The sequence below is a fragment of the Pedobacter lithocola genome (genome assembly GCF_042650845.1).
Lineage (GTDB): Bacteria > Bacteroidota > Bacteroidia > Sphingobacteriales > Sphingobacteriaceae > Pedobacter > Pedobacter lithocola.
In genome coordinates, this window is the sequence record NZ_JBHSBW010000007.1 from 1 (window position 1) to 57,671 (window position 57,671).

Annotated in this window: 49 protein-coding genes (1 of these 49 running past the window's edge); 17 read left to right on the plus strand and 32 right to left on the minus strand. The window is 34.6% G+C overall.

Features of this window, described 5'->3' with window-relative positions:
- Positions 1-380 precede the first annotated feature (380 nt).
- Positions 381-1,361 (plus strand): acyl-ACP desaturase, encoded by a 981-nt coding sequence (locus ACFOWA_RS02430; RefSeq protein ID WP_378981424.1) that lies wholly within the window; start codon positions 381-383, stop codon positions 1,359-1,361.
- Between the two features lie 52 nt (positions 1,362-1,413).
- Here ACFOWA_RS02430 and ACFOWA_RS02435 read toward each other — a convergent pair whose 3' ends face one another.
- The 11 genes from ACFOWA_RS02435 to pyrR form a co-directional block, all read right to left on the minus strand.
- The gene (locus ACFOWA_RS02435; protein ID WP_378981426.1) at positions 1,414-4,806 is read right to left on the minus strand and encodes a methylmalonyl-CoA mutase family protein; all 3,393 of its coding nucleotides are present in this window, start codon (positions 4,804-4,806) and stop codon (positions 1,414-1,416) included.
- A 173-nt stretch (positions 4,807-4,979) separates the two neighbouring features.
- Entirely contained in the window at positions 4,980-6,635 is a 1,656-nt protein-coding gene (gene pafA / locus ACFOWA_RS02440) for an alkaline phosphatase PafA (RefSeq protein ID WP_378981428.1), read from the minus strand.
- A gap of 69 nt (positions 6,636-6,704) precedes the next feature.
- The gene (locus ACFOWA_RS02445; protein ID WP_378981430.1) at positions 6,705-7,949 is read right to left on the minus strand and encodes a bifunctional folylpolyglutamate synthase/dihydrofolate synthase; all 1,245 of its coding nucleotides are present in this window, start codon (positions 7,947-7,949) and stop codon (positions 6,705-6,707) included.
- Between the two features lie 84 nt (positions 7,950-8,033).
- Positions 8,034-8,849, minus strand: a complete 816-nt coding sequence (locus ACFOWA_RS02450) for an energy transducer TonB (protein ID WP_378981432.1) — start codon at positions 8,847-8,849, stop codon at positions 8,034-8,036.
- Positions 8,849-9,250 (minus strand): ExbD/TolR family protein, encoded by a 402-nt coding sequence (locus tag ACFOWA_RS02455; RefSeq protein ID WP_378981434.1) that lies wholly within the window; start codon positions 9,248-9,250, stop codon positions 8,849-8,851. Before ACFOWA_RS02455 ends, ACFOWA_RS02450 begins: the two co-directional genes overlap by 1 nt.
- Complete coding sequence (locus ACFOWA_RS02460) at positions 9,250-9,954, minus strand: MotA/TolQ/ExbB proton channel family protein (RefSeq protein WP_123205073.1); 705 nt, start codon at positions 9,952-9,954, stop codon at positions 9,250-9,252. The genes ACFOWA_RS02455 and ACFOWA_RS02460 overlap by 1 nt, the downstream gene beginning before the upstream one ends.
- Complete coding sequence (locus ACFOWA_RS02465; RefSeq protein ID WP_378981436.1) at positions 9,954-11,378, minus strand: HU domain-containing protein; 1,425 nt, start codon at positions 11,376-11,378, stop codon at positions 9,954-9,956. The genes ACFOWA_RS02460 and ACFOWA_RS02465 overlap by 1 nt, the downstream gene beginning before the upstream one ends.
- A gap of 53 nt (positions 11,379-11,431) precedes the next feature.
- Positions 11,432-13,129: a hypothetical protein gene (locus tag ACFOWA_RS02470; protein ID WP_378981438.1), complete on the minus strand. Its 1,698-nt coding sequence runs from the start codon at positions 13,127-13,129 to the stop codon at positions 11,432-11,434.
- A gap of 4 nt (positions 13,130-13,133) precedes the next feature.
- Positions 13,134-16,160 carry a tetratricopeptide repeat protein gene (locus ACFOWA_RS02475; RefSeq protein WP_378981440.1) on the minus strand — a complete coding sequence of 1,009 codons (3,027 nt, stop codon included), beginning with the start codon at positions 16,158-16,160 and terminating at the stop codon, positions 13,134-13,136.
- A 377-nt stretch (positions 16,161-16,537) separates the two neighbouring features.
- The gene (locus ACFOWA_RS02480) at positions 16,538-17,467 is read right to left on the minus strand and encodes an aspartate carbamoyltransferase catalytic subunit (protein WP_378981442.1); all 930 of its coding nucleotides are present in this window, start codon (positions 17,465-17,467) and stop codon (positions 16,538-16,540) included.
- Between the two features lie 6 nt (positions 17,468-17,473).
- Positions 17,474-18,019 carry a bifunctional pyr operon transcriptional regulator/uracil phosphoribosyltransferase PyrR gene (gene pyrR, locus ACFOWA_RS02485; RefSeq protein WP_378981444.1) on the minus strand — a complete coding sequence of 182 codons (546 nt, stop codon included), beginning with the start codon at positions 18,017-18,019 and terminating at the stop codon, positions 17,474-17,476.
- Between the two features lie 170 nt (positions 18,020-18,189).
- Between pyrR and ACFOWA_RS02490 the strand changes: the two genes are divergently transcribed.
- Positions 18,190-18,591 (plus strand): thiol-disulfide oxidoreductase DCC family protein, encoded by a 402-nt coding sequence (locus ACFOWA_RS02490; RefSeq protein ID WP_378981446.1) that lies wholly within the window; start codon positions 18,190-18,192, stop codon positions 18,589-18,591.
- Here ACFOWA_RS02490 and ACFOWA_RS02495 read toward each other — a convergent pair.
- Positions 18,588-20,186 carry a beta-N-acetylhexosaminidase gene (locus ACFOWA_RS02495; protein WP_378981448.1) on the minus strand — a complete coding sequence of 533 codons (1,599 nt, stop codon included), beginning with the start codon at positions 20,184-20,186 and terminating at the stop codon, positions 18,588-18,590. The two genes, ACFOWA_RS02490 and ACFOWA_RS02495, sit on opposite strands and share 4 nt — an antisense overlap.
- 117 nt (positions 20,187-20,303) lie before the next feature.
- Between ACFOWA_RS02495 and ACFOWA_RS02500 the strand changes: the two genes are divergently transcribed.
- Complete coding sequence (locus ACFOWA_RS02500; protein ID WP_378981450.1) at positions 20,304-21,029, plus strand: glycosyltransferase family 2 protein; 726 nt, start codon at positions 20,304-20,306, stop codon at positions 21,027-21,029.
- A gap of 62 nt (positions 21,030-21,091) precedes the next feature.
- Here ACFOWA_RS02500 and rpsA read toward each other — a convergent pair whose 3' ends face one another.
- From rpsA to ACFOWA_RS02530, 6 genes are all read right to left on the minus strand, one after another.
- Positions 21,092-23,026 carry a 30S ribosomal protein S1 gene (gene rpsA / locus ACFOWA_RS02505; RefSeq protein WP_378981452.1) on the minus strand — a complete coding sequence of 645 codons (1,935 nt, stop codon included), beginning with the start codon at positions 23,024-23,026 and terminating at the stop codon, positions 21,092-21,094.
- Between the two features lie 385 nt (positions 23,027-23,411).
- A complete protein-coding gene (locus ACFOWA_RS02510) occupies positions 23,412-24,131 on the minus strand; it encodes an SH3 domain-containing protein (RefSeq protein WP_378981454.1) in 720 nt (239 codons plus the stop codon).
- 138 nt (positions 24,132-24,269) lie between these two features.
- Complete coding sequence (locus ACFOWA_RS02515; protein WP_378981456.1) at positions 24,270-25,760, minus strand: TPM domain-containing protein; 1,491 nt, start codon at positions 25,758-25,760, stop codon at positions 24,270-24,272.
- A gap of 64 nt (positions 25,761-25,824) precedes the next feature.
- Positions 25,825-26,655: a 3-keto-disaccharide hydrolase gene (locus tag ACFOWA_RS02520; RefSeq protein ID WP_378981458.1), complete on the minus strand. Its 831-nt coding sequence runs from the start codon at positions 26,653-26,655 to the stop codon at positions 25,825-25,827.
- A 54-nt stretch (positions 26,656-26,709) separates the two neighbouring features.
- Positions 26,710-27,390, minus strand: a complete 681-nt coding sequence (gene cmk / locus ACFOWA_RS02525) for a (d)CMP kinase (protein ID WP_378981460.1) — start codon at positions 27,388-27,390, stop codon at positions 26,710-26,712.
- A gap of 61 nt (positions 27,391-27,451) precedes the next feature.
- Complete coding sequence (locus tag ACFOWA_RS02530) at positions 27,452-28,237, minus strand: hypothetical protein (RefSeq protein ID WP_378981462.1); 786 nt, start codon at positions 28,235-28,237, stop codon at positions 27,452-27,454.
- Between the two features lie 147 nt (positions 28,238-28,384).
- Here ACFOWA_RS02530 and arfB point away from each other — a divergent pair, with 147 nt between their 5' ends.
- Entirely contained in the window at positions 28,385-28,795 is a 411-nt protein-coding gene (gene arfB, locus ACFOWA_RS02535) for an alternative ribosome rescue aminoacyl-tRNA hydrolase ArfB (protein ID WP_378981464.1), read from the plus strand.
- On the opposite strand, the gene ACFOWA_RS02540 is transcribed toward arfB, so the two are convergent.
- Positions 28,792-29,739 (minus strand): lipid A deacylase LpxR family protein, encoded by a 948-nt coding sequence (locus ACFOWA_RS02540; RefSeq protein ID WP_378981466.1) that lies wholly within the window; start codon positions 29,737-29,739, stop codon positions 28,792-28,794. The two genes, arfB and ACFOWA_RS02540, sit on opposite strands and share 4 nt — an antisense overlap.
- A gap of 93 nt (positions 29,740-29,832) precedes the next feature.
- Entirely contained in the window at positions 29,833-32,304 is a 2,472-nt protein-coding gene (gene lon, locus ACFOWA_RS02545) for an endopeptidase La (RefSeq protein WP_378981468.1), read from the minus strand.
- Positions 32,305-32,635: 331 nt separating this feature from the next.
- On the opposite strand from lon, the gene ACFOWA_RS02550 reads away from it, so the two are divergent.
- On the plus strand, positions 32,636-33,259 hold the full coding sequence (locus tag ACFOWA_RS02550; protein WP_378981470.1) for a tetratricopeptide repeat protein: 624 nt from the start codon (positions 32,636-32,638) through the stop codon (positions 33,257-33,259).
- Between the two features lie 51 nt (positions 33,260-33,310).
- Here ACFOWA_RS02550 and ACFOWA_RS02555 read toward each other — a convergent pair whose 3' ends face one another.
- Positions 33,311-33,841 (minus strand): hypothetical protein, encoded by a 531-nt coding sequence (locus ACFOWA_RS02555; RefSeq protein WP_378981472.1) that lies wholly within the window; start codon positions 33,839-33,841, stop codon positions 33,311-33,313.
- The gene (gene gpmI, locus ACFOWA_RS02560) at positions 33,841-35,361 is read right to left on the minus strand and encodes a 2,3-bisphosphoglycerate-independent phosphoglycerate mutase (protein WP_378981474.1); all 1,521 of its coding nucleotides are present in this window, start codon (positions 35,359-35,361) and stop codon (positions 33,841-33,843) included. Before gpmI ends, ACFOWA_RS02555 begins: the two co-directional genes overlap by 1 nt.
- 244 nt (positions 35,362-35,605) lie before the next feature.
- Between gpmI and ACFOWA_RS02565 the strand changes: the two genes are divergently transcribed.
- From ACFOWA_RS02565 to ACFOWA_RS02580, 4 genes are all read left to right on the plus strand, one after another.
- On the plus strand, positions 35,606-36,004 hold the full coding sequence (locus ACFOWA_RS02565; RefSeq protein ID WP_378981476.1) for a DUF4783 domain-containing protein: 399 nt from the start codon (positions 35,606-35,608) through the stop codon (positions 36,002-36,004).
- A 76-nt stretch (positions 36,005-36,080) separates the two neighbouring features.
- Complete coding sequence (gene nadC, locus ACFOWA_RS02570) at positions 36,081-36,923, plus strand: carboxylating nicotinate-nucleotide diphosphorylase (RefSeq protein WP_378981478.1); 843 nt, start codon at positions 36,081-36,083, stop codon at positions 36,921-36,923.
- 51 nt (positions 36,924-36,974) lie between these two features.
- Positions 36,975-37,622 carry a glycerol-3-phosphate 1-O-acyltransferase PlsY gene (gene plsY, locus ACFOWA_RS02575; RefSeq protein WP_378981480.1) on the plus strand — a complete coding sequence of 216 codons (648 nt, stop codon included), beginning with the start codon at positions 36,975-36,977 and terminating at the stop codon, positions 37,620-37,622.
- A gap of 90 nt (positions 37,623-37,712) precedes the next feature.
- The gene (locus tag ACFOWA_RS02580; protein ID WP_378981482.1) at positions 37,713-38,519 is read left to right on the plus strand and encodes a M48 family metallopeptidase; all 807 of its coding nucleotides are present in this window, start codon (positions 37,713-37,715) and stop codon (positions 38,517-38,519) included.
- A gap of 98 nt (positions 38,520-38,617) precedes the next feature.
- On the opposite strand, the gene ACFOWA_RS02585 is transcribed toward ACFOWA_RS02580, so the two are convergent.
- The 4 genes from ACFOWA_RS02585 to ACFOWA_RS02600 all read right to left on the minus strand — a co-directional run bounded on the left by ACFOWA_RS02585 (position 38,618) and on the right by ACFOWA_RS02600 (position 44,248).
- Complete coding sequence (locus tag ACFOWA_RS02585; RefSeq protein ID WP_378981484.1) at positions 38,618-39,868, minus strand: anthranilate synthase component I family protein; 1,251 nt, start codon at positions 39,866-39,868, stop codon at positions 38,618-38,620.
- Between the two features lie 87 nt (positions 39,869-39,955).
- Positions 39,956-41,236 (minus strand): adenylosuccinate synthase, encoded by a 1,281-nt coding sequence (locus tag ACFOWA_RS02590; RefSeq protein WP_378981486.1) that lies wholly within the window; start codon positions 41,234-41,236, stop codon positions 39,956-39,958.
- Positions 41,237-41,275: 39 nt separating this feature from the next.
- Positions 41,276-41,782 (minus strand): Fur family transcriptional regulator, encoded by a 507-nt coding sequence (locus tag ACFOWA_RS02595; protein ID WP_378981488.1) that lies wholly within the window; start codon positions 41,780-41,782, stop codon positions 41,276-41,278.
- 258 nt (positions 41,783-42,040) lie between these two features.
- Complete coding sequence (locus ACFOWA_RS02600) at positions 42,041-44,248, minus strand: RelA/SpoT family protein (protein WP_378981490.1); 2,208 nt, start codon at positions 44,246-44,248, stop codon at positions 42,041-42,043.
- 109 nt (positions 44,249-44,357) lie between these two features.
- Here ACFOWA_RS02600 and ACFOWA_RS02605 point away from each other — a divergent pair, with 109 nt between their 5' ends.
- The 4 genes from ACFOWA_RS02605 (at position 44,358) to ACFOWA_RS02620 (ending at position 47,758) form a co-directional block, all read left to right on the plus strand.
- On the plus strand, positions 44,358-44,972 hold the full coding sequence (locus tag ACFOWA_RS02605; protein WP_378981492.1) for a DUF4294 domain-containing protein: 615 nt from the start codon (positions 44,358-44,360) through the stop codon (positions 44,970-44,972).
- Between the two features lie 6 nt (positions 44,973-44,978).
- Positions 44,979-45,497 (plus strand): glutathione peroxidase, encoded by a 519-nt coding sequence (locus ACFOWA_RS02610; RefSeq protein ID WP_378981494.1) that lies wholly within the window; start codon positions 44,979-44,981, stop codon positions 45,495-45,497.
- Positions 45,498-45,502: 5 nt separating this feature from the next.
- Positions 45,503-46,219 carry a bacillithiol biosynthesis deacetylase BshB1 gene (gene bshB1 / locus ACFOWA_RS02615; protein ID WP_378981496.1) on the plus strand — a complete coding sequence of 239 codons (717 nt, stop codon included), beginning with the start codon at positions 45,503-45,505 and terminating at the stop codon, positions 46,217-46,219.
- Between the two features lie 177 nt (positions 46,220-46,396).
- A complete protein-coding gene (locus tag ACFOWA_RS02620; protein WP_378981498.1) occupies positions 46,397-47,758 on the plus strand; it encodes an acyl-CoA dehydrogenase family protein in 1,362 nt (453 codons plus the stop codon).
- Between the two features lie 269 nt (positions 47,759-48,027).
- Here ACFOWA_RS02620 and ACFOWA_RS02625 read toward each other — a convergent pair whose 3' ends face one another.
- From ACFOWA_RS02625 to ACFOWA_RS02635, 3 genes are all read right to left on the minus strand, one after another.
- The gene (locus ACFOWA_RS02625; RefSeq protein ID WP_378981500.1) at positions 48,028-48,432 is read right to left on the minus strand and encodes a hypothetical protein; all 405 of its coding nucleotides are present in this window, start codon (positions 48,430-48,432) and stop codon (positions 48,028-48,030) included.
- Positions 48,433-48,434: 2 nt separating this feature from the next.
- Positions 48,435-49,766 (minus strand): L-lysine 6-transaminase, encoded by a 1,332-nt coding sequence (gene lat / locus ACFOWA_RS02630; protein WP_378981502.1) that lies wholly within the window; start codon positions 49,764-49,766, stop codon positions 48,435-48,437.
- A 203-nt stretch (positions 49,767-49,969) separates the two neighbouring features.
- Positions 49,970-50,839: a 1-aminocyclopropane-1-carboxylate deaminase/D-cysteine desulfhydrase gene (locus tag ACFOWA_RS02635; protein ID WP_378981504.1), complete on the minus strand. Its 870-nt coding sequence runs from the start codon at positions 50,837-50,839 to the stop codon at positions 49,970-49,972.
- A gap of 452 nt (positions 50,840-51,291) precedes the next feature.
- Between ACFOWA_RS02635 and ACFOWA_RS02640 the strand changes: the two genes are divergently transcribed.
- Together ACFOWA_RS02640 and ACFOWA_RS02645 are read left to right on the plus strand one after the other, a co-directional pair.
- Positions 51,292-52,320, plus strand: coding sequence for an RluA family pseudouridine synthase (locus ACFOWA_RS02640; protein ID WP_378981506.1), 1,029 nt, complete (start codon positions 51,292-51,294; stop codon positions 52,318-52,320).
- 3 nt (positions 52,321-52,323) lie between these two features.
- Complete coding sequence (locus tag ACFOWA_RS02645; RefSeq protein WP_378981508.1) at positions 52,324-53,169, plus strand: aminotransferase class IV; 846 nt, start codon at positions 52,324-52,326, stop codon at positions 53,167-53,169.
- An 81-nt stretch (positions 53,170-53,250) separates the two neighbouring features.
- Here ACFOWA_RS02645 and fmt read toward each other — a convergent pair whose 3' ends face one another.
- A complete protein-coding gene (gene fmt, locus ACFOWA_RS02650) occupies positions 53,251-54,159 on the minus strand; it encodes a methionyl-tRNA formyltransferase (RefSeq protein WP_378981510.1) in 909 nt (302 codons plus the stop codon).
- Positions 54,160-54,247: 88 nt separating this feature from the next.
- Here fmt and ACFOWA_RS02655 point away from each other — a divergent pair, with 88 nt between their 5' ends.
- Positions 54,248-55,291, plus strand: coding sequence for a DNA topoisomerase IB (locus tag ACFOWA_RS02655; RefSeq protein ID WP_378981512.1), 1,044 nt, complete (start codon positions 54,248-54,250; stop codon positions 55,289-55,291).
- A 53-nt stretch (positions 55,292-55,344) separates the two neighbouring features.
- Here the strand turns inward: ACFOWA_RS02655 and ACFOWA_RS02660 are convergent, their stop codons facing one another.
- Together ACFOWA_RS02660 and ACFOWA_RS02665 are read right to left on the minus strand one after the other, a co-directional pair.
- A complete protein-coding gene (locus ACFOWA_RS02660) occupies positions 55,345-55,551 on the minus strand; it encodes a hypothetical protein (RefSeq protein WP_378981514.1) in 207 nt (68 codons plus the stop codon).
- A gap of 91 nt (positions 55,552-55,642) precedes the next feature.
- A complete protein-coding gene (locus ACFOWA_RS02665) occupies positions 55,643-56,914 on the minus strand; it encodes an exo-beta-N-acetylmuramidase NamZ family protein (protein WP_378981516.1) in 1,272 nt (423 codons plus the stop codon).
- Between the two features lie 156 nt (positions 56,915-57,070).
- On the opposite strand from ACFOWA_RS02665, the gene ACFOWA_RS02670 reads away from it, so the two are divergent.
- Positions 57,071-57,671, plus strand: the beginning of a protein-coding gene (locus ACFOWA_RS02670; RefSeq protein WP_378981518.1) for an ABC transporter permease. It continues 620 nt past the right edge of the window; only the first 601 of its 1,221 coding nucleotides appear in the window; the start codon lies at positions 57,071-57,073; its stop codon lies off the right edge, out of view.

Below are 57,671 nucleotides of genomic sequence, written 5' to 3' on the forward strand. Positions count from 1 at the left end.
TCCTTTTTGGTGCTACAACAATCAGTCTACCACAAACCCTAAACCAAAAAGATTGTAGTGGATAGCAGGACTAAAGAACCTATAGAAAACTGACCCTCATTTACAAGATAATAAAGCTTGATAAAATCTTGTTAAGACTTAGTCCATCTACAAAATAATATTAAACTTAGGCCAACATGTATTATTTTCTTTTCTACAATAATGTATTGTGTAGCTGAAAATAAGAATTTATGAAATGCTGATTTTAATTTTCAAATTATTACATAGATTTGTTTGTAACATCTATTATATTTAAAACTGAATCTGCTCAAATATGTTAATAGTGTAAGGTTTGCGTTAATATTTGGTTATCTTTGTCATAAATAATATATAAATAAATAATGAGTTTTTTTGCAGATAAGAGAAGGGAAGTAATGATGCATATTGAAAAATATATGCTTGAATCTATGGGTACTTATTTAAAACCTATTGATACAAACTGGCAACCATCTGATTTCTTACCTGATTCTACAAGTGAAACATTTTATCAGGATATTAGAATTTTAAGGGAAAATGCCAAGGATTTATCATACGATTTAGTTGCTGTATTAATCGGTGATACCATTACTGAAGAAGCGTTGCCAACATACGAATCGTGGTTGGCGATGGTTGATGGACATAGTGGTGATGAAGAGGGTGGCTGGATGAAGTGGGTTCGCCATTGGACAGCAGAAGAAAATCGTCATGGTGATTTATTAAATAAGTATTTGTATTTATCTGGCCGTGTAGATATGCGTCAGATGGAAATCTCTACTCAATATTTAATTGCCGATGGATTTGATATAGGAACAGGTCATGACCCATATAGAAACTTTATTTACACAAGTTTTCAGGAATTGGCAACCAATGTTTCTCATAGAAGAGTTGCCTCTTTAGCTAAAAAGGATGGGGACGCGTTATTATCCAAAATGTGTGGCGTTATTGCATCTGATGAAGCTCGTCATGCGAAGGCTTATAAAGATTTCATGAATCGTATTTTTGAGGTTGACCCAAATGAAGCAATGTTAGCCTTTGAAGATATGATGCGTAAAAAAATTGTTATGCCTGCACATTTTTTGCGTGAAGTAGGATTAAAAATTGGCCAAACTTTTGGACATTTTACTGACGCAGCTCAGCGTTTAGGCGTTTACACTGCGGTAGATTATGTAGAAATTATGCAGCAATTGATTATCGATTGGAAGATTGAAGGTATGCGTGATTTAGATGATGCAGGAGAAAAGGCTCGGGATTACATTATGAATTTACCTTCGAGATTGTTACGTGTAGCTGATAGAATGAAAAACCCAACAATTGATTATAAATTTAGCTGGATAGCTGGTTAAAATATTCTATATTTTATAGAAGCCACGATTTAAAATCGTGGCTTTTTTTGTTTTACATGTTTCTACGATATTGCCCACCAACTTCGTAAAGTGCTTTGCTAATTTGACCAAGAGTACAAACTTTACATACTTCCATTAATTGCTCAAAAATATTATCACCAGCTATTGCTGATTTTTGTAAGTGCTTTAAAGCTTCCTGAGTTTTATCTGAATTTCTCTCCTGAAATGTTTTTAAGGTTTGAATTTGATATTGTTTTTCTTCTTCGGTTGCACGAATTACTTCGCCAGGTACAATGGTTGGAGATCCGTTTTTATTAAGGAAAGTATTCACACCGATAATAGGATATTCCCCTGTGTGTTTTAACGTTTCGTAATATAAACTTTCTTCTTGTATTTTGCCGCGTTGATACATGGTTTCCATAGCCCCTAAAACGCCACCACGATCATTAATGCGTTTAAATTCCGCCAAAACAGCATCTTCAACCAAGTCGGTTAATTCTTCAATTATGAAAGCACCTTGAAGAGGATTCTCATTTTTTGCCAAACCCAATTCTCTATTAATTATGAGTTGAATTGCCATTGCTCTACGAACAGATTCTTCAGTTGGTGTTGTTATAGCTTCATCATAAGCATTAGTGTGCAATGAATTGCAATTGTCGTAAATGGCATATAGTGCTTGTAGCGTTGTACGAATATCATTAAAATCTATCTCTTGAGCATGTAATGACCTACCTGATGTTTGAATGTGGTATTTTAGTTTTTGAGATCTATCATTGCCTTTGTATTTATTTTTGATGGCTTTAGCCCAAATTCTTCTAGCTACTCTGCCTATAACGGCATATTCTGGGTCAATTCCGTTAGAGAAGAAAAAGGAAAGGTTTGGAGCAAAATCATCAATGTGCATGCCCCGACTTAAATAATATTCTACAAAAGTAAAACCGTTACTTAAAGTAAAAGCAAGTTGAGATATTGGATTTGCTCCTGCTTCTGCAATATGATAACCAGATATGGAAACAGAATAAAAATTCCGAACTTTTTCATCAATAAAATATTTCTGAATGTCACCCATCATTCTTAAAGCAAATTCTGTAGAAAAAATACAAGTATTTTGTGCTTGGTCTTCTTTTAGAATATCAGCTTGAACCGTTCCACGAACCGAACTTATGGCATAGGCTTTAATTTTTGCATAAACCTCAGAAGGTAACACTTGGTCGCCAGTTACGCCTAAAAGCATTAAACCTAATCCATTGTTTCCTTCGGGTAGGTTACCGCTATAAGTTGGACGTGCAATATTTTGCGATTTATAAATATCTTCTATCTTTTGGTCTATCACTTCTTCCAAACCATTTTCAATAATATATTTTTCACATTGCTGGTCGATTGCCGCATTCATGAAAAAGCCCAAAAGCATGGGTGCCGGACCATTGATTGTCATGGATACGGAAGTAGATGGCGCACAAAGGTCGAAACCAGAATATAACTTTTTGGCGTCATCCAAAGTTGCAATACTTACACCTGAGTTTCCAATTTTACCATAAATATCTGGGCGGATATGTGGGTCCTCGCCATAAAGTGTAACGGAATCAAATGCTGTTGACAAGCGATGGGCGGGCTGACCTAACGAAACATAATGAAAGCGTTTGTTTGTCCGTTCAGGACCACCTTCTCCTGCAAACATTCTTGTAGGATCTTCTCCTTCACGCTTCAATGGAAAAACTCCTGCTGCATAAGGAAATTCGCCAGGTAAATTTTCGGTTAAAAGCCATCTTAAGATATCGCCCCAATCTTCGTAACGAGGTAGAGAGACTTTAGGGATATTTAATTTTGATAGCGACTCGTAAAACAGTGGCAGTTTAATTTCCTTATCCCGAACGTTGTAGATAAAAAATTCTTCTTTATAACTTTTTTTAGTTTCAGGCCATTGGCGTAAAAGTCGTTTGCATTCGCCATCCAATTGTTCTTCAAAATAAGATAATGTACCTTCTAAATCTGCTCCGGATGGGGATGATTTGCCTTGTTCATCGGTTATTTTGTTTTCATTTAGCAGATTAATTACACCTTTTAGCTGATACATTTTTCTTGCAATGGAAGTTTGTTTATCAACCCATTCATTATAAGCCTGGCTTGATTCTGCAATTTCCGCTAGATAACGAATTCTATCAGGTGGTATGATGTAAATTTTCTCAGATTGCTCTGAAGTTAGTTCCATTCGTGCTTTAAAATCAGTTCCTGTTTTAATCTTAATTTGCTCCATTAAGGCAACAAATAAGTTATTCATTCCAGGATCATTGAACTGAGATGCCATTGTTCCATAAACTGGAATTTCATCATCCTTCGCTTCGAAAATATTATGATTGCGCTTGTACTGCTTGCGTACATCACGCAAGGCATCTAATGCACCACGCTTATCAAATTTATTTATGGCAACTAAATCGGCAAAATCGAGCATGTCAGTTTTCTCCAGTTGGGTAGCAGCACCAAATTCCGGAGTCATTACGTAAAGAGAAACATCACAATGTTCGGTTATTTCCGTATCAGACTGACCGATACCAGATGTTTCGACAATAATTAAATCGTAACCTGCAGCCTTACAAATATCTATGCTTTCTTGGACGTTTTTAGATAGCGCTAGGTTTGCCTGCCTTGTAGCCAATGAACGCATGTAAACCCTTGGGTTATTTATTGCATTCATGCGAATGCGATCGCCAAGTAATGCACCACCGGTTTTTCTTTTAGATGGATCGACAGAAATTATAGCTAACGTTTTATCTTCAACTTCTACTAAAAACCTACGAACCAATTCATCTACCAACGATGATTTACCTGCACCACCAGTCCCGGTTATGCCTAAAATTGGAGCACTATTGTTTTGAGAAAGTTTTTTAAGTTCATCCACAAAATATTGCGCACCTTCAGGATCGTTTTCTGCAACGGTAATTGCTCCGGCTATAGCTTTTATATCTTTAGTTGGAATGGTTTGTAACTCATCGGTGATGTTGCTTTTGGTAACGAAATCTGTTTGAATTAGCATGTCATTTATCATTCCTTGCAAACCCATTTTTCGGCCATCATCAGGGGAATAAATCTTCGATATGCCATAAGCCTGAAGTTCTTCAATTTCTGTTGGAAGAATAACACCGCCACCGCCTGCAAATATTTTAATATGTCCTGAGCCGCGTTTCTGCAACAAATCGTACATGTATTTGAAATATTCGATGTGACCGCCTTGATAGGAGGTCATTGCAATGCCTTGCACATCCTCTTGAATGGCACAGTTTACAACTTCATCAACCGAACGGTTATGTCCTAAATGAATAACTTCTGCACCTGAAGATTGCAAAATTCGGCGCATGATGTTAATTGTTGCATCATGTCCATCAAATAGTGAGGCAGCAGTTACAAAACGAATTTTATTTTTAGGTTTATATATTTCTACTTGTTGCATAAGTCAGGCTGTTAAAGAAAAGAATAGGCTTCTCTTAATTTATATCTGGTATGCAAATGTAATAATTCCTTACCATCAGATGATTTTAATAATAGAATTGATACTAATTATAATAAAAATGCCCCCAATAAGTATCTAACTTTTTGGGGGCACTTCAAGTTGGGGGCTTTAAATTACTTATTTGTAATCTCGGTTATTGGTTCACCAACGCAGCCATTTGGCATTTGGATATGAAGCAATGCAGCCAGAGTTGGCGCAATATCAGTCATGTAATGAGTTTTGTTCGATGCACCTGGTTTTATACCCCAACCCATAAATACTAATGGAATGTGCGCATCATAAGGATTCCAACTTCCGTGTGTTGTACCCGTACTTGCACCATTAAACCAGTTCGGATCTAGTATATAATATAAATCGCCACTTCTACGGGCGTTATATCCATTGGTAATCATTTCTTTTTGAACTTCTGGTAGCGTTGTTTGAGCGATTCTCGAAATGTCGATAACGTTTGTAAAGCCATCCATTCGTTTTAAAAATTCGATAGATGCTGCTTTTATAACATCGAAACTAACCGTTCCATTATCAGTTTTATCATGATCAAAAATGATTTGATTATTCATTGATTTTAAAACGACATTGTTCACTTTAAATTTATTGTTTAAAAATCCGTTTAATTTAAAAACGATATCCCTATCGCTAACAATTCCTGCTGGTATTTTATTCTCTTTCATAAATGCAGGAACATGAGCTACGCCATGATCGGCACTTAAAAATATGGTGTATTGTCCTTTTCCAACTTTTTTATCTAGATAATTGAAAAACTCTTCGAAATCCTTATCCAAACGTAAATAAGTATCTTCTGCTTCAATTGAATTTGGGCCATAAGCATGACCAACATAATCTGTAGCAGAACAACTAACAGCTAAAAAATCTGTAATGTTATCTGCGCCTAAATCTTCTGATAGGATGGCCAGTTTGGCTAAGTCTAATGTAATGGTATTGCCGTAAGGTGTGCTTCTAATGGCATCGAAGTTTTTATTTATGTTTTGTGTCAGTTGGTGAGGAAAAGTGCTAGTTTTTCCTTCATAACCTTTTTGGTCTGCGGTACTATTCTCATATGTATCAATTGGATATAACGTTTCCCAGTTTTTAGCATAAAATTTGTTCGCTAGTTTAAGTTTATTATAATCGGCCATCCATGTAGGAACTTCCTTCATATAATACGAACTGGTAATCCAATTTCCAGTACTTCCTTGATACCAGTAGGCTGCATTTGCGGCATGTCCTGCTGGTAAAATAGAGCCTCTATCTTTTAAAGAAATTCCAATTACCTTTCCTTTAAAATTAGTTGCTAACCTTAATTCATCCGTTATAGTTGTAGCCAATAAGTTTTTTGGCGACATATTTCCTTCTGATGACGGGCTACTACCAACTGTAACCACCGAAGAATCTTCGGTACAATAAACATTTTTTTTGCTTTCCGAATTGTACCAGTCGTTGCCAATAATGCCATGAATAGCAGGAACAGAACCCGTGTAAATTGTGGTATGACCAACTGCGGTGTAAGTGGGCGTGTAAGGGATAAAAGTATTTTCAACGGAAAAACCTTCGTTAATTAATCTTTTGAAACCACCTTTTGTGTAGCGATTATAATAGCGATATAGATAGTCCCATCGCATTTGATCAACAACTAAACCTATAACTAATTTAGGACGAGCTATGTCAGATGGAAAAGCCTTAGCTATTGGTGTTGCTTTTTTTGTTTGAGCAGAAACTGTTGAGAGGGTTAGTATAGAAAGGGAAACAATTAAGCAAGAAATTTTCTTCATTCTGTTTTAGTTTAAAGGGCTAAATTAATAATTTTAAGATGAAGAATTTTTGAAGTTTTTGTAAAGTTTCTATAGTGCTTCTGCTACAACGAATGTACTACCGCCGATAAATATAAGGTCGTTAGCTTCAGCATTTTCTATTGCAGCATTTTTTGCCTCTACTACTGAATGATAACTAACACCTTTTAAATCAAATCTTTCGGCTTGTTTATGAAGTTCTTCTGCTTCTAGCCCACGTTCGATATCTGGTTTGCAAAAGTAATATATTGCATTTTTAGGGAGAAACGATAAAACTTTGGTGATGTCTTTATCTTTAACCATACCAAAAACCATGTGCAGGTTTTTAAATGCAGTTTGCTCAATATTTTTAAGCATTTCTTTTATACCCGCTTCGTTGTGGCCGGTATCACATATAATTAATGGATTAATATTTAGTGTTTGCCAGCGACCTTGAAGTTGTGTAAGCTTTTTCACTTGTCTTAAGCCAGTATAAATGGCCTTTTTATCGATATGGAATTCTTTTTGGTCGTTTAGAATTTCAAGCGCTTTTAACACAGCAACAATATTTTTTGGCTGATACAACCCGGTTAAATCACTTTTCAACTTTGGATATTTTAATTCCTCGCCTTCATAAATAGAAAGGTTAAGTATGTTGTTTTTTACTGAGATATCTTTTGTAGCTAATAAATCATCAGCAAAATAAATTGGTGCATTAACCAATGTCGCTTTCTCTATAAAAACTGGTTTAGATTCTTTCTGAGTTTCACCAATTACAACAGGGATTCGCTTTTTAATGATTCCAGCTTTTTCACCAGCAATTTCTTGCAGCGTATTGCCAAGCATGTTAGTATGGTCTAAGCTGATATTCGTTATCACCGAAATTTCTGGTGTAATAATGTTCGTAGAGTCTAATCTTCCACCTAAGCCCACTTCAATTACTGCTATATCGACTTTATGCTTTGCAAAATGCTCAAAAGCCATGGCAACGGTAGCTTCGAAAAATGAAGGTTCAATTTCATAAATTATCTGTTTATTGGCTTGAACAAAGGATTTTACTTCAGCTTTGCTAATCATTTTTCCATTAATGCGAATTCGCTCCCGAAAATCTTTGAGATGTGGCGAAGTATATAATCCGGTTTTATAACCCTGGGCTTGCAAAACGGAAGCCAACATGTGCGAAGTAGAACCTTTACCGTTTGTGCCGGCGACATGAATGGTTTTAAACTTACTTTGAGGATTGCCCAAAGCCTCACATAAAATGATGGTATTTGTTAAATCTTTTTTAAATGCAGTTGCTCCAACCCTAGTAAACATTGGGAGCTTGCTGTATAAAAATTCGAGAGTTTGTTGGTAGTTCATAATAACATATGACTACAAAAGTATGAAAGCTTAACGGTTTTATTTCACTTTAAAATTGAATACTACAACACCAGTTTGATTATCAGTGCCCACATCAGATTTACTCAAAGACGAATTTAATACCGCCTGAATACATTTATTTACCAATTCGGTATCTGTTATTGTTGATCCTTTTAATTCCTGGTTTGCTCTGGTAATGTCTCCAGATTTATTGAAATATATTCTTATCGCAATTTTACCGGTTTTTTGTCCATCATCTTTTGGAATAACAAGGTTTGAAAAACGTCTCAACTCAATTGGCTTATTGCCAAAACCCGAACCACCATTTCCATAATTATTAGCTAATGGGTCGCCATTAACCGAACCTTGGTTCCCTGCAGTAGTTCCTGTACCATCGCCACCACCTTGCCCTGTATTCTTTTTGCCTTTATATAATGCATTTTGATTAATAATCGGTGTTGATGGTTTATTCTCTGTAGTGGTTGTTGGCGTAGTGGTAGTTGGTTTCGATTTTTTAGTATTTACACTAATTGCATCTTCTGTATTTTGAGTTTGAATATCTTTATCACTGGTTTGCGATTCTGTATTTTCAGTAACTTTTTCTTCAGGAACTACTTTGTCTGGGCGTTTATTATTGGCATTCGGATCAGCCGATGGCTCTTCAATACTGGTGTAATCATCTCCCATTCCCGTTTCTGCAGTTCCATAGTTTACAACCATGCCACCCATACCCAATTCCTCAGCAGGTTGAAATGAATTAATCACAATTAAAAAGCTAATCGCAAGCAATAGCGCCATTATCCCTGTAGATATTGCAACTGCTTTTGGATAATTATTTTCTTCGTTGTGATTCATTATTTTTTAGGCTCTACCGCTAATACAAGCTTGAGTTTTAATTTGTTTGCAACATCATACGCAACCATAATATTTTCTGCAGGTACATTTTTGGCTACATATAAAATAATGGTCATATCAGGTGCGAGTTTTTGGTATGCTTCTACAGCTGGCATTAAACTTTCTGCAGTAGCAGGTTTTTTATCAACGAAGTAATTTAAATTTTCGTCTATGCTAACCGTAACTGCTTTCTTTGCTGTAGATTGTTGTCCGCTTGATGATTGAGGCAATAATAATTTTACTACCTGAGGATTAACCACGGCTGAAGCCAGTAGAAAAAACAGCATCAAGAAGAACATTATATCATTTAATGCTGATGTATGTACTTCTACCGAGCCTTTTGTTCTTTTTCTTAAATTCATTATTTGCCTGGTTCTTCTAATAAATCAATAAAATCAATCGCATCGGTTTCCATTTTTAAAATGATTTTTTCGACCATAATGTTTAAAATGTGGTATAAAACATAAGCTATAATACCTATAATTAAACCAGTTGCCGATGTAATCATTTTGGTATATAAACCACCAGAGATGGTTCCAATTTCAATCGCACCTTTAATTGAAACCTGATGAAAGATTGTAATAACCCCAACAATTGTACCTACGAAACCAAGCATTGGCGCAATACCTGCTACAATACCTAAAATGCTTATGTTTTTTTCCAGTTTCGAAACTTCTAATTTACCCACGTTTTCAATAGCACCTTCTATATCTTTAATTGGGCGACCAATGCGTTTTAAACCTTTCTGTAACATGCGAGAAAGTGGCGAGTTATTATTTCTAAGTAGGGCAGAGGCACCTTCTAAATTACCAGATTGGATATATGATCTGATTTGAACCATTAAATTTGATTCATCTTTTGTAGATTTTTTGATGGTTAAATAACGCTCTACAAAAATTACCAAAGCCAGAAATGCTAAAAATGCTAGGGGAACCATTACCCAACCACCCTTAAATAATAAATCTATAAAATGTAATTCTGGTGCGGGTTGTGATAATGCCGGGCTCACTGCATTTGCAGTATCTTGTAATGCGTTTGTGGTATCTTGAATCAATAGTGCAATCATTATGGTGTGTTTATCTGTTTAATATCTAATTCTTTAATTCTAACTTTTTTACTCAAGATTGGTCTGGCGGCTAGCGCTTCTTTTTCAGTTTTATAAGAGGCTATACTAACTTTTTTATACGGACCTTCAATAGGAACGATTCTGGCTGTTAAACCGTAGCCTTTCATTTGTTTAACAAATTGCTCAGCTTTTTTTGTGGTTTTAAACGATGCGCCAATAATTTCATAAGTAGTAACGCCTGTGTTTGTATTTACCTTATCAACAACGTTAGAACTACCCGAATTATTTTTTTTCGTCGTATCAATGTTATTCTGAATTTGATTAGCTTTTAATATGCTATCCGTTTTGGCAATCGAATCTTGTTTTGCTTTTGCAGTATCAACAGTAGCTTTCGGAGTATCTACAACTGCCTTCGCATCTTTTACATTTCCCGTTTGTCCGTTGAACAACTCAGGTTTAATTAAGTAAGTAATGGCAGCGATAATAACCAAAGTCAAAATTATAATGGTACCCTTAAGCCAGGTAGATATGCCTTGAGGTGCTTCTTCTTCTTCTTCCAAAACTTCTGCATCCAATGGATCATTACCAAAACGATTAGGATGTTCTGCATGCTGTTCTTTAATAAATTTGGGCGCTTCTATTATTTCATCAGCAATATGAACATCATCATTTAAGTTTAAATACGTTTTAGGTAACTCGGATTCTGGTTGGTGCCCAAAGCGATATGGGTGCTCTTCATGCTGTTCTTTAACAAATTCGGGAACACTTATCTCCTCATGTTCAACAACAACTTCATCAATTACTTCTGCTTTTGTGTTTGATAAAGTATTTTTAAAATCATCTGTAATTTCATCTAACTCGATGTTTTCTATAACCGGCAAAACGGTATTTGTAGGTTCTTCTAGTTTATCTTGACGTGAATCTTTATCAGGTGCCTCAGCTATTTCTTCATATATATCATCTTCAGTTTTTGATTCTTCTTTATCAGGCGACTTTTCATCAAAAATTTGATTTACTTCAGTTTCGACTACTGGTGGGAGACCATAAAATTCGGAACCATAGTAAATATTCTTAGAAGGTTCAAAACTTAAGCCCTCATGTTCTGTAAAGAACAACCTACCAATATTTGCCAATTCAGCTTCGTGTGCTAATTCTAACTTTTTATTGGTTTCCTCAACAAATTGCGTAATGTAATATGAAGCACTTTCTTTAGAGATGTGTAATTTTTCTGCAATATAGGTAGCTAAAAACTCATCATCTTTAACTTCTGATGAAAATTGAAGCGTGTAACCTGGAGGCAAAAACGATTGTTTTTCTTTATCGTATCTGCCAGCAAATTTCTTTTTAAAAAAAGTGCCTAAGCTGGTTATACCAACCGAAGTACGTTGCTGCAAAAGTTCTGAAAGGTATAATAAGATGTCCATTCGGGTAAAATTAGCGTTTTATTCTAATTCAGCACAATTTTAATTTACAGTGCTTAGAAGGAGTAGGTTAGTCCGCCAAAAACGTTAAAACCATTTACCTGATAAAATAAGTATCTATTATAATTGCTGTTTAAAATATTGTTTGCTTTTGCGAAAACTGAAAATTTATTATTGATGCGATAATCTGCACCAAGACCTAAATCAACAAATCCTTTTACCGTGACTATTGATTCAATAGCGGTATTTGGAGAAACATATTGTAAAGGATTAACAGGCGCCGAAGTATATAATTTAGCTTTAACATCATCTTGAAGAACAACTGCAGCATTAAAGCTTAGTTTTTTGTTATACGTATAAACAAAGTTTGAACTTGCTTTCAAACCTGGCTTAAACCAGCTGTATGTTTCTGAAGATGGCTTATAATCATCAATATTAACTTTACCAGTCCATTTTAATGCATCGCTTAACTGAACTGAAATTTCGCCTTCCAGCCCAGTTATTTTTGCTTTGCCCGAATCGTAAATTACATCGAACTTATTAAAATCTGTAAAGTTGTTTACGAATAAAGGCATATCATCAACCTGTTTAATGTAGAAACGGGCTTTATACCCAAAACCTGGTCCGCCAGTACCTTTAACACCAGCACTAATGCTTAGTTTTTCAACTGTGTTTTTGATTAAAATATTACTGTTTAGCCAGGGGTTTTCATCGGTAAAGCTTTTCATTGAGTTTCGGGTTACATCACCTTTAACCTCACCAAAAACCTGCAAATAATCAGGAATTAATGTTAAATCTGCGGTAATTGCCGGGAATATTCTTGTGCTGCTATATGCACCAAATTCTTGAACAAGGTTTATTCCTGCCGTAACTTTTGCGCCTTGAACCTGTAAGCGGATGTATGGGTTTAAACGCAATAAATTGTTACCAACGCTTGTTGCCAAATCTTTGGTATTGCCAAATTCTGTAGATGCACCCAAACCTAAATTTAACGAACTAATGCGTTTATTTAGGTATCCATTTAAAGTCACATAGCTTTCTTTAGCACTAAATTTATCATTCCAAACATATCCATTAGCTTTTAAAGCATAACTAAAAGCATCATTGTCTTCTTTGTAGTTCTTAATTAATTCTCCTTCCGCCTCAAAAAGTGTTAATGCTTGTTTTTCTGGATTAGGATTTAATAATGGGCGATCGTTATTTATACCATAAAAATACAACCCATTGCGCTCGAAATTAATTCGACCACTTACGGTATTTTCATCCATAATACTACGGCCAAAAAGGCTAAATTGCTGGTAGCTGCTGTTTTGTTTATTCAGTTTACCTTCCTGGCTTAAATGTTTAAAATAACCGCCAACCTGCAAAGCCGGGTCGCGATCCATATTGATGTAAACTTCACCAAGTAAAGTTGATAAAGAACCAACGCCTCCTTTAACATAATTATTTAATAATGTAGTCTGTTTTTCATCAACCAAAGCTTGTGCCTGTAGTTTTTGTATATCGCTGTTAATTTCAAGTTTTCTATCAGTAACGCTATAATTTAACTTTGCTTTATAGGTTTTAACATCATCCAAATTTGGGCTTCTACGTAATTTTACAGCTTCTGCTAATATTGGTTTATACGGACGAACAACTTCAATTTCTTCACTTACCGTAGCTTTTTCTTCCTGCTTTTTTTCCTGCGCCTGAACGTTAACTAATCCGGCAGCCAGGAAAAATAAAGTACTGTATATATATTTATTCAACTTCATGATTCTACTTCTTCGGGTTTAATTTTTCTAATTTTTGTTTAGCTGTTACGATGATATCATCTGTCTTATTATCGTAGTTGTCGATAATACTGAGCAGCGTACTTTTTGCTTGTAAATTATCTTTTAATGCCACGTAATTATCAGATAATAAGATAAAGGCTTTGGCAACCCAATAATCGTATGAAGCCATATTGTTTATCAAATCGAAGCATGTTTTTGATGATGTTTTATAATCACCTTTGGTATATTCGAGAAAGGCTAAGTTGTATTTTGCTTCTGCTGCTGCTATTGTTTTAGTAGTGGCAACAACGTTCTTAAATTCTTTTACTGCTGTGGTTGTATCGCCTTTAAGTAAATAAGCTTTACCAGCATATAAACCCGAACTATTTTTTTCTTCTTCTGACGCTTTTTCCGACTCTTTGGTTAGCTGAGCATATTTTATCATATCATCAGCAGAATTTAAAGCGGTGTAAGCTTTTAATAAATTATTTATGGCGTAACCGTAATGCGCTTTATAATCTGTAGTGGTTTCTAATCTTTTTAAGTAAACTATTGCCTCGTTATATTTTTTCTGATCTAGAAACACTTTCGAAATACTTAATAAAGAGCGTTCAGTGTAATCGCTCGACCAATCGTTCAAGATGAATTCATAATCTGCAATAGCTTCATCAGGTCTGCCTAATTTTACTAAAGATTCAGCCCTGATAAATTTTCCTTCCTTATCATGAATTGCTTTTGGAAATTTATCGAAATACGCATTAATGGCTTGCAAAGCTCCGTTTGCATCGCCTTTGAAGTATAGATTATTTGCTGCTGCAAACACAATGTTATCTTGCTCTGCATTAGAATAATTGCCAAGTGGTGTTGTACCGGCGTAAGTTATAAAACCATTCGCGTCGACCTTATCAATGTAAATGTTTTTGATTGATTCCATTGCTTGTTTAGCCTCATCAGCACTTGGATAATCGCGAATTACTTTCTTGAACGACTCTAAAGCCGCATCATCTTGGTCTTGATTGTATTGCACCAATCCTATGGTAACTAAAGCCTTTGGAACATAACTGCTACGAGGATATTTTGCAACCAAACCAACTAAATCAGTTTTTGATTTTTCTAAATCGCCTTTGTTGAAATAAGTGTAAGCTGTTTCAAAACCGGCATCATCAGCATAGTTCGAGTTTGGAAATTTTTGTAGCAAACTTTGCATGGTTGCAATTTTTGTGTCGTATTGGTTTTCCAAACCTTGTATCATTCCTTTTTGAAAAATAGCGTAATCTTCAGCACTAGTTTTACGGTTGATGATTTTGTTATAGCTGTTCATCGCATCGCCATAGCTTTTGTTTACGAAATAAGAATCGGCTAAACGGATGGTCGCATCATCAATTGTTTTTTGGTCTTTATCATCACCTGATAAAAAACGCTCGAAATAAGTGGCTGCTTTGCTATATTTTTCATCTTCGAAAGCAGCATAAGCTAATGCATAGCTCGCAAAATTATAAACGCCTGTTTTATCGGCATCTGGCATCTTTAAAAACTTTTCGAAGTTAGTAACTGCTTCACCGTATTTGCGCAATTCATACATCGATTCTGCTTTCCAGTATGTATTTAAAGCATGAATTTCATTGTCTTCAGGGAATTTATCAGAGCGTAAGAACATTGATAGTGCATTTGGGAAAGCCCTTTCGTTATAAAACTCTAAACCTCTGAAATAGGTAACTTTTTGATAAGCTTCTCTTGCTTCTAAATTTTTATCAGGAATAGGTTCTAAAATATCAACAGCGGCCTGGTAATTTTTGGTTGTTAACAAAACCTCACCCAAAAGAATTTTAGCCTCGTTGATTTTTCTTGATTTTGGAAAGGTTTTTAAGAAGGTTTGTGTTGCTTCTAGGGCCTGCTGGTGGAAATTCAATTCGTAGCTTAATTTAGCATAATTTAACCAGGCTTCTTCCTGAATTGCTTTATCAAAATCTAAACGAGATGCACGAAAGAATGCACTTTGCGCTTTTTCTTTATTACCCAATTGAATGAAGGCCTTACCCAAAGTGTGCATACCATTTTGCAGGTAAACATCATCAGTATTTAATTTTTCTAAAATTGCTACAGATTCTTTGTACTTTTTGTTTTGAAAAAGCGAGTAGCCATATTGGTAAATAAATAAGTTGTTTTTTGTATCGCTTTTATCTTTAGCGTAAAATTCTGCGAAATACTTCTCTGCATTTTTAAATTCAGATTTTGCGAAGTAAGATGCAGCAACCAAACTTAACATTTCGGGTTCAAACTGTTGTTTGGTTTTAGCCATTGCTGGTATGGCGTAGCCTATTACATCATCATATCTTTCATCTAAATAGTACATCGATGTGATGTAGTATGGATAGCTTGCCTCATAAGTTGGCGAACCTTTAAGCTTTTCAAAGTTTGCTAAAGCCGTTTTGTATTCTTTGTTGAGGTAATTAATGTAGGCAAAATAATAAGTTGCACTTTCCTGAAATTCGCCTTCTTCTTTTTTAACTTTCTCAAATAATGGCTCAGCCTTATCGTAATCTTTTAGTTGAAAATAGGAGTAGCCTTGCTTAAATTGATATTCGTTTCTTTGCTTGCCCGAAAGGGTCGATGGATCAGTTTTTTCAAACCATTCTAACGCTTTTTCATAATTTTTTTGGTTGAAATAAGTTTTCCCAACATAAAAATAAGCAAGCTTTGTATTAGGGTTTAATGGGTAATCGCGAATAAATTCTTGAAACAAGCCTTCTGCATCGCTATTGGTTAATTCTAAAGCGCAAACTGCTGCATAAAATTTGGCATTTTCTTTTAAAAGTGAGAGTTCTGCATTGCTTTCTGATTGCGCTGCAGGTTTAAAACGATGTTGTTCTACTAGTTTAAATTGCTGCGATGCTGCAGTATATTTCTCTTTATCTAATAATTCTAAACCCGTTTGGTAGTTTTTATTGAGGTTTTGCACTGCGCTCACTTGCGCATAAGAGCTAAAACTTCCAGCCAAAAGCAGCGGAATTAGTAAGTATTTGTTTTTCATTAGTGTATATCTTTTCATTGGTGACGATGGTATTGTAACCTCAGTAACCTCAGTTTGTGATTATAATTTCTCGCCGATTTCAAATATGGTTGGTACTAAATTAGAAATTGTATTATAGCTTATCAACATAAGTAATTAACATCTGTTAATAACACAAGTTAACGCCAAGATTTTTTATTTGGTATCTAAGAATGTAAAATGTGGAAAAAGTGGAATAGTTCATTGATCATAAGTTCATAGGTAGGTTGGTATAGTAAACCGAATTTGGTTGAGATTAACAGTTGGATTTGTATAAATCTATTAACTGTTTATGAGTTGCTCTAATCGCTATAGCCTATACTAATAAACCATTAACTAATGAACGATTGAACTAAAAATTATCCCTGGCTAGCCAATAGATACAACACCGCCATTCTTACAGCAACGCCATTTTCAACTTGTTCAAGAATGATGGATTGTTTGCTGTCTGCCACATCGCTTGTAATCTCAACACCACGGTTTATCGGACCAGGATGCATTACAATAATTTCCTTATCGAGATTGTCCAGTATTTGTTTATTGAGGCCGTACATCATGGCGTATTCTCTCAAAGATGGGAAATATTTAATGTCTTGACGCTCTAATTGAATGCGAAGCATATTTGCTACATCACACCAATTCAGCGCTTTAATTAAATTATGCTCAACTTTTACTCCAAGTTGATGGATGTGTTTAGGGATTAGTGTAGTGGGACCACAAACCATTACATCTGCTCCTAATCTTTGTAAGCAAAGTATGTTTGAAATCGCAACTCTAGAGTGCAGAATATCTCCTACAATAACAACTTTTTTTCCGGCAACATCACCAAGTTTTTGACGAATAGAGAAAGCATCTAACAATGCTTGAGTAGGATGTTCATGCGCACCATCGCCTGCATTAACAATTTGCGCTTTTACATGGCGACTTAAAAACTGACCCGCACCAGCATAAGGATGGCGCATTACAACCATATCAACTTTCATCGATAATATGTTGTTAACGGTATCTATTAAGGTTTCGCCTTTACTTACAGATGAAGAAGAAGCGGCAAAATTTACAACATCGGCAGAAAGTCTTTTCTCAGCCAATTCGAAAGAAAGTTTTGTTCTGGTAGAGTTTTCAAAGAATATATTGGCAATTGTAATATCACGAAGTGATGGCACCTTTTTAATAGGTCGGTTTATTACCTCTTTAAAATTATCTGCAGTTTCGAAAATTAATTCAATATCATTCCGGTTAATATCTTTAATACCTAAAAGATGTCGGGTTGATAGTTTTTCTGCTGCCATTTCTATTTATTGTTTTTCGGATAATAAAATCACTTTGTCTTCTGCACCTTCATCAGCCCAGCTTACTTTTACATGTTGAGAATTTAAGCTATCTACCTGATGCCCAATGTAATCAGCCTCGATAGGTAAATGTCTGCTAAACCTTCTGTCAATCAAAACCAAAAGTTCAACTTTTTCTGGGCGACCGTAAGCCAGTACTGCATCCAAAGCAGCTCTTATGGTTCTTCCTGTCCAAAGTACATCATCAATTAGAATAACTTTTTTCCCTTCAATTATAAAATCGATTGAGTTACTACTTGCTGTAACTAAGCCATCTTTGCGGCGAAAATCATCTCTAAAAAAAGTAATATCCAGGTTGCCCTTTAATATTTTCTTGTTTTTTAAGATGTTTTGAAGTTCTGATTGAATGCGATCTGCCAGAAAAATTCCTCTTGGCTGAATGCCTATTAAAACGGTATTAGAAAAATCGTCGTGATTTTCAATTAACTGACGGCAAAGTCTTTTAATTGTTATTTGAATTTTTTGTCCGTCAAAGATTGTTTTCTTTTGCATTGAAGAAGGATTGGGCAAATATAAGTAGAAAGTTTAAAGTTAAAAGTAAAAAGTTTTAACTTATGCGTTATAAGTTATAAGTCAGCGATCTAAAATCATGCGTTGCTCGAATCCGTTTTCATCAATTGTAAGATATATCGTTGATTAAAAAGCTTAAATTTACCTTCGAAATGAAAACTCAACCTGTTATTTTTTTTGATGGCGTTTGCAATTTGTGTAATGCCTCGGTTCAATTCACTATTGAACATGATAAGAAAAATGTTTTCAAATTTACGGCTTTGCAAGGTGAATATGCCAAAACGATTTTGCCAAAATTCAACATCGACAGTACAAAATTAAATTCAATTTTATTGGTGGATGGTGAGAGGGTTTACACAAAATCATCAGCCGCACTACGTGTTGCTAAAAAGCTAAATGGTTTATTGCCTTTGCTTTATACCTTCATCATTATACCAAAATTTATACGCGATTGGGTTTACGATATCATAGCAAAAAATCGTTACAAATGGTTTGGTAAGCAAGAAAGTTGTTGGATTCCAACTCTTGAATTAAAAAATAAATTTTACGATTAGTTGTCCAAATATCTCTTTGAGTATGTAATTCCCATTAAATCGTACCGCTTAAATTGCGTTTTTAAACGTTTCAAAAAATCGGGATAATTGCGTTTCTCTTTTGGGCTCCAAAGAATTTCGCTTAAAGCATCAAGCCTGGGGAATAGCATATATTCTGCTTTGGCAGGATTGGTAATGTACTCACTCCACAAACAACCTTGTCCGCCCCAAATGTATTTTGCCTGTTCAGTATTTAATTCTACCGGAATCGGTTCATAATTATACACATCTAGCAAAGGCGAAACCTTATTGGCTGTTAAGCTATCTTCTTTAGCGAATTGAGCATGATTAAAATACATTTTCATTTCGGGCGTCATAATGGCTTTGTGTTTTTGCTTTGCAGCTTCAATGCCACCTTTTTCGCCTTGCCAACTCATTACCACAGCATTTGGAGCCAAGCCGCCTTGTAATATTTCATTCCAGCCGATAATGGTTTTTCCCTTGCTGTTTACAAATTTTTCCATCCGGCGAATGAAATAACTTTGCAATTCGCTTTCAGTTTTTAAACCGTTGGCTTTCATAATTTGTTGTGATACTGCTGATTGTTTCCACCAGGTTTTCGCAGCTTCATCGCCCCCGATGTGAATGTATGGAGATGGGAATAAATCCATTACTTCGGTTAATACATTTTCTAGAAACTTAAAAGTAGTATCTGTTGGCTGCAGCACGTTATTGAATTTATTAAAAATACCCCAGGTTTGTGCCACCTCATATTTTTTGTTCGGTTCGGTTCCTAATTCTGAGTAGGAAGCTAGAGTAGCCAAGTTGTGAGCTGGCATTTCTATTTCAGGGATAATTGTAATGAAACGTTTTGCGGCATAATCAATTACATCTTTTATTTGCTCTTGGGTATAATACCCGCCATATCTAATTCCATCGTTTCCTGTTCCTGGATATAAACCGATAATACTGCCATTGCGCCACGAACCTGTTTCGGTTAGTTTTGGATATTTTTTTATCTCTATTCTCCAACCATGGTCATCAGTTAAGTGCCAATGAAAATAATTCATTTTATGAAGCGCTAAATAATCAAGGTATTTTTTTACAAATGCTACATCGAAAAAATGGCGACTTACATCTAAGTGCATTCCGCGGTAATCGAAACGGGGATAGTCAATGATGGAAACCCACGGAATTTGAAGCGGAAGAGATTTTGTGATTGGTAAGAGTTGAATAAGCGTCTGGATACCTTGAAAAATGGCTGTATCAGAAGCAGAGCCTACATTTATAGATTTGTTTGTTACAGATAAATTATACTCCTTTGAACTTGAAATCTTTTTAGCAATTATTAGATTTATAGCGTTAATTCGATTTACGTCTGGTATTCTACTTAGTTTGAGTTCGAAGCTATAATTTTTACGCAAATAATTTTGGAAAAACTCAACTGATGGGTTGGCCAATGAATCATTTGTATATAATACGGTATTACTATCTATTTTAAATGAAAATTCCTTTGATTTAACTTCTAATTTTACTGGTTGTGGAATGATATTTATTTCCTGAGCTGAAAGTTTGAAAAAAGTAGTGGTTAAAAACAATAAGATAAGTATTTTCATAATAAGGCAGTTTTCCTTTCAAAAATAAAGAAAAACTTTTCCTGTAGGAGTAAATAGCAGAAACTTTAGTTTTGGATCGATGTTTGGCGCATTTAAGTAAAATTCATCCTATCTACTATGCAAATAAGCGTTCTAACGCCATCTTTTAATTCTGGAAAATACTTAAGAAGAGCAATTGATAGTGTGTTGATTCAAAATTATGCAAACTTTGAACACATTATTATTGATGGGGATTCGAAAGACAATACGCTATCTATAATTGAAGAATATTCGCACCTAAAATTTATTTCAGAAAAAGATAATGGACAATCTGATGCGATGAATAAGGCATTTAGAATGAGCTCGGGAGATATTATCGTTTACCTGAACGCTGATGATGAATTTTTACCTAACGCATTCGATAATATAGTATTGGCATTCCAAAATAATAGAGATGCAGATATGATTGTTGGAAACCTAATTTTTAAGAGTGCGAATGAAGAATTACTAAGAATACCATCGTCACATTACAAGGATGTTTTGCTGTATTGGTTAAACTTGTTTCCAAATAATCCGGTCAGTTATTTTTATAAGCGTAAAGTTCAAGAGCGAATAGGGGAGTTTCAGGTTCAAGACCATTATTCTATGGATATTTGGTTCATTCTTAAAGCCTATCAGAAATTTAAAATTGTTAAAATTGATGCTATACTTGGAATATTTCATTCTGATGGCGAGAACAAAACAACTACGGTAAATTTAGGTCAAAACCTTCATAACGCAACTAAGCAACACTTGTTTAAGTATAATCCATTGTACCTACCTTTTTTTTATTTCAAACTACTTTTAGGCAGAATATATAAATAATAGCATAAAGCAAAAGAGCTCCCGATTTTCATCGGGAGCTCTTTTGCTTTATAGTTAAAAAACTAGCCTTTTTTAGCTTTGCTTTCTTCGCCTTCTAATTGCGATTTCAATTGAGCCAATACGTCTAAGTCTCCTAAAGTAGATTTCTCTACAGAATCTTTAACTTTTTTAACTGCTGTTATAGATGCTTTCGCTTCTTTCTTTTTAGCATTTCTTTCTTCAGCTACTGCTTCAGCTTTAACTTCTTCCCAAATACGAGCATGAGAAACAACGATGCGTTTAGCTTCTTTGTTAAACTCGATAATTTTGAAATCGTTAGTTTCTTCAGCTTTAACCGATGAACCATCTTCTTTTACCATGTGTTTAGTTGGTACGAAACCTTCTACACCATAAGGTAAAGCAATAACAGCACCTTTATCAGTTACTTTAACAACAGTACCTTGGTGAACCGAATCTAAAGTGAAGATAGTTTCGAAAGTATCCCAAGGGTTTTCTTCTAATTGTTTATGACCTAAGCTTAATTTACGGTTATCAACATCAAGTTCTAAAACAACAACATCTAATACATCACCAACTTTAGTGAATTCGTTAGGGTGGTTTACTTTTTTAGACCAAGATAAATCAGAGATGTGGATTAAACCATCAATTCCTTCTTCAATTTCAACAAAAACACCGAAGTTAGTCATGTTTTTAACAGTTGCTTTGTGCTTGCTTCCAACTGGGAATTTAGCAGCAACTTCTTGCCATGGGTCGTTAGATAATTGTTTAATACCTAAGCTCATTTTGCGTTCGTCTCTATCTAAAGTTAAAACTTCAGCTTCGATCTCATCACCAACTTTTAAGAATTCTTGTGGATTTCTTAAGTTTTGCGACCAACTCATTTCAGAAACGTGGATTAAACCTTCAACACCTGGTATAATTTCTAAGAAAGCACCGTAATCTGCAACAGTTACGATTTTTCCTTTTACTTTAGAACCAACAGCTAAGTTAGCATCTAAATTTTCCCAAGGGTGTGGAGTTAATTGTTTTAAACCTAAAGCAATACGTTTTTTCTCATCATCGAAATCTAAAACAACAACGTTGATTTTTTCATCTAATGATAATACTTCTTTTGGATGCTCTATGCGGCCCCAAGAAATATCAGTAATGTGAAGTAAACCATCTACACCACCTAAATCGATGAATACACCGAAATCAGTAATGTTTTTAACAGTACCTTCTAATACTTGTCCTTTTTCTAATTTAGAAACAATTTCTACTTTTTGGCTTTCTAAATCGTCTTCAATTAACACTTTATGAGAAACTACTACGTTTTTAAACTCATGGTTAATTTTAACAACTTTAAACTCCATTGTTTTACCCACGTACACATCGTAATCGCGGATAGGTTTGATATCAATTTGAGATCCTGGTAAGAAAGCTTCAACGCCCATGATATCAACAATTAAACCACCTTTAGTACGGCTCTTAACGAAACCATTGATGATTCTATCATTTTCAAGAGCCTCGTTAATTGCTTCCCATGATCTTTGGGTTTTAGCTCTTTTGCGAGAAAGGATCAATTGACCGTTAGCATCTTCTGGTGCTTCAACGAAAACGTCAACTGAATCGCCGATTTTAAGATCTGGTGTATCACGGAATTCAGAAGTAGAAACTAAACCATCTGATTTAAAACCAACGTTTAATACTACATCTTTGTTGTTAATAGAAACAACAATACCGCTAATGATTTCACCTTTAGTGATCTGATTGAATGTTCCGGCATACATATCTTCAAACTTTTTACGGTCTGCTTCATTGTAATTACCAAAAACTTTTTCATCTGCATCCCAATCGAAATCTTCGGTTGGTGTTGCTAATGATGATTTGATCGATTCGATCGAAACTGAATCAGCTTCTGATTCAATCGTTTCTTTTTCAGTCAGGCGTCCGCCTTCTCCCTGAAGTTCAGCTGTTTTAGCTGCTAATTCTTTTTCTGCTACTTGTTTTTTAGCCATTAATTAATTATCTCCTTTTTTCCCTATTTAGGGATTGCAAAGGTAAAAATATTTTAATTAATAGAAAAAATTTTTTTAATAAATGTTGCTGATTTTTAATGGATTAGGATATTAGTGTTATGTATTTGGTATGAAGTATCAAGATTATACGATAAATAGTGGAAGAGTGAAGAGATAAAAAAGAATGATTGATGACCAAAAATAAAGATTAATGCTTAAAATTAAACACATGTAAGCCAGGTTTTTCTTTCTTGAAAATTAGCATTCAGTAATTCTTCGGAAACAGCAGCCCCGCTTTCGCTTATAGTCCTCACCCGATAAAAAAATCGGGTTCCGGGCTATTCCGCTCTATCGGGTTTATTAACTAAATCTGTGCTTTAAAATCCTACTTTTTTGTAAAAGTTCCTCTTGTAAAACCTTCTCCAATTAGTGTTTTTTCATCTCTTATTAAAAGTAAAATCATGTTTTGTTGGTCGTATAATTTAATCATATCACCTTCAATAACATATTTTGCAGTAAATGTCGAATCATTATAAATGTCTTTTACAATAACTGAATCGTTGGTATTAAAATCAAAAGATTGATATTGGGTATCGGCAGCAGTAGCAAAAGTGCCACTTACAGTTTTCTCTTTTATAAAGGTAATAAAGCAAAAGTAGCCAACTACAAGTACGATAATTAAAGAAAAGCCTATTAAAATTTTATTCTGACCGGCATATTTAAAAACGAAGAACAATATGGTGCACATAATTAGTGCAACTATAACAAAGAAGATGATGTTCGAATAGTCTTTCGCAATTTTCGGCACTTCTACTGAAACTGCTGGTTTAGCCACAACTGGTTTTGGGGCTGATGCTATCCTTACTAAATATTCTTTGCTAACAAAACCTTCGCCATTGCTTACTTTAATTTTAAAATATTTTGCGTCGGTAGAATCTAAAACCACAACATTTTCATCTTGTTTTATTGAACCTACAACTTTACTTGTTGGGCTATTGGTTGCTCTTACGTTAAGTTTATCAGCTTTTACACGGTACATGTCTTGTGCATACAAGGTGGTAGCGAAAAGAAATACAGCGATAAAAAGGAGGAATATTTTATTCATATTATTGGAATTTCTGCAGGGCAGTGGTTTAGTTTTAATATGATGCTTTTGAACAAACACCGTGCTAAACGTTTCCAAAATTAGAAAATAGTTTTAATTAGCTACTTAAAAATCTAGCTTAAATATAAATACTTGTTATCACCAGCTTCCACCTGTACCGCCACCACTGCTACTACCACCGCCCCAACTACTGCTTGATGATGAGGAAGAGCTACTGCTTGAAGAAGAGGAGCCAGATGAAGAACTCGATTCGACTAACATCGGCAATGCTATCCATTTAATAAACTCCACATTTTTGCAGCAGCTGCATTCATTTATTTGTTTTGCTTTACCTGATCTGCTGTAGGTAGCGGTTGTTACGGTAATTACTTTATTTAGTTTATAGGTTCTGAAATTGCATTTGGGGCATTCGGTATAATCTTCATATTCTTCGGCGGGCCACTGTTTAATTATATGTTCCTTTTGGTCTGTACTTAACCAAATGTCATAATCGTAAACTTGTGCTACTTCTTCGGCTCGTTGTCCATCACTTAAAAAAGGTTTCCCTTCTACATTCACATCTCTATCAACGCGAGTCATTTCCCTGTTTTTACTATCCAGGATTGGTTTAAATCTATCAATATTTTTTGCACTTTTAAATAGATAAGAAATGAGTACGAATAAAATCAAGGGAGAAAAGATAATTAGCCAAAAATTCTTTTTATTAAATGATGTTACCGCTTGAAAAAAGTTTTCATCATCATTGTGTGCATTTCTTAAAGTAGCTATATAATACAAATAGCGAAAGAACAAGCCGATGGCTAGAATGCAATATAAAATGATAGGGATATAAACTAATTCTATTTTCTTAAATAAATTAAATCCATTAAAAAATATCAGTAGAAATATGCTGATAAAACTAAAGATAAAAAAACCAGCACAGCCATTGGAAAGGGTTTTTTCAAATTTGGTATTGCCACTAGCTTTTGGCTTAGCAACTTTTTTTTCTTGTTTATTAACCAACTTAAAAACTCCGAAGAAGCCCAAGATTACAACAACCAATGGGACCCAAAATCTTTCTAAGTTGTTATTGTTTTCTTTTTGAGTAAAAAATTGATTGAGTTCAGATTTATTTTCGGGGTTTATAACAATTACGCCAATAGCATCAATTGTATTGATGATTCCATTGCCAAAGTCATTCTCCCTAAAAGCAGGCACTAGATTTTGCTCGGCAATGTGTTTCAGCTTAACATCTGGCAAAACACCTTCAACGCCTGTTCCGGTAATAAAGCGATATTTTCTTCTGTCTTTAGCAATAAATAAAAGTAAGCCATTGTTACTTGTTTTTTGCCCTATTCCCCAAGTGTTAAAAAGTTCGTAAGCAAAATCAAAATCTTCTTTATCCTGCTCGAAATCATTAACGATAACTACAGCAACTTGAACATTGGTTTTGATTTCTAATTCGGATATAGACGCATTGATTGAGGCTACATCCCCATCGCTTAAAATACCATCTGGATTGCTTATCCAACCACCGCCATTGTTTTTAGGATCTGGAATTTCGTTAATTTTGTATGCTTTTTGAGCTACTACTGAACTCGATAAAAATATAAATAGAGCTAAAAGTTTAAATAAATGGTATTTGAGCATATTAAGAGCGATTTAATTTATTATTAATGCCGATGTCACTCTAAAAACCAATAGGAATGTGAACTTACTGTTTCAATATTTTCTCCACAACCTTATCGAGTTTACTTTTGTTTTTTATAAATGGCTCAAGATTATACAATTGCACGGTTTTGAATTCTATCGGATGGCTCTCACTTTGCAATGCAATATAGCCAGCGGTTAGTGGTTTTCCATCAATTTTGACTTTAGCATCAAAATTTGAAACATTACCACCACCCATTTGCGGTTTGGTATATTCTAAGACAACTTCACCATCAATAATATGTTTAATAACCGAATCGCCTAGAACTAAAAATTGTGCCGTTACCCATTGGTCGCCGGCATATGTTTTTGATTTAGAATCTAAACAATGTTGCGTAAAAAGCTTTCCGTTAAAGAAAATATTTGTACCTGGAGTGCATACATTGCTGGTATGGCGCTCGTGTTCACCATCTCCACCTAATATTTGTGCTTCAACAGAAATAGGAAAATCTTGATCTTTTAACATCGTTTTCGGATCCTGAGAATGCAACATTGCGCCGCTATTTCTTAAAGCCCAACCTTCGCCACCATTGGCTTGCTGGCCAATAAAACGATAAGTAACTTTTAGTAAGTAGGCAGAAAATGCTTTTTTATAAAAAATGTGCCCGTACTGCTGGTCGAAAGCTCCATAGCCATCATAGCTAACTTTCATTAAGCCATTTTTAACACTAAAAGTATTGGCGTAATTATCGTTTAAGTTGTGCTTTGAAATTTTAATAGTCCAATCTTTTAAATCCTTACCATTAAATAGATTAATCCAGTCTTTTTGTGCATTTGCATTTAAGGATGTTATTGCACAGACTATAATAAGGAAAGTGATTTGTTTAAATCTCATAACTTTAGCGATATATTTTATCCTAAAGTATGAATTTTTGTTAAACCTTATTTATTATTTAGCTAATAATGGTTCAACACGTTGTAGAGCAAAATCAAGTTGTTCTTGTGGTGTAAGGTTTGTGTTGTCTAAAATTATGGCATCATCTGCTCTTACCAGCGGACTCTCTTTTCTAGTTGTATCAGCATAGTCGCGGTGTGCTAAATTTTCGAAAACTTCTTCTAAAGTTGTTTCATCATTGCCTTTGCTTTGTAACTCTTTAAATCGGCGTTCGGCTCTAATTTTTGGGTCGGCAGTCATAAATAACTTAATGGGCGCATCAGGAAAAACAGTGGTGCCAATATCACGCCCATCCATAACAATGTTTTTAGATTTCCCCATTCGCTGCTGTTGTTTAACCATTTCATGGCGAACAATTTTATGGGCAGAAACCTCACTTACATTTTCTGATACCGGCATTAAGCGAATTTCATCAGAAACTTCTTCGCCATTTAAAGTGATATGCGATTCGTAATCTCTCGAATGAAAATTCAGTTCAATGTGTTGCAATGCATCGATAACTTTTGCATCATCGGTTATATCAACATTATTTCTAAGGAAAAACAGCGTAACCGCTCGGTACATAGCACCGCTATCAACATAAATAAAAGCTAATTTTTTAGCCAATGCCTTAGCTAATGTACTTTTTCCACACGATGAATAGCCATCTATTGCTACAACTAGGTTTTTTTTCATTCTGCCACAAAGTTAAAAAATACAAACAGAATGATGCATTTTTTAAAAAGTAGTGATACAATTATTTATCAAATCTGGCTATCCAAACAGAGGTGTAAGGATGAAGCCAGCCTTCATGCTGCAAGTACCAAAATAGCCCTTCATCTATTCTAAAGGCAAATAAACCGTATAGATAATGATTGGCGTTATGGGTAGTGTAGTTTTGGCGATAGTGAAAATAGGTTACCAATGTTGCTTTTTTATGGTCGCCATCGTTAGTAATTTCTAGGGTACATGGGTCAAAAGCTGCTGCAAATCTAAAATTTCCATTAAATCGTTCGCCCCATTTATTCCAGGCAACTTCATTTTTTCCTTTTAGATGTAGCATTTTTTGAATATCGGGTGCGCCTAAAAAGTCATTATCGTAAAATACCCTTGTTTTATTTTCTTTTGGAAATAACAAATAAAAATTTTGCTTGCTAGCTTCCGGGAAAGGAATGAAATCACCAACGGTTATAATTAATAACGTACCATAAATGCCTAATTTCTCTCTTAATTTTAAATGATAACCGTTATTAATTTGAGCCTGGTAAGCCTCAGAGTGTTGGTTGTATTGCCTTAAGTTATATGGTGTAGAAAGTAAAAATATTAAAATTGCTATGCATAGGGTTATTGTAATAAACTTCCGATTTTTTTTGCGTACGAATGCGACAGCTGCTACAACTAATGCTAAAACAAACAGATAAAAAATATGTAATGAATAGCAAAATGTCCAAAATAACAGGAAGGTAAATATGAAACAAATGATGCAAAATAAAAGTGTGCGGAGAAAGTAGTTAGCTTTCTGACCGAAGGATTTTAGAGTCATGGGACGTTTTAGCTTTGCGCTTATTTAGAATGATTTTTTGAAGATAAAATTTATCAACGAATAAACAAAATTACGTAAAATGAAATGTTTATTTTAACACTTTATATGTTAAGTTTTAAAATATATTTGAGCTAAAATTGAATAATAATGGTACCGAATAAAGAGGAGATACTAAAATCTGTAAGTTTTAAAACATCAAGAAGTGGGGGCAAAGGTGGGCAAAATGTTAATAAAGTATCAAGCAAGGTAGAACTCATTATAAATATTGATGATGCGGAATTTTTAACTGAGGAGGAAAAAAGTATCATAAAAATGAAGCTGGAAAAGAGGATAGATTCGGAAGGACTTTTGCACATCGTTTCGCAAGAAGATAGAAGTCAGCTTTTAAATAAAGAAAAAACTATTGCAAAGCTAATTGAACTAATAAAAAAATCTCTTCAAGTACAAAAGAAACGGAAACCCACAAAAATTCCAAAATCGGTTGTAGAGCAAAGGTTGAAAAATAAAAATGTAAATGCTTTTAAAAAGGAAGCCAGGAAAAATCCAAATTTAGACTAACTTCCGAATCTGTAGTACAAGCTCAAGCCACCATAGTTTTGAGCTTTTGCATCGCTTTTAACTTCTTTGGTTTTAAATATGATATTAAAATCGATAGTAAATCTTTTTGAACTATAATTTACGCCAAATTGCTGTTCGAAAACAACTGGTTTTATGCCGAAAGTTACCGGACTATCATTGTTAAAAAGACTGCCTTGAATGGTTGCATCATAAGCAACAACATTTAGTTGAGGTTTTGCATAGAAGAAAAACTCCGAAGAATTTAAGCTTTTTGTTTTAGCATCGCCAATAACTGCATTATGATATGCACTATTAAATAATTGATTTAATCTACCGGCTCTAAACAAAATTGATGCTCCAACACCATTAAGTGTTGTTCCTAAATTTGCATAACCTTGCCCGCTAAAATCTACAGCATTATCTTCTGAACGATGAATAAGACTGCTGTAATTGCCAGATACGTTTACCGCAACTTCATTTTTAATTTGGTATTCCCACCCTGATGGCGTGTAAAATCCTACCGTTTTATGTAGAAATTTTTGCGCATCTTCTGCTAAAGAGTTTGGCCCTACAGCTCCTAGTTCTACGCTTGTCTTTAAAACACTTTCTTTTTTGTAAAAAACAGAATATGCTGCACCACCATATAAATAACCTGCAAAAGGCCTGTCTTGGTCTTCTTTTTTGGCAACCTGACCCCAGTATGGTGTAAATATTTTTTGTCCAACAGAAATTTCGTAAGTTTTTTTCTCTACGTTTTCCCTTAAATTGTCAGGTTTTAAAGCTTTGCGATAATAGATAAATAATCCATTGGTATAATATCTATCATTTAGAGTTGCTAAATAAGCATCGTTTTCCGTTTTAAAACCGAACTCACTTATAAAATTTTGAGCCTTTAAGGTTCCGCAAATGAACAGTAGTATAAGAAAGGTTAAAATCGGTTTCATAAAAAAGTCCCGATGATTTATCGGGACTATAAAAGTATCTATTGTTTGCCAATTAATTAATCTGCAGATTAAAATAATTTAAAATATTACAAACTAGTTAACGATTGGAGCTATTTTAAGAGTTAAATCAATTGGCTTTTTTACTTTGTTTTTTAATAACGCAAGTTCAATAACTTCACTCATCTCCGAAACATAATGAAAGGTTAAGTCTTTTATATAACTTTCTTTAATTTCTAAAATATCCTTCCTGTTGCTTTTGCAAAGTATAATTTCTTTAATATTTGCTCTTTTCGCAGCTAGTATTTTCTCTTTAATTCCACCTACTGGTAATACCTTGCCACGTAAAGTAATTTCGCCCGTCATTGCTAAATGTTGCTTAACTTTTCGTTGGGTAAAAGCCGAAGTTAAAGCTGTAAGCATAGTTACACCGGCCGAAGGTCCATCTTTTGGTGTTGCACCAGCAGGTACGTGCACATGGACATCCCAATTATCAAACAATGTATAATCAATTCCAAATTCATTTGCATGAGCACGTAAATAGGCTAGGGCAATAACGGCTGATTCCTTCATTACATCGCCAAGGTTACCGGTTAACGTTAATTTACCTTTACCTGGACTTAAACTAGATTCGATGAAAAGAATATCGCCACCTACGCTTGTCCAGGCTAAACCTGTTACAACGCCGGCAACTTCATTTCCTTCATATAAATCTTTGTCATAAATTGGTGCGCCTAAAATCCGCTCTACATCATCATTAGTTAAAGTAACGTTGTATTCCTCTTCCATTGCTATTTTTGTCGCAACACCACGAACAAGTGAACCAACTTTTTTCTCTAAGCCACGTACACCACTTTCGCGAGTGTAATCTTCTATAACTTTTTCGATTAGCGCAGGCTTTAAAACAATGTCTTTTAGTTTTAAACCATGATTTTCTTTTTGCTTAGGCAACAAAAATTTCTTAGCAATTTCTATTTTCTCTTCAATGGTGTAACCATTAACTTCAATTATCTCCATACGATCTAACAAAGCAGGTTGTATGGTGCTTAAAGAATTGGCTGTTGCTATAAAAAGTATGTTTGATAAATCATAATCCATTTCTACGTAGTGATCGTAGAAAGCATTATTCTGTTCAGGATCTAAAACTTCAAGCAAGGCTGATGAAGGGTCGCCACGGTGATCTGTACCAACTTTATCAATTTCATCTAAAACAAAAACAGGATTATCTGCTCCGGCTTTTTTAATGGATGATATTATACGACCAGGCATTGCACCAATATAGGTTTTGCGGTGACCACGAATTTCAGCTTCATCGCGAATACCACCCAAAGCCATTCGTACATATTTGCGTCCTAAAGCTTTAGCTATCGATTTTCCTAAAGATGTTTTACCAACTCCCGGAGGGCCAACCAAACAAAGAATTGGTGCCTTCATATTCCGTTTTAGTTTCAATACCGCTAAATATTCGATAATGCGTTGTTTAACTTTTTCAAGCCCAAAATGGTCTTTATCTAAAACCCTTTGTGCTCGTTTTAAATCGAAGTTATCTTTAGTAAATTCACTCCAAGGCAAATCTAAAAGTAATTCTAGGTAATTAAGTTGTATAGAATAATCAGGTGCCGCAGGGTTCATACGACCTAATTTATCAAGCTCTTTATCAAAATGGGCATAAACTTCTTTAGTCCATTTTTTCTTTTTAGCTCTTTCTTGCAAGGCATCAAATTCTATATCGGCCGAATTACCACCTAGCTCTTCCTGTATGGTTTTTAATTGCTGGTTTAAGAAATAATCACGCTGCTGCTTATCCAAATCAGTACGAACTTTAGATTGAATTTGATTTCTCAACTCCAACATTTGCAGTTCAACCATCAATAATTCCATTACTTTCTGAGCCCGCTCAAGCAAATTATCCATTTCCAGGATTTTTTGTTTATCAGACATTTCGGCATTCATATTTGATGATATGAAGTTGATCAGAAATGAATTGCTTTCGATGTTTTTTAAAGCAATGCTGGCTTCAGTTGGGATATTTGGGGAAAGTTGTATAATTTGAGAAGACATTTCCCGAATTGAGGCAATAAGTGCCTTAAATTCTTTATCGGTTTTTGTTTTCTGCTCTTCGAATTTTTTTACCGATGCTTTGATATAAGGTTCGTTTTGAACCTCTTCCAATAAACTAAAACGTTGCTTGCCCTGAATTATAACGGTAGTATTACCATCTGGCATTTGAAGCAATTTAATAATATTTGCAACAGTACCAACCGTATTAAGCTGCTCAAAAGTAGGATCTTCAATAGATACATCTTTTTGAGAAACCACACCTATGATTTTATTTCCTTTGTAAGCTTCTTTAATTAGCTTTATCGATTTATCCCTACCAACTGTTATCGGTATCACTACACCCGGAAATAGTACCGTATTACGCAAAGGTAGTATTGCTAATATTTCAGGAGTATCCTCATTGTTCATTTCTTCCTCATCTTGTTGAGACATGAGTGGGAAAAATTCAGTATCCTCGTTTATAATTGGCATCGCGTTATTAAAATCAAATATATCTTGTTTACTCATTCTTATATAATATAACGACAAACTGACAGTTTTGCCGCAGGTAATTTGTGTGTTTTGGTGTTATCCATATTAAATTCAACTCTTGTGCCAAAGTTGCTTTATGGTAATGTTATTTTAAAATGAACGAAATGTTATGAAAAAAAGGCAGGAATAATCAATTTTAGGCCAAATATCATATAATTAGAAATTAAGCGTTTAGGTATTGTGTAATAGATTTAGTGAATGTAAAAAAATTAAACCGCTTTATTTTCTAAGAATTGAATTATATTGCGTCGATATTTTATTCATTCATTTGAAATAAAATTTAGATTTGTTAACTTATTAACAGTACATGAATTATTTTAAACAGACCGTTTTAGGTTTAATCATATTATCATCTAGCAGTAGTTATGCGCAAAATGGCAACGATAAAAAAATTATGGATGCCATGGTTAAAGGGGATTATAAAACCGCAGTAACCCAACTCGAAAAAGCCGATGCCAAAGATGGAAACAATGCCAATGTTTTAAAAATGCTTGGTTATTCTTATTACCAAAATGGAGATTACGAAAATTCGATTACTACTTACAGTCGTTTAATTGTTTTAAAACCAGGTGAAATTTCTGCTTACTACTACCGTGGAAAAGCTAGGTTAAATGTGGCTAACGATCCAAAACAATCTTTAAACGCTTTGCGTGATAACTTTTACACTGCTGCAATTAAGGATTTTACTAAAGCAAGCGAATTAAGCGGAGAAGAAGATACGCAAATGCTTCAAAACAGAGGTTTAGCTTATAAAGATTATGCCATTTTCAGATCTTTCAAATCCAAAAAAGCGGTAGAAAAAGCGGCTTGTATTGCATTGTTTAACAATTCGATTGCTGATTTTCAAAAAGTGTTAACCTTACAGCCTTTAAGAAAAGATATTTTAGACTGGATTGCTTACGATAAAGCGCAAATTGCTAGTTTGAAATGAACTAAACCAGTTACTAAAAAAAAGGCTTGAACTTGAAATTCAAGCCTTTTTTTATTTGAATCTACCGCTAATCTGATAGTTTTTGGCATTAAGTAATTTAATCTGTTGGTGCTTTTTTATCTGGTATAAGCTATCTGGATAGTATGTTAAGGTATCACCTGAAGTGTATAGAATGTTTTTGTTTGAAATGATAATCTGAACTTTTTGAATCTCTTGATTATACTTTTCAATTAGTACATCTTTTACTGGAATCTTTTTGCTTGCTGAGGTATAATGTTCTTTGTTTGCCGTTCTATCGATAGTAAAACTACCTCTCCATGATGATTTATTGATATCGGCACTGCTAAAAATTGCCAGTTCTTTATCCCAATCTTTAATGGTTTGAGTCTTGGTTTCAGTCGCATTGTTCACAAATACTTGTTTGGTAATTTGAGGATTAGTTTTTTTTAATCTGGAGGCTTCCTTTTTAAAATAGCCATTAATATCAAAATACAGCAAATCAGTATTTGCTTTCGATTCTTCTCGCTGATTACAGGAAAACAAACCGAAGGCTGCTACTAAAACAATTACTTTTTTATACATTATATTAAAACATTACCTGTCATCGTTTCAGGTATTGATACACCAAGAATTTTTAAAATGGTTGGAGCAATATCACCAAGTTTACCATTAGCCAATGTTTTATAATCATCATCAATTAATATACATGGAACCAGGTTGGTTGTATGAGCTGTATTTGGCGAGCCATCGTTATTAACCATAAATTCAGAATTACCGTGATCTGCCAAGAGGATAAATGAATATCCATTTTCTAAACCTTTGTTAACTACAATCTCGGCACATTTATCAGCCGTTTCTACAGCTTTAATTACCGCTTGGAAAACGCCGGTATGCCCAACCATATCCGGATTAGCAAAATTTAAACAAATAAAATCTGCCCAACCGGTTTCCATTTCTTTTGTAATTGCATCAGTTATTCCTGCTGCACTCATTTCAGGTTGTAAATCGTATGTAGCAACTTTAGGCGAAGGGATTAAAATCCGCTTTTCATTTGCAAATTCACTTTCTCTACCACCAGAAAAGAAGAACGTAACGTGAGGATATTTTTCAGTTTCAGCAATACGGATTTGGTTTTTACCATTTTCTGCTAAAACCTCGCCTAAGGTTTGTGTTAAATCATCTTTTGTAAAAACAACATTTACGTTTTCAAAACTCTCATCATAGTTAGTCATAGTAACATAATACAATGGCAATTTATGCATTTGTTGTTCTGGAAAATCTTTTTGCGTTAAAGCAGTTGTAATTTCCCTTCCTCTATCGGTGCGAAAGTTGAAACAGATAACAACATCATCATTTTGAATGGTAGCAACAGGTGTTCCGTTTTCTTGTGTTAAAACAATCGGGTTTATAAACTCATCTGTTACGCCATCATCGTAAGATTTTTTAATTGAAGCTAAGGCATCATTGGTTTTTTCGCCAATGCCATTTACCATAACATCATACGCTTTTTTAACACGTTCCCAACGGTTATCTCTATCCATAGCATAATACCTGCCGATCATGGTAGCTAATTTTGCACTAGAATCTTTGATGTGATTTTGTAAATCCGAAATAAAGCCTAAGCCTGAATTAGGGTCCGTATCGCGGCCATCCAAAAATGCATGTATGAATGTATGTGGTACGTTAGCTTCGTTGGCTGCATCGCATAATGCTTTTAAATGCTCTATATGAGCATGTACGCCGCCATTAGAAACTAAACCGATAAAATGTACAGATTTATTATTTTGTTTTGCATAATCAAAAGCAGCTAATAAAGTTGGGTTTTTATGCAATTCTCTGTCGGTAATAGATTTATTAATTCTACCCAATTCTTGATAAACAACTCTACCAGCACCTAAATTCATGTGCCCAACTTCTGAATTTCCCATTTGTCCGGCTGGTAAACCAACTGCTTCACCTGAGGCCTCTAAATTAGAATTTGGATATTTCTGAAGTAATGAATCGAAAAATGGCGTATTTGCTGCGTAAGCTGCATCAGAATTATCATGTTTTCCATAACCCCAACCATCAAGAATTATGAGGGCGACTTTTTTATTTCTCATTGTTATCTAATCAATTATATGTGATGCAAAACTCAAATATTTAAAATTTAATGTTTTGAGTGTTAATGTTTAGTTTATATGCCAAAAAATTTTTATCAAAATTAAAACATTTTGATAAATGCAATGTTTTAATAATTCTTATAAAGCAAATATAGCTTTATTGGTACTGATATAAATCAAGAAAACCATTTTTTGATATGCTAATGGCATAATTTTAGCTATAGGGTCGTTATATAATGCTGAAATGATCCGAAGCCTGTTTTTATTTTTTATAGCTATAACGCCAATATACCGTTCATTAGCCATGCAGGCCGATATTATTGATGATCTATCTGCTTATTTTAAAGCTGGAAATTCTAAAGAAATTGCTAAAAATTTTGCCCCAACTATAGAACTGATTATAATTGATGAAGAAGATGTCTATTCTAAAGCACAGGGTGAACAAATTTTGAAAGATTTTTTTAATAAAAATCAACCTGTTAAAACAAGTATTTTTCATAGAATAAATAACAGTCAGAGTTATAGGTTTGGTGTAATTTTGGTAAGTACATCAAAAGAAACTTACAGGGTTTCTATTACCATGAAAAAGTTTAATACGGCTTTTTTAATTACCGAACTTAGAATTGAACCTGCAAAAGATTAGTTTAATATCTTTATCTGATTCTTAAAATCGCCTTCTTACAAATAATTGTTACTTTTGCGGCTTAAATAACCAAATTTTGGATAAGCAACTTATAGCTCAATTTATAAAAAATGCACTCGCTGAAGATGTTGGCGATGGTGATCATACCTCACTGGCTACAATACCGGCTGGAACACGAGGAAAGGCAAAGCTCATTATAAAAGAAGATGGAATTTTAGCTGGTGTAGAATTGGCTTTAGAAATATTTTCTGAGGTAGATAGTTCTTTGGTAGTTGACGTGATAATGCATGATGGTTACCATGTTAAAGTTGGCGACATTGCATTAACAGTTTCTGGAAGTACCTATTCCATTCTTATTGCCGAGCGTTTGGTGTTAAATTGTATGCAACGGATGAGTGGTATTGCCACCAAAACAAATAGAATTGTAGCTCTCTTAAAAAACACAAAAACTAAACTTTTAGATACCCGAAAAACCACACCAGGCTTACGTTATTTAGAAAAATGGGCAGTACGTATAGGTGGTGGTGTAAATCACCGCATTGGTTTGTACGATATGATTTTAATAAAGGATAATCATGTTGATTACGCTGGAGGCATCAGTAACGCTATAAACGCAGCCAAAAAATACCTTGCAGATAATAACAAATCATTGCAAATAGAAATTGAGGTTAGGAATATTGATGAACTAAGTCAAGTGATAGAGGCAGGAGGAGCAGATAGAATTATGCTTGATAACTTTAATTATACCGATTTAAGAGCTGCGGTTGAACTTATTAACGGGCGTTTTATTACAGAAGCTTCTGGAGGTATTACGGAAGATAATGTTGCCGAATACGCTGCATGTGCGGTTGATTATATTTCTATGGGAGCACTTACACACTCTGTGAAAAGCCTTGATATGAGTTTAAAAGCATATTAATCTGTGATTTCATATATAAAGGAAAACTTATTTTTTGTATCATTGTAGGCTATGGTTACGGTTTATTCTCTCTCGGCCTTATTAATTGCTTACCTCTTTGGGTCAATTCCAACAGCGGTATGGTTAGGACAGGCATTTTACGGTGTTGATGTTAGAGAATACGGCAGTGGCAATGCAGGTGCTACCAATACTTTTCGTGTTTTAGGTAAAAAGGCAGGCATAGCCGTAATGGTTATTGATATTGCTAAAGGTTATACGGCAACCAATCTTGCTTACTTAATTGGCATGTCTGTTACCGGACCGCAAAATTCAGCTCAATTTGTAAATTATCAATTAGCACTCGGCGTTACTGCAGTTTTAGGGCATTTGTTCCCGATTTTTGCAGGTTTTAGAGGAGGAAAAGGTGTTGCAACACTTTTTGGAATGATTTTAGCAGTTCACTTTGAAGCATCTATGCTTTGCGTTCTGGTTTTTGTGGTGGTATTACTTTTAACAAAATACGTTTCCTTAAGTTCAATCTGCGCCGGATTTACATTTCCGCTTAGTATTGTTTTTCTTTTTCAGGTTTCAATAAAATCTGAAGTGCTTTACGGCATGGTAGTTTGCGTGTTGATTCTGGTAACACATCAAAAAAATCTCGAAAGATTGCTGAAAGGCAAAGAATCTAAAGTGTATTTGTTTAAGAAAAAGGCTAATTAAACTAACAAACACATGTTTGAAACAAATTGTATGCTTGCCTGTTAAAGGGTATAGCTTATGACTATGTTTCTAACCAATTATCATTAACTTATGAAAAAATTATTTTTAACGGCTACTGTTGCCGCTACGCTTTTGTTAAACTCATGTTCAACAGTACCGTTAACTGGTAGAAGCAGATTAGATTTGGTTAGTAACGATCAAGTTTTGCCAATGGCTTTCCAAGCGTATGGTGAGTTTTTAACAGAAAATAAAGCTACCGTATTACCAGCTTCAAGTGCTCAAGCTTTAAAGGTAAAAACGATTGGTAGTAGATTAATTACTGCAGTTCAAACCTACATGAACAATAATAACTACGGTAATTTGATAAAAGATTATAAATGGGAAGTTAATGTTGTGCAAAATAACGAGAAAAATGCATGGTGTATGCCAGGTGGTAAAATTGTTGTTTACACAGGTATTTTACCTGTAACACAAGATGATGCTGGTTTAGCAACTGTAATGGGTCATGAAATTGCACATGCAATCGCAGGTCATTCAGCAGAGCGTATGTCGCAACAAATGGTTTCGCAAGGTATTGCTACCGCAGGTGGGGTTGCACTTTCTAAAAACCCGAGAGCACAATCTACTTTTAACACACTTTATGGTGTAGGTGCTCCAATTGCAATGTTAAAATATTCTCGTAATCAAGAATTAGAAGCTGATAGGTTAGGTTTAATTTTTATGGCTATGGCAGGATACAATCCTACAGCTTCTACAAGTTTTTGGCAAAGAATGTCTGCTTCATCAGCTGGAGCACAAAAACCTGCAGAATTTTTAAGTACGCACCCAAGTGATGCTACAAGAATTGCACAAATACAAAAATATTTACCTGAGGCTCAACAGTATTACAAAAAGTAAGCATAAGGTTAAAATTTTAAAGGCGGAAGGTTTGCATGGAGCAAACCTTCCGCCTTTTTTTTAATTATAAAGAGTAGCTCAAAAGACAATTGCAAAAGCTATCCAAGAACCTGTAAAATCGCACTTGCTTTTAATAGGCATTCGTCGTATTCGGCCTGAGCTTCACTTTGATAAGTAATTGCACCACCAACTTGAAACGACAAATATTTGTTTTCAGCGTTATATAAAATGCTGCGGATGATTACATTGAAATCGAAATCGCCATTAGGATTTATGCAACCAAATGAACCCGAGTAAACACCTCTTTTAGTTTCTTCGAATTTCTCAATCAATTTCATGGCTTTAACTTTTGGCGCACCAGTCATCGAACCCATCGGAAAAGCATTTTTTATCGCATCAATAAAATGAACTGCAGGATTTAATTCGCAACTTATGGTTGATATCATTTGATGAACTTGTGGGAAAGTATAAATACCAAAAAGCTCATCCACTTTAACAGAACCTTTAACCGCAGATTTTGTTAAATCATGTCGTACCAAATCAACAATCATCACGTTTTCAGCTTGCTCTTTGGTGCTGTTTCTTAATGTCGCTTTTATAATTTCATCATTTGCTTGGTCGAAACTTCGCTTTGCCGTGCCTTTAATCGGTTGAGAGATTAAACGATTATTACGTTTACATAGAAAACGCTCTGGTGTTGCCGATAAAATATATTGATTGTGAAACTTGAAGTAACCTGCAAACGGAGTAGGTGAGAGGTCGCTGAGTGCTTCATAAGTTTGTATAGGATCAATTTCTGCATGTTCAGCAAAAAACTCCTGACAGAAGTTTATTTCGTAAATATCACCTCTAGCAATATGCTCTTTTAGTGCAGTTACTTTATTAAGGTATTTCTCCTTACTGATTTTTGCGTTGATGTTTATCTTTTGAATTGCTTCATCGATTATAACAAATTGGCTGATTTCATTTAGATTTAACTCATTACCAATCAAAATTTCTGCCATTCCATCTTTGCAAACAAGTAAGAATTCAGGCACAAAAAAATATAAATCTGGGAAGCTTAGGCGGTCGGTATTTTCTGAATTTAAATCTTCAATTTCGTTTTTTAAATCATAACTAAAAAAGCCAAAAAGCCATTGTTTATTTTCTTCAAAAAAAGATTTTAATTTTTCGAAGGCATTACCTACAGATGATTTTAATTCTGCTTTGCTGCCAACGGCTAAAACAAAATCATAAGCTGTATAATTATCCTTGTAGTGGTTCGAATCTAGAAAACAGCATACATCAAATTGGTTTGCCCAATGCAATGCCTTCTGCTTAAAATCAGGAATATTTTGTATGGCCTTCAAACTATAGCAAAGTTAAAATTAATCCTAAATCTCAACAAAAAAAGCAACCCGACAAAGGTTGCTTTTGATAGTATTTTCTAAATAATTTTAATCCAATATTAATGTCTGTGCTCTATCTGGTCCAACCGAAAGGTATTTAATAGGCACTTCTAACTCCTTTTCTAAAAATTCGATATATGCAGTAAGTTTAGTCGGAATTTCATCAACAGTAGTAATTTTAGTCACATCAGTTTCCCAGCCATCAATTGCTTTTAAAACGGGTTTTGGCTCTATTGAAATAATATCATAAGGCATGTAATCGATAGTTTCGCCGTTATATTCATAGTGTGTACAAGCATAAATAGTATCAAAGCCATCTAAAACATCTGCTTTCATCATAATTAATTCTGTAACTCCGTTTAACATGATGGCATATTTTAATGCTGGTAAATCTATCCATCCGCAACGGCGAGCACGGCCAGTTGTTGCACCAAATTCATGACCAATCTGGCGAAGGTTTTCACCAACTTCATTGTCTAACTCAGTTGGAAACGGACCACCACCAACACGAGTGCAATACGCTTTAAAAATGCCATAAACAGCACCTACTTTATTTGGTGCAATGCCTAAACCGGTACAAGCACCAGCCGTAGTAGTATTACTTGATGTTACAAATGGATATGAACCAAAATCAACATCCAACAATGTTCCTTGGGCACCTTCAGCTAAAACAGCTTTTCCTTCTTTTAAGTAACCATTAACAAAATGCTCACTATCAACGTGTGGAATTGTTTTTAAGAATTCAATCGCTTCAAAAAACGATGCTTCTTTTTCTGCTAATTCATATTCAAAACCCCCGTAATGAGAAAGAATTTCGGTGTGTTTTTCAACTAATTTTTTATAACGATCTTTAAAATCAGGAAGGGTAGTATCGCCAACACGTAAACCATTACGTCCGGTTTTATCCATATATGTTGGGCCAATTCCTTTTAGCGTAGATCCAATTTTATTTTTACCCATTCTGGCTTCATTAGCTGCATCCAAAAGTTGATGGGTGGGTAAAATTAAGTGTGCTTTACGGGCAATCACTAATTTGCCATCGGCTACCGGGTCGTGACCAGCTTTTTTAAGATTATCTAACTCTCTTTTTAAAATAATTGGGTCGATAACTACACCATTACCAATAAGGTTCATGGTTTTTTCGTTAAAAATTCCTGATGGGATGGTATTTAAAACAAACTTTTTGCCATCGAATTCTAGCGTATGTCCTGCATTCGGACCACCCTGAAAACGGGCAATAAGATCATATTTCGGACTAAGAACATCAACAATTTTTCCCTTTCCTTCATCACCCCATTGCAGGCCGAGAAGTACATCTACTTGCGTCATTATTAAAAAATTAAGCTTATTTTATTTTTTTGGATTGATTTAATTTGCTTCTAATTTTGCTTTAGCGGCAGTTACTGTTGCGCTTTCGCTTACTTTTCTGGCCATACTGCAATCAGAACAAAAGCCATAAAGATTTAAAGAATGGTGTTTTACATCAAATTTCAACAAATCGCCAACCATGGTTTGAATTTGATGAATACGAGGGTCGCAAAATTCTACAACTTTACCGCATTCTATACAAATTACATGGTCGTGCTGGCGATAGCCGTAAGATTTCTCAAACTGAGCCATGTTTTTACCAAACTGATGTTTAGTAACCAAATCGCATGAAACCAGAAGTTCTAAGGTGTTGTAAACCGTAGCTCGACTTACACGATACTTTTGGTTTTTCATGTGGATGTAGAGGGTTTCAACATCAAAATGGTCGTTTCGAGAGTAGATTTCTTCTAATATCGCGAAACGTTCCGGTGTTTTACGCAGATTTTTGTTCTCTAAATAAGCTTCAAAAATCTTGCGAACCAGCTCATTTGTTTTTTGTTCAGACATAGTTTTTAAACTCCGTTCAAAGGTAGTTAAATTGTTGGATTGTTATAACTTTCTATTGTTGAAATGTTGTAATAAGTAAGCAGTTGAAGGTTGCCAATTATCAGTTACGGTTACTAGTTACCAGTTATGAGTTTTTTTAGCCCTTTTTTGGTTGACGTAATGATTGGATAAAAATATTTAGCTTAAATATTTATCAAATTAAGCCTTTCAACATAATAACATCTAAATCCATCGTCCCTAATCCATTTTCGATCATCCCTACGCGTCAAACCTGGTTACCCCGGTAACGCCTTTAACTTTTAATAAGTTTTTAATCAGATTTTCAAGATGCTCTGTATCATTAACAAATATCATTATCGAACCATCAAAAATCCCTTCATTTGTATCAACTGTAATGGAACGCATATTAACTTTAAAATCAGTTGATATTACTCGGGTGATGTTATTAATTAAACCAACATCATCGATACCAACAATACGTAAACCAGTTAGAAATGTTAGTTCTTGTTGTTTGTTCCATTTTGCCTTTACAATGCGATAGCCATAATTAGACATTAATTGGGTGGCATTAGGGCAATTGGTACGGTGTATTTTTATGCCTTCGCTTACAGTTACAAAGCCAAAAACATCATCGCCAGGAATTGGGTTACAACATGCTGCAAGCGTGTAATCAATTTTTTGTAAGTCTTCGCCTATTAATAAAATATCATTTTCTGCACCCTTCATTTTTGTTTTAACCATATCTTCGGTTAAATTTTCAGGGCGTTCTGGTCCACGGGTTTCTACTTCTTTTTCACTCGATAAATATTCTTTAATATCCTTCAGTTCGATTTTACCTAAAGCAACATTTACGAATAATTCTTGTGTAGATGGTAGTTTAAAGAAATAGCTTATCTTTTGTAGATTATCGGTATTGTAAGTAATTTTTAACGATTTTAATTTACGTTCTAATATCTCTTTGCCGGTTTCTGCTATTTTTCTTTTCTCTTCTTTTAAGGATGATTTAATTTTTGATTTAGCTTTCGCCGTAACCACAACATTAAGCCAGTCTTCTTTTGGCGTTTGCTTGCTCGAAGTAATAATCTCAACCTGATCGCCATTTTGTAATTTATACGAAATGGGCACCAATTTATGGTTTACTTTGGCGCCAATACATGTTGCACCAACGCCAGTATGAATTTCAAAAGCAAAATCGAGCGCTGTTGCACCCAAAGGCAACTGAATTAAAGCACCTTTTGGCGTGAAAATAAAAATCTCGTCAGAGAAAAGGTTCATTTTGAAATCATCCAAAAAATCTAAAGCATTAGCTTCTGGATTGTTTAGCATTTCTCGCACCTTTTGAATCCATTGATCCAAACCGTTATCATTGCTAGATTCCTTGTATTTCCAATGTGCCGCAAACCCTTTTTCTGCAATTTCATTCATTCGTTGTGTACGAATTTGCACTTCAACCCATTGTCCACGTGGGCCCATTACAGTAGTATGCAGCGATTCATAGCCATTTCCCTTTGGAGAAGAAACCCAATCGCGTAACCTGTCCGGGTTTGGGCGATATAAATCTGTAACTATAGAATAAGCTTTCCAGCAATCTGCCTTTTCGTTTTCGTAAGCGCTATCTAAAATAATCCTGATGGCAAAAAGATCATATACCTCTTCAAAAGGGATATTTTTCTTTTTCATCTTATTCCAAATGGAATGGATAGATTTTGGTCGCCCATAAACGTCTGCCTCCAAACCTTGTTCGTGTACAATTTCATCAATTGGTTCTACAAACTTTTTGATGAACATGTTTCGTTCAGTCTTCTTTTCGTTTAATTTTTTTGCAATAAACTTATAGGTTTCAGGTTCAAGATATTTCATGGAAAGATCTTCGAGTTCTGATTTTATTGCGTATAAACCAAGGCGATGTGCGAGTGGGGCATATAAATAAATGGTTTCTGATGCGATTTTTAATTGTTTATGGCGGGGCATAAAATCCATAGTACGCATGTTGTGCAATCTATCTGCCAGCTTAATTAAAATTACCCTTACATCATCGGCCAGGGTAAGTAGCATTTTCCTAAAATTTTCGGCTTGGAGAGAGCTATTGGTATCAAAAACACCCGAAATTTTAGTTAAACCATCAATAATTTTAGCGGTTTTTTTGCCGAATTCTCGTTCAATATCTTCTAAAGTGATGTCCGTATCTTCCACTACATCATGCAATAGGGCACAAACGATAGATGTTGTACCCAAGCCTATTTCTTCTGCTGCAATTTGTGCTACCGCAATTGGATGGTAAATATATGGCTCGCCAGATTTTCGACGCATGTCTTTATGGCTTTCTAAGGCCATATCAAATGCCTTCCGAATTTCTTTTTTATCGCCTTTTTGTAAAGTAGATTTGCTCGCCCGCAACAGTGCTCTATATCTTTTAAGTATTTCTTGTTTTTCTGCCTCTAAATCAATTACTAACTCTATTTTCATTTGTATTTTTTGCGTAAAAAATTGCGTCTTATTATCTAATAAAACTTATATTAGTTGTCTTAAACTTCTAATATATGAAATAACACCTAACTTTGTAAAGTATAAATTTATGAATTTTAAAGGGCTATTTTTTCTGTTAATTGTAATGATTTTCGGCATTTCGCTGAAAGCCCAGGAATATACTGCACCTGTTTTTCCTAAATTGGGTAAGGCAGATACCATTAAAGTTGGCTCTACAAATGATAATGGTGTAATGATTCCCTGGATGCAACTAAACGAGGTGTCTATTTTCGCAGCAAGAAAATGGAAATCGCCAGCAGAGCAAGCAGCATATAATCGATTGCGATACAATGTGTTAAAAGTTATGCCTTATGCACTTTTCGCTAAACGTAGGTACGAACAATTAGAACGCGATTTGTTAACAGCTCCAGAAAAGAAGCAACAGAAAGCATTAGTTAAGCAATGTGATAATGAAATAAAAGACATGTTTAATCGAGAGATTAAAGATTTGACTATAACTCAAGGCCAGATCTTAACTAAACTGATTGATAGAGAAGTTGGTCGCACCACTTATGATATTGTTAAGCAAACTAAAGGTGGATTTGCAGCTTTTTCTTATCAAATTGTTGCCCGTGTTGTTGGTCATAATTTAAAAAGCACATACAATAAAGATGAAGACCGCGATATCGAATCCATTATCCGAACTTCGGGTTTTTATCAATAACCATTAATGATGAAGGAGAGTATTCCGAATATTTATTCATTTAAAGTGAAAAAGATTAATGGTGAAGATCAACTCTTATCAGCTTACAGAAATAAAGTAATTCTAATTGTCAATACCGCATCCGAATGTGGTTTTACGCCACAGCTTGGCGAATTACAGCAGTTAAAAAACGAAATTAATCATCCTGATTTTGAGATTCTCGGTTTCCCAACAAATGATTTTGGAAAGCAAGAACCACTAAGCGGTAATGATTTATCTTCTTTTTGCGAAATAAATCATGGCGTTAAATTTCCGGTATTTGAGAAGATTATGGTTAGAGGCGCACATGCACACCCTCTTTATCAATTTTTGAGTGATAAAAAATTAAATACCAAAATTAACTCCGTTCCGAGATGGAACTTTCATAAATATTTGATAAATAAAAAAGGTGAGGTGGAAGATTATTTTTTCCCTTTTACCAAACCACTAAGTGCTAAATTAAAAAAGAAGATTCTCCGCCTTTTAGAGCAAAACACGACCAAATAAAATTAATGAAATTAGATATTTTAGTCATAGCCGTTCATCCTGATGATGCAGAACTTTGCTGTTCGGGAACCATTTTAAAACACATTGCTTTAGGTAAAAAAGTTGGTATAGTAGATTTAACCAGAGGTGAATTGGGCACAAGAGGTACAGCCGAAACCAGAGGTGAAGAAGCAGCTGATTCAGCCAAAATTTTAGGTTTGCATGCCAGAGAAAATCTGAAGTTTAGAGACGGATTTTTTCAAAATGACGAGCAGCATAGGCTAGAAGTAATTAAAGTTATTAGAAAATATCAACCAGAAATTATATTAAGTAATGCATTAGAAGATCGCCATCCCGACCATGGTAGGGCGGGAGATTTAGTTTATGATTCTGTTTTTTTATCTGGCTTACCAAAAATAGAAACTGAGATTGATGGACAAAATCAAAATGCCCATCGGCCAAGATTATTATTGCAATACATACAAGACAGATATTTAAAGCCAGATGTGATAGTAGATATTACGGAGCACATGGATGTTAAAATAAAATCTATCCAAGCATTTAAAACCCAGTTTTATAACCCCGAGGTAGAAGGATTAGACACATATATTTCCTCTCCTGAATTTTTTGAAAGCATGATTGGTCGCTCCAGAGAATTTGGTAAAAGTATTGGTGCAACTTTTGGTGAAGGTTTTACTTCAAGAAAACTTCTAGGTGTTGATAATTTATTTGACTTAAGATGATTTTTCGTCACCTGAAACACTTTATTTAGTATCGGCCTGGATCTCTTAGGTGGTAAAAAAGTAATATGTTCTACCACCTAAGACATTTTAGCTAGTCAGTTCTATCTCATATTTCCTCTGATGGTGAACATCCTCAACAAAATCTAAAGTTGTTTGTTATTCTAAAAACGAATAATAATGGCAAACATATTCACATCTTTAAAAGGTGCTTATAATTTATTTAAGCATTTAGATTTTGATAAGCTTGAAGCATTATCCAAAAAAGTTGATATTCCTAAAATGGTAGAAACCATATCAAACCTCGACGAAAAACAATTGTCGGGTATGATGAAAATGGCAGGTGGCAATAGAACGGAAAGAGAATTACCGCCCATCGAAGGTGATTTTTATCATCTAGGTGAAGAGGCTTTAAAAGATGAGGAACGGGCATTACAATTAAAAGTTCGAGCTTTTTTAGAAAAAGAAGTGAAGCCTATCGTTAATGATTATTGGAATAAAGCAGAATTTCCATTTGAAATCATCCCCAAACTAGCTGAATTAAATATATGTGGATTAACATACAAAGGCTATGGTTGTCCGGGAAAATCTAATTTAATGGAAGGTATTTTAGCTATGGAAATGGCAAGAATAGATACCTCAATTTCTACCTTTTTTGGTGTGCAAAGTGGTTTGGCTATGGGTTCAATTTATCTTTGTGGTTCTGAAGAACAGAAGCAGCAATGGTTACCATTAATGCAGCAGTTCAAAATTATTGGTGCTTTTGGATTAACCGAACCTGAAGTAGGTTCTGCTGCAGCTGGTGGATTAACAACTACATGCAAAAAGGTTGGAGATAAATGGATTTTAAATGGTCAGAAAAAGTGGATCGGCAATGCCACCTTCGCCGATATTTTAATCATCTGGGCGAGAGATGTGGATGATGATGAAGTGAAAGGTTTTATTGTAAAGAAAGATAATCCTGGTTTTGCGGTAGAAAAAATGAAAGATAAGATGGCGCTTCGTATTGTTCAGAATGGTATTATTACATTAACCGATTGCGAAGTTCATGAACCTGATAGATTACAAAATGCCAACAGTTTTAAGGATACCGCTAAAGTTTTAAGAATGACAAGGGCAGGGGTGGCTTGGCAGGCCGTTGGCTGCGCTCGTGGTGCTTATGAAAACGCATTGGAATATACCAGAACCAGAAAACAATTTGGAAAACCAATCGCATCTTTCCAACTTATTCAAAATCATTTGGTAGAAATGTTATCGAATTTAACGGCTATGCAAACTTTATGTTTCCGATTATCGCAATTGCAAGATCAAGGCTTGCTGAAAGATGAACATGCATCCCTAGCTAAAGTATTTTGTTCGTTAAGAACTAGAGATGTTGTAAGTAAGGCCAGGGAAGTTATGGGAGGAAACGGGATATTGTTAGAATATAATGTTGCCCGTTTTGTTGCCGATGCAGAAGCAATTTATTCTTACGAAGGAACAAAAGAAATAAACACATTAATCGTAGGAAGAGCTATAACAGGATTTTCGGCTTTTGTATAGAAATCAATTAAGTTGAATATTAAAGTTCATTAGTAATTTTTGTTTCTGGAAAATCAGGTTTCAGTACCTTTCGGTTACTTTAGCCCTGCTTTTCGCTATAGCCCCGATGAAAAATCGGGGGCTGCCGCTCCAATCAGGTTTAGATTCGAGGGGATGGCTCCGAGCGATATCGCATTTAAAGCAACCTCCATGGAAAATGAAGAAGTGAAAGCATTGCTGTAAAATGGTAAACCTTTATATAAACTTTGTTTAAAAATCGGTTACGATCTTTAATTAAACGGCTTTTTGTTAAAAACTACCTGACTCATAGCGCTTTTTTCGTAAAGTGCTAAACAAAATCTGTTATAAGATTTATCAAAATTCACATTCCCTGGGTGTAAAACTTGAGGCACATTTTTACCTTCTAAAAAGTAGTAAACTTTAGTATTTCCATATTTTGTATGAGGCATTAAGTTGCCATAATCTTCGAGTTCTCTCCAAAGCGTATCTTTTACGGTGACTACATAAACTCGTTGTATTGGGCCAGTATTATTGGCATTTCTATATTTTGATACCTCTTTAAAACCAGCTTTCATATCATCAACCCCGGGTTGATTTAGCGTATCTCTAATCATAAAGTAAACTAAAACTAATATGCCTGCAGTTATAAAATAAATTAGGAATTTTCTATTCATGCTTACAATTGAGGCAATATTTTTTCCATAACAGTCAAGCCTTCGTCAATATGTTTTTGTTCGATACAAAGTGCCGGACGAAAGCGAATGGTTTGGCTGCCACAACCTAAAAACATTACATTGTGTTCCAGTCCTTTAGCTATAAATTCATTTCTCATTTCTTTATTCGGGAAGTCAAAAGAACAAAGTAATCCGCGACCTCTAACATTGCTCATTTTATCAAACTTATTGGCAAACCCTTTTAAATTATCATGAAGATAGTTTCCAACATTGGTCGCATTTTCGCAAAGTCTATCTTCCTCAATAATCTGTAAAATCTGAGTAGAACGAACCATGTCAACTAAGTTTCCACCCCAAGTTGAGTTTATCCGGCTAGGGATTTTGAATACGTTAGTTTCAACCTCATCTACTTTATGGCCTACTAAAATTCCACAAACCTGCATCTTTTTTCCAAAGGCAACTATATCTGGTCTGGCTTTTTCGCTAAAGTGCTGGTGACACCAAAATTTTCCTGTTAAGCCAACACCTGTTTGTACCTCATCGTAAATTAAGAAAGCTTCATTTTCATCAGCAATTTCTTTTAATTGAACTAAAAACTCTTCGCGTAAGTGATTATCACCACCTTCTGATTGAATAGGCTCAATAATAATTGCACAAATATCATCCTTGAAATCAGCAAATGCCTGCTTCACCTGTGCAACTGATAATTCTTCTGAATGAATAGCTTTATCCAGGTGCTCACCTTGTAATGGGAATTTAACTTCGGGAGTACTTACCCTAGGCCAATCAAATTTTGCATACCATTTTGTTTTATCGGGTAATGTATTGGTTAAACTTAAAGTGTAACCTGTTCTGCCATGAAAAGCTTTCTCGAAATGCAAAACTTTAAATCCTTTCTCCTCTTTATAGCCTTTAGCAAAGTTCTTTTGTACTTTCCAATCCATTGCTACTTTAATGGCATTTTCTACAGCTAAGGCACCACCTGCGATGAAAAAGGCGTGGGGTAAATATTCAGGAATTCCCGTTTGGGCAAAAGTTTCTACAAATTGGGCATATTGTTGTGTATAAACATCAGAATTTGATGGATTTGCCATAGCGGCAAGTAGTAGGTTTTTCTTAAAAGCCTCATCATTAACCATTTTCGGGTGATTGTAACCTAAGGGTACAGATGCGAAGCAAGTAAAAAAATCCAGCAAAGTTCTATTGTATTTAGAATCGTAGATATAAGCACCGTTACTTTTCTCCATATCATAAGTTAGATCAAAGCCATCAGCTAAAATGTGCTTGTTTAGAGATTCATTAACTTGATTTGCAGGTACTGTTAATTGATACATAAAATTGCTTATTGGTATATTTCAAATTTACAAAAATGTGGCTGAATACCAATTTTAAGGGCTTTTTGAACTGATAAGCAAAAAATAGGTTTAAACTGTTTAAAGTATGATTATAGACAAAATGGGTAATTAGACTACACACATGTGGAAAACTTTTTGCCTCAAAAGCAGCCCGATTTTGTGCGAATCCTAATTTATAAGCGCTAAAATTTATCCATCATTCCGAAAATACCAAGCAAGCCACCTGTGTGTATTGCCAGGATTTTTTCATCAGGTTTGATTGTTTTACTTTGAATTAAATCATTTATTGCATAGAACATTTTAGATGTGTAAACCGGATCTATTAACAAACCTGTATGTGCTGTAAATTCTTTAATGAATTTGAAAAGTTCGGGAGTGGTTTTCGCGTAACCACCAAAATGATAGTTGGTGTGTAGTATAAGATTTTCAGTATCAGAAATATATTTTGATATTTCATCTTTTATAAAAAAACCGTTTTTTAGTACGGGAACTACATGCAGTTTTGTTTTTAAATCATTTTTTACAATACCTTTAAGTAAACCTGCTGCCGTTGTTCCTGTTCCGGCGGCACAAAAAATATGGTCGTAAACATCGGTAAGCTCATCAATAATTTCTGAACAGCCTATTACAGCTTCAGCACTAGCACCACCTTCATCAATAAAACATGCATTTGAATCAGTTTTAAAATGTTGTTCGAATAATGCAGACTTATCCTTGTACGATACCCTATCTGTAAAAATAAGTTGCATGCCGAACAGTTCACAAAGTAAAAGCATTTCATTTTTTACTTTTTCTCCCCGTACAAATGCTGTTGATTTTAGACCAGACCGTGATGCGGCTGCAGCAGTAGCTACCAAGTGATTTGAGTATGCGCCACCAAATGTTACCAGGTGATTTTTATTCTCGGCTTTTGCTTTAGCTAAAATGTACTTTAGTTTACGCCATTTATTGCCAGAAATATATGGGTCTATTAAATCATCACGTTTAACAAATAAATTGTCAAAAGCAGCTATTTTTAGCTTTTCTACCGGACTGTATAGTTTTTCAAACACGTGTAAAAATAAAAAACACCTGCTATTTGCAAGTGTTTTTTTGTTCTTTTTGAGTAAGGCGTTACTTAAAATATATCTTTCTTACCAAATAGGGAAAGAAATTAAGAACAATTTTGACATTTTGAGTAAAGTTTTTCATAAAATTATTCATTAGGTACTATTTGTTGTGCAAAAAATAAGCCAACATTATAAAAAGACGCAAATTTTATTATTCGTTAATACTAAGTTAATATCAGTACAGCTCAATTTATTTCAAAGTGAATTGTATCATAAGTTAAAATGTATCACCAAAAAAGAGGAGGTTTAGTGAGATGGGTTTTATGTTTGTTTTTTTATAGGCGATTTTTTTAAGGCGTTAATTTATTTTTTATTGAGCATGCAAATATAATACTGTTTTGCGGAAATGTAAAATGAGTCGAAAAACCTAAGTCTTAAAAGTTTATTTTTGCAGCATGGAAAATGAGATAGACGTACAGGAAACGGAGGAACAGGAATTATACGAGCATTTAAAAATCATAGTTGATAAAGGGCAGTCGATGCTCAGGATTGATAAATTTTTGATGATACGAATTGAAAATGCTTCCCGAAATCGAATCCAAAATGCTATTGATGCGGGAAATGTTCTAGTTAATCAAAAACAGATAAAATCAAGCTATAAAGTAAAACCACTTGATGAAATTTCTATCGTTTTACCTCATCCGCCACGCGATACAGAAGTTTATCCAGAAGATTTACCTATAGAAATTATTTATGAGGATAATGATTTGTTGCTTGTAAATAAGGCTGCAGGCATGGTTGTACATCCTGGTTTTAACAATTATACCGGTACTTTAGTTAATGCCTTGGCTTTCCATTTCGAAAAATTGCCGCAATTACCAGGGAATGATGGTCGCCCAGGTTTGGTACATCGAATTGATAAAGATACATCGGGCTTGTTGCTGGTAAGTAAGAATGAAAAATCTATAACGCTTTTGGCTCGACAGTTTTTTGATCACAGCATCACCAGAAAATACATTGCTTTGGTTTGGGGCGATATTGAAAATGATGGAACGGTATCGGGTTACATTGGTAGAAGCTTAAAAGATCGCCGTGTGATGGATGTATATGACGAAGAAGATAAAGGAAAATGGTCTGTAACACATTATAGAGTTTTAAAACGCTTAGGCTATGTTACTTTAATTAGTTGCGAATTGGAAACCGGGCGAACGCATCAAATAAGAGCACATATGCAACACATTGGGCGCCCGCTGTTTAACGATGCAATGTATGGTGGTGATAAGATTTTAAAAGGAACTACGTTTAATAAGTATAAACAGTTTGTAGAAAATTGCTTTGAATTATTACCAAGACAGGCTTTACACGCCCAAAGTTTAGGTTTTATTCATCCTACAACTAAAGATTATATTTATTTCGAAGCTCCATTGCCAGCAGATTTTAAAGCTGCGTTAAACAAATGGGAAAATTATATCGCCGCATCATAAAATATGTCTCATAAATACCTTTTATTTAATGATGAATATCATTTAGTTGACACTCCAGTTTTAGTTGCATCGAATAGAGGCTTTAAATTTGGCGATGGCCTTTTTGAAAGCATGAGGATGATTAACAATAAACTTCAATTCGCAGAACTGCATGCTGATAGGTTAGTTTCGGGCATGAAGGCGTTGAAAATGGATGGGCATGCATTGATGGATGAGTATTTCTTAAGACAAAAAACTACCGATTTAGTAAAGAAAAACCGTTGGAATGGTAATGTGCGATTTCGACTTTCTGTATATCGTGATGGTGCTGGAGTTTATACACCAGAAAATAATAAAGTTGGCTATGTATTAGAAGGAATACAGTTAGGAAGCAATCGATATGAACTGAATACCAAAGGTCTAATTATCGATGTTTTTGATGAAATGACTAAATCAGTTGATAAGTTATCGAATTATAAAACTTCGAATTCGTTATTGTATGTAATGGCTGGAATCTTTAAAAGCCAAAATCGGTTAGATGAAGCCATGATATTAAATCAAAATGGTTTTTTATGTGAAAGTATGAGTGCAAATGTTTTTGTGGTTTACAATAATCAACTATATACACCTGCCTTAACAGAAGGTTGCATTGGTGGTGTAATGCGGACAACAATAATGCAGTTGGCTAGAATAAACGATATGACATTGATAGAAGCACAGATAAATCCTGAAATATTAAATGAAGCTGAAGAGGTTTTTATAACAAATGCTACCCAAGGAATTCAATGGGTGATGGGCTATGGTAGAAAGCGTTATTTTAATGAAGTTTCTAAATTTTTGATAGAAAAATTGAATGGCATTAGCGTTTGATAGTTGGCAATCAATAGTTAACAGTAAACAATTATCAATTAACATAACAGTCAGCAATAAATTTAATTAACAATTCGTTAATTACAATCTAATTCCTCTTAAAAAATCTGCGATTTGCATTCTCTTTTTTCCTTCATATTGTATATCTAAAAGCTTAATAAAGCCATCCTTTGTTGCGAACTTCAGGAAAGTTTTTCCATCAGTTAAAAAGCCTCCGGCTGCTATTCCAGGTTCTTTAAGCTCTAATTCTGCTTTAAAAACTTTAAGTGTTTTATCGTTTAAAATAGTAAAAGCTGTTGGGTAGGGGCTTAAACCTCTAATTAAATTGTATACCTCTTGCGTATTATTGTTCCAATTTACTTTACAATCATCCTTAAATATTTTCGGTGCATGTTTAAGTTCTTCGGTCTGGGGTTGTGGTTGCTCTGAAACATTATTTTGTGCTATTGCCGTTACCGTTTTAACTAAAAGTTTAGCACCTAAATCCATCAGTTTATCGTGCAATTCTCCTGCAGTTTCGTCATTACCAATGTCAATGCTATCACTCAAGATAATATCTCCGGTATCTATTTCGTGAGTTAAGAAAAACGTTGTTACCCCACTTTCTTTTTCCCCGTTAATTATGGCATGATTTATTGGTGCGGCACCCCTATATTGTGGTAATAACGAGCCATGTAAATTGATAGTTCCTCTTGGTGGCATATTCCACACAACTTCGGGCAACATTCTAAATGCAACCACAACTTGTAAATCGGCTTGATACGATTTTAATTCAGCTAAAAAATCAGGATTTTTAAGTTTCTCTGGCTGCAAAACCGGAATCTGATGTTCTAATGCATACAATTTTACAGCGCTTTCATTTAACTTTTGTCCACGACCAGCAGGTTTATCTGGAGCCGTAACAACCGCAACAATATTAAAACCAGCTTGCTGTAAGGCAGCTAAAGAAGCTACTGCAAAATCGGGCGTACCCATAAAAACTATTTTCATTTCGATATGTTGTGTTTCTAAAATCAACGTAGGTTGTTGCGTTAAGTTTTGCAAAATAACTAAAATTAAATCATCCTTAAAGGTTAAAATGGTACAAGGCGAAGAAGTTGTTAAAGCAAGCGGATTGGTTTATGTAACCGATGCTATGCCAGGGATTTACCGAAAGGGTAGTCCAAATAAATTTTATTATGAGGATAAAAAGGGTAACAAAATAACAGATCAAAAACATCTTGATAGAATAAAAGCATTGGTGATTCCGCCTGCATGGCAAAATGTGTGGATTGCTAATAAACCAAATGCATATTTACAGGTAACAGGAATTGATGCTGCAGGCAGAAAACAATATCGGTACCACGCAAAGTGGACCAGTCGCCGCTCGGAAGATAAATATTACAGGTTGTATGAGTTCGGTAAAGCATTACCCGAAGCCAGAAAAAAGCTTGCGAAAGATTTAAAACGCAAAGAATTTGATGAGCGAAAAGTACTGGCTATTTCAGTCGATGTGCTTCAAAAAACTTTAATTAGGATTGGTAATGAGAATTATAAACAGCTTTACGGGACTTTTGGCTTAACTACGCTAAGAGATAAACATGTTAAAATAAACGGAAGTAAAATCAACATCGATTTTATAGGAAAAAAAGGAGTGAGGCAGAATGTTGAACTCAATGATAGGACCTTAGCTAATCTGGTAAAAAAATGTCGTGATATTCCTGGTCAGGATTTATTTCAGTTTTATTCAAATGGTAAAGAGCATAAGAGCATCGATTCTGGTAAAATAAACAATTACATTAAAGAACTTACCGGAAATGATTTTACTGCAAAGGATTTCCGAACATGGGGTGGAACATTGGAGGCTTTACGCCAATTCTCTAAATGTGCGGCAGATGGTGTAAACTTAAATACAAAGAAAACTGTAGTAAATGTACTTGATTGTGTGGCAAAGAAATTAGGAAACACTAGAGCAGTTTGTAAAAGCTCTTATGTTTATCCATTGCTAATAACGGCTTACGAGAATAATGAACTTGAAAAGTTCATGAAGAAAATGAATAACAAGAAAGCCGTCGAGAAATTAGGTTACGAACACGATGAAAAAGTAATGTTATCGTTTTTGAAAGCTACTGGTAGCAAGTAAAGTGATATATTTACTTAGAGCCAATAGTTTGGCGCTAAGTAAACATTAAAACATTATTCTTTAGGTGCTTTTTTTATAGAATGAACTGGTTGTTCTTCGTTTTCTCTTTGTTCAGCCGGATTTTCAGTTTTAACAGGTTTTTTCGGTGAACTATCATTAGGTTTTCTGACCGTTTTATTATCAACAGGTTCTCTTCCTTTAGGTACTTCTTCCTGATAATTGCTACCAGGATTATCATTAGTTTTCTTTGGTCCGCTCATAAGTAAATTGTTAATAATATTATTATTCTTATTAACTAACAACACGATTATTTAAACTATTGTTTCGTCATAATTATTAAAGAACAACTGATTATTTATAAAGCAGATATTTTTTTCGCATAGTTTTATAAGCAGATAAGCCTGGTTCCCAACTTGCTCTTATTTCATCCTCTGTTTTACCAGCAATAACTTGCTTTCTGAAATCTGCAACACCAATTAATCTTTCTACAGGCATAGTTTGATTACTTAATGTAGAGTTAAAAAAGTCTTCCTTTTTTGGCGATGCTTTGTATAAATCAATTACCCAGCTTAAGTTTATTCTTTTATTTTTTCTTAAGATATTGGTATCGTAATTCCTTAAATCAATACCATAACAAACCTGATCTTTAAAAATTGGAGTTTCTGCCATTCCTTTTATTCCGGTTGGTGTGTAAGAGAAATCATAAATCCCTTTTAAATACGGTGCACCAATTACTGTAAACGGAAACTGCGTACCCCGACCATGATTAAGGTAAATTCCTTCAAAAAGGCAAGTGCTTGGATATAGCAAAATGGCTTGCTGCGTGTTTAAATTTGGAGATGGTTTAACAGGCAAAGTATATTCCATATCGTGGTTGTAGTTTTCATTTTTGATAACGGTAATTTTGCATTTAACCTTATCCTTTAACCAACCTTCGCCATTAAGCATTTGTGCATATTCGCCAACGGTTAAACCGTGTGCTATAGGAATTGGTTGTATGCCAATGCCCGATTTAAATTTTGGGTCTAAAATTGGTCCATCAATTAAGTAACCATTAGGATTTGGCCGGTCGAAAATTATAAGCTCTTTATTGTTTGCAGCACAAGCTTCCATAACGTGCTGTAAGGTATTTATGTAGGTGTAAAAACGAACGCCAACATCTTGTATATCAAAAATCATTACATCAATACCGCTTAAATCTTCAGCAGTAGGAGTACTATGTTTGCCATATAAAGAAATTACTTTAATGCCCGTTTTTTGATCAATTTCATCACTTACACTTATCCCGGCACTTGCAGCGCCTCTAAAACCATGCTCTGGGCCAAATATCCTTTCGATTTTTACACCACGTTTTACTAAACTATCAACCGAGGTTTGTTTGCCAATTATTGATGTGTTATTCACCACCATGCCCACACGTTTACCTTTTAGCAAAGGCAAATATTTTTCAGTTTGCTCTGCACCTGTTTTAATAGAAGTAGGTAATTTTAAATTATCTTTTATTAAAACTTTACGATTTGCAGGTGCTTTATCACCAATCTGGTTGGCTAGAGGTTTTTGCTCTTGTCCGCAGGCAGAAAGGGAAATTAAGCTTATTAAAGCAAGGCCGATGCATATTTTCATTTTGATAAATTTAATATTGATTAGGAATAAAACAATTTAGCACTTTTTTGATTGTTGTTAGTTGAGTATTGATTATTTTACTAATACTTAATTATTACCAAAAATGGCATTTTTAAAAAGGATTTAAGCATTTTTGCTTTCACTAATTTAATAAGTTTGAATTTCGAATATTTCATAGCGGGGCGAATAGCCATAAAATCAGAACGGACTTTTTCAAAACTCATTGTACGTATAGCAATTGCTGGCGTAATGTTAAGTCTGGCAGTAATGATACTTTCTATCGCAATTATTAAAGGATTTAAAACAGAAATTCAAGATAAGGTACGTGGTTTTCAGGGTGATGTACAAATTACCCGTTATGATTTAAATAACTCATTTGAACATTCGCCATTTGTTTTAGATGCCAAAACAGAAAAGCAGCTAAAGACAAATCCTGATATTAATTATTTTTATCCTTTCGCTACAAAACCCGCAATACTATCAGCAAATAACGAAATAGAAGGTATTAATTTTAAGGGAATAGATAAAACCTACAACTGGAGTTACATTAAACAACATATTATTAGCGGAACAATAATCGATTTTTCTGATAGTACTGCTGCCATGCAAGAGTTGCTAATTTCCAACTACACGGCTAAAAGGTTAAAACTTAAAACTGGTGATGATTTTATCATGTATTTTGTTCAAAATCAACTTCGACCGCGAAAATTTAAAATTGTGGGCGTTTACGATATTGGTGTAGAAGATATAGATAAAG

What these genes read in the sequence shown, in the direction of transcription:
- lon (WP_378981468.1), bottom strand. Translation starts at nt 32,304, where the DNA reads ATGAGTAAACAAGATATATTTGATTTTAATAACGCGATGCCAATTATA.
- pyrR (WP_378981444.1), bottom strand. Translation starts at nt 18,019, where the DNA reads ATGCAAAAGAAAACAATCTTTGACGGACAAAAAATTCAAATAACAATT.
- ACFOWA_RS02655 (WP_378981512.1), top strand. Translation starts at nt 54,248, where the DNA reads ATGGTACAAGGCGAAGAAGTTGTTAAAGCAAGCGGATTGGTTTATGTA.
- fmt (WP_378981510.1), bottom strand. Translation starts at nt 54,159, where the DNA reads ATGAAAATAGTTTTTATGGGTACGCCCGATTTTGCAGTAGCTTCTTTA.
- lat (WP_378981502.1), bottom strand. Translation starts at nt 49,766, where the DNA reads ATGTATCAATTAACAGTACCTGCAAATCAAGTTAATGAATCTCTAAAC.
- ACFOWA_RS02480 (WP_378981442.1), bottom strand. Translation starts at nt 17,467, where the DNA reads ATGGCAGCAGAAAAACTATCAACCCGACATCTTTTAGGTATTAAAGAT.
- ACFOWA_RS02565 (WP_378981476.1), top strand. Translation starts at nt 35,606, where the DNA reads ATGATCCGAAGCCTGTTTTTATTTTTTATAGCTATAACGCCAATATAC.
- pafA (WP_378981428.1), bottom strand. Translation starts at nt 6,635, where the DNA reads ATGAAGAAAATTTCTTGCTTAATTGTTTCCCTTTCTATACTAACCCTC.
- ACFOWA_RS02450 (WP_378981432.1), bottom strand. Translation starts at nt 8,849, where the DNA reads ATGAATCACAACGAAGAAAATAATTATCCAAAAGCAGTTGCAATATCT.
- ACFOWA_RS02665 (WP_378981516.1), bottom strand. Translation starts at nt 56,914, where the DNA reads ATGAAAATATGCATCGGCCTTGCTTTAATAAGCTTAATTTCCCTTTCT.
- ACFOWA_RS02540 (WP_378981466.1), bottom strand. Translation starts at nt 29,739, where the DNA reads ATGAAACCGATTTTAACCTTTCTTATACTACTGTTCATTTGCGGAACC.
- gpmI (WP_378981474.1), bottom strand. Translation starts at nt 35,361, where the DNA reads ATGAGAAATAAAAAAGTCGCCCTCATAATTCTTGATGGTTGGGGTTAT.
- bshB1 (WP_378981496.1), top strand. Translation starts at nt 45,503, where the DNA reads ATGAAATTAGATATTTTAGTCATAGCCGTTCATCCTGATGATGCAGAA.
- ACFOWA_RS02520 (WP_378981458.1), bottom strand. Translation starts at nt 26,655, where the DNA reads ATGAGATTTAAACAAATCACTTTCCTTATTATAGTCTGTGCAATAACA.
- ACFOWA_RS02515 (WP_378981456.1), bottom strand. Translation starts at nt 25,760, where the DNA reads ATGCTCAAATACCATTTATTTAAACTTTTAGCTCTATTTATATTTTTA.
- ACFOWA_RS02580 (WP_378981482.1), top strand. Translation starts at nt 37,713, where the DNA reads ATGAAAAAATTATTTTTAACGGCTACTGTTGCCGCTACGCTTTTGTTA.
- ACFOWA_RS02445 (WP_378981430.1), bottom strand. Translation starts at nt 7,949, where the DNA reads ATGTTTACTAGGGTTGGAGCAACTGCATTTAAAAAAGATTTAACAAAT.
- ACFOWA_RS02455 (WP_378981434.1), bottom strand. Translation starts at nt 9,250, where the DNA reads ATGAATTTAAGAAAAAGAACAAAAGGCTCGGTAGAAGTACATACATCA.
- rpsA (WP_378981452.1), bottom strand. Translation starts at nt 23,026, where the DNA reads ATGGCTAAAAAACAAGTAGCAGAAAAAGAATTAGCAGCTAAAACAGCT.
- ACFOWA_RS02590 (WP_378981486.1), bottom strand. Translation starts at nt 41,236, where the DNA reads ATGACGCAAGTAGATGTACTTCTCGGCCTGCAATGGGGTGATGAAGGA.
- ACFOWA_RS02435 (WP_378981426.1), bottom strand. Translation starts at nt 4,806, where the DNA reads ATGCAACAAGTAGAAATATATAAACCTAAAAATAAAATTCGTTTTGTA.
- ACFOWA_RS02465 (WP_378981436.1), bottom strand. Translation starts at nt 11,378, where the DNA reads ATGGACATCTTATTATACCTTTCAGAACTTTTGCAGCAACGTACTTCG.
- ACFOWA_RS02500 (WP_378981450.1), top strand. Translation starts at nt 20,304, where the DNA reads ATGCAAATAAGCGTTCTAACGCCATCTTTTAATTCTGGAAAATACTTA.
- arfB (WP_378981464.1), top strand. Translation starts at nt 28,385, where the DNA reads ATGGTACCGAATAAAGAGGAGATACTAAAATCTGTAAGTTTTAAAACA.
- ACFOWA_RS02430 (WP_378981424.1), top strand. Translation starts at nt 381, where the DNA reads ATGAGTTTTTTTGCAGATAAGAGAAGGGAAGTAATGATGCATATTGAA.
- ACFOWA_RS02470 (WP_378981438.1), bottom strand. Translation starts at nt 13,129, where the DNA reads ATGAAGTTGAATAAATATATATACAGTACTTTATTTTTCCTGGCTGCC.
- plsY (WP_378981480.1), top strand. Translation starts at nt 36,975, where the DNA reads ATGGTTACGGTTTATTCTCTCTCGGCCTTATTAATTGCTTACCTCTTT.
- ACFOWA_RS02555 (WP_378981472.1), bottom strand. Translation starts at nt 33,841, where the DNA reads ATGTATAAAAAAGTAATTGTTTTAGTAGCAGCCTTCGGTTTGTTTTCC.
- ACFOWA_RS02460 (WP_123205073.1), bottom strand. Translation starts at nt 9,954, where the DNA reads ATGATTGCACTATTGATTCAAGATACCACAAACGCATTACAAGATACT.
- ACFOWA_RS02625 (WP_378981500.1), bottom strand. Translation starts at nt 48,432, where the DNA reads ATGAATAGAAAATTCCTAATTTATTTTATAACTGCAGGCATATTAGTT.
- ACFOWA_RS02530 (WP_378981462.1), bottom strand. Translation starts at nt 28,237, where the DNA reads ATGACTCTAAAATCCTTCGGTCAGAAAGCTAACTACTTTCTCCGCACA.
- ACFOWA_RS02610 (WP_378981494.1), top strand. Translation starts at nt 44,979, where the DNA reads ATGATGAAGGAGAGTATTCCGAATATTTATTCATTTAAAGTGAAAAAG.
- ACFOWA_RS02620 (WP_378981498.1), top strand. Translation starts at nt 46,397, where the DNA reads ATGGCAAACATATTCACATCTTTAAAAGGTGCTTATAATTTATTTAAG.
- ACFOWA_RS02605 (WP_378981492.1), top strand. Translation starts at nt 44,358, where the DNA reads ATGAATTTTAAAGGGCTATTTTTTCTGTTAATTGTAATGATTTTCGGC.
- ACFOWA_RS02640 (WP_378981506.1), top strand. Translation starts at nt 51,292, where the DNA reads ATGGAAAATGAGATAGACGTACAGGAAACGGAGGAACAGGAATTATAC.
- ACFOWA_RS02660 (WP_378981514.1), bottom strand. Translation starts at nt 55,551, where the DNA reads ATGAGCGGACCAAAGAAAACTAATGATAATCCTGGTAGCAATTATCAG.
- cmk (WP_378981460.1), bottom strand. Translation starts at nt 27,390, where the DNA reads ATGAAAAAAAACCTAGTTGTAGCAATAGATGGCTATTCATCGTGTGGA.
- ACFOWA_RS02595 (WP_378981488.1), bottom strand. Translation starts at nt 41,782, where the DNA reads ATGTCTGAACAAAAAACAAATGAGCTGGTTCGCAAGATTTTTGAAGCT.
- ACFOWA_RS02475 (WP_378981440.1), bottom strand. Translation starts at nt 16,160, where the DNA reads ATGAAAAACAAATACTTACTAATTCCGCTGCTTTTGGCTGGAAGTTTT.
- ACFOWA_RS02495 (WP_378981448.1), bottom strand. Translation starts at nt 20,186, where the DNA reads ATGAAAATACTTATCTTATTGTTTTTAACCACTACTTTTTTCAAACTT.
- ACFOWA_RS02600 (WP_378981490.1), bottom strand. Translation starts at nt 44,248, where the DNA reads ATGAAAATAGAGTTAGTAATTGATTTAGAGGCAGAAAAACAAGAAATA.
- ACFOWA_RS02550 (WP_378981470.1), top strand. Translation starts at nt 32,636, where the DNA reads ATGAATTATTTTAAACAGACCGTTTTAGGTTTAATCATATTATCATCT.
- ACFOWA_RS02510 (WP_378981454.1), bottom strand. Translation starts at nt 24,131, where the DNA reads ATGAATAAAATATTCCTCCTTTTTATCGCTGTATTTCTTTTCGCTACC.
- ACFOWA_RS02490 (WP_378981446.1), top strand. Translation starts at nt 18,190, where the DNA reads ATGAAAACTCAACCTGTTATTTTTTTTGATGGCGTTTGCAATTTGTGT.
- ACFOWA_RS02645 (WP_378981508.1), top strand. Translation starts at nt 52,324, where the DNA reads ATGTCTCATAAATACCTTTTATTTAATGATGAATATCATTTAGTTGAC.